Raw genomic sequence first — 57,671 nt, forward strand, 5'->3', positions numbered from 1 at the left:
ATGCATGCATTCAGGGCTTTTTGGTTTTAGCGTCTCTGATTCTTGATCGAGCAACTGAGTGGCGCAATTCCCAAACGGAACACGCTGGTTTGTTGCTTAGCTGCGGTCCGCAATTACACCGATCAAGAAGAACACCAACAGCAGCACCGGCGCCAACGTGTAGTTGTTGAACTGGCCAAGCCCCGCCGACAGATAAGGCGTGAGGTAAACGATGGCCATGCCGTATACCAGCGCGCAGACCAAAACGAAGATCAGTGTGCGGAAGATGAAGTTGAGGCCGCCGATGGTGCGCTGCACCCACGCATTGAGGCTGGGGCCGAACAGCACGAACAGGGTCGCCATGATTGCCAGCGAAATGTCGTACAAGTGGCCACGGCTCCAGCGCGAAAGTGTGGCGATCAGATCAAGTAGCAAATCCATGGAAGATCCTTAGAGCCAAGTGGCTCGTGAGCGGCCCATTAAGGCAAAAATTGTTGCAGCAAATCGTTGAGAAACAACTGGCCTTCGCGGGTGGCGACCAGTCGATTCGGCTCTGCTTTTAGTAGACCGCGTTTTTCCGCTTCTTGCCGTGCACTGGCGAGCAAACTCAGGGGTAAGCCGGTGCGGCGGGTGAACATTTCGCTGGCAGCGCCTTCGGTCAGGCGCAGCACGTTCATCAGAAACTCGAACGGTAACTCGTCTGGCTCAAGCACGCGGTGGCCGGCAGTGAACTGCTTGCCCGGGTTTAGATAGTCTTTTGGCAGGCGGGTTTTCCAACTGCGCGAAATAATTCCGTCCGGGCTGCTGGTCTTGGCGTGGGCGCCAGCGCCAATCCCGATAAAGTCACCGAAGGTCCAGTAATTGAGATTGTGGCGGGCCGCTTTGCCGGGCTGCGCATAGGCCGAAACCTCATACTGCGCATAGCCATGTTCGGCGAGCAGGGTTTGCCCGGCCTCCTGAATGTCCCACAGGGTGTCGTCTTCCGGCAGAGTGGGCGGCTGGTTCCAGAATACGGTGTTCGGCTCCAGCGTCAGTTGGTACCAGGACAAATGCGTAGGCTTTTGCGCGATAGCTGTACGCAGGTCGCTCAGGGCGTCATCGATCGACTGATCCGGCAGGCCGTGCATTAGGTCGAGGTTGAAGTTATCGAAGCCAGCAGCGCGCGCCATATCGGCGGCGCGGATGGCCTCATTACCGTCATGGATACGGCCCAGTGCTGCCAGTTTGGCTGACTGAAAGCTTTGCACGCCAATCGACAGGCGATTGATCCCGAGTTGCCGATAAGCCGAAAACTTGGCCTGCTCGAACGTTCCGGGGTTGGCTTCAAGGGTGATTTCGATGTCCGGCGCAAAGCGGATGCGCCGCTCGACACCTTCGAGCAAGCGGCCCAGGGCCTTGGCCGAAAACAGGCTGGGCGTGCCGCCGCCGAAAAATATCGAGCTGAGCGGGCGGCCATGCACATGCGCCAAATCCGCATCGAGGTCGGCGAGCAGGGCGTCGACGTATTCCTCTTCCGGCAGCGTTGGCGCCGCCGCGTGCGAGTTGAAGTCGCAGTACGGGCACTTCTTTACACACCACGGAATGTGGATGTACATCGCCAGAGGCGGCAGCTCGAAGCCGGCAGTCGTGTGGCGCACCCGATCAGTGATGATCGTGTTGCTTGCGCTCATAGCCCCAGCCGCTGTTTGAACAAGGCCATTGCGCGGGCGCGATGGCTCAGCTGGTTCTTGTCGGCAGGGCTGAGTTCTGCGCTTGAGCAGTGACGCTCGGCCACCCAGAACAACGGGTCGTAGCCAAAACCGTTGGCACCTTGCGGCTGGTGCAGAATACTGCCGTGCCACAGGCCTTCGCAGATAATTGGCAGCGGGTCATCGGCATGGCGTACCAGCGCCAGGCAGCAGACGAACTGGGCGCCGCGCTCGGCGTCGGGCACTTCACGCATCACCTCAAGCAGTTTGGCGTTGTTCGCCGCATCACCCTGGCCGTCGGCATAGCGCGCCGAATAAATACCGGGCGCGCCGCCGAGAAAGTCCACTGCCAGCCCCGAGTCGTCGGCCAGTGCCGGCAAGCCCGAGACGCGGGAGGCGTTGCGCGCCTTGAGAATGGCGTTCTCGATGAACGACAAGCCGGTTTCTTCAGGCTCGACGCTGCTGAATTCACCGACCGAACGCACCTGCACGGATTCGCCGAGCATGGCCTGGAGTTCTTTGAGCTTGCCGGCGTTATGGCTGGCAAGCACGAGTTGAGTGAGTTTGATCATTCGCCTGGATACAGTTCCTGGTTGAATTCGAAGCTGTTGGTCGCACCACCGCTGACACTGACATTAATGGTGAAACGCAGCATTTCCTGACTTTCCAGCGGGAACTGGGCGAGGTAATAAATCGCCTCACCCTCGTTAACGGCCTTGAAGCTCAGCGGGTAATCTTTACCCAGCAGATTCTTCATGGTGCCGCTGACGTTGGCCGTGGTGGCTTTGCCGGCCTTGAGCACGGCAATGTTCATCACGCCAAGTTTCTTGCTGCGGGTCAGGCCATTGGCCGCCGCAATGTCGGGCTGCAAATAACCCGAGGTGAAGGCGCTGTAGTGAACATCGAGATCACCGAAGGTTTTCTTTTGTTCGGCAAACGCGGGCAGGCTCAGGCACAGAGCAATGAGTAGAACAGCGAGGCGGCGCATGGGGCTCTCCTTGAAACGGTGTGGATCAGCGGTTTTGTCCGGCATTCATGGCGGTATGACCACTGACCCGATAGATACCAATCTCACCAAACAGATTAGGCCACATCCGGCTGGCCCAGCCATTGATGTGGTCGCGATCAACCGCCAGACGGTCGAGTACGGTGGCTTGCTGGCCACGGCACAGGCGCTCGAAATCTTCGAAGGTGCAGAAGTGAATGTTCGGGGTGTTGTACCAGGTGTACGGCAGGAAATCGGACACCGGCATGCGGCCTTTGCTGGCCAGATACCAGCGGCAGCGCCAATGACCGAAGTTGGGGAAGGTGATGATGCAGGTCTTACCGACGCGCAGCATCTCGCTGAGAATCCGGTCCGGGTAATGCACTGCTTGCAGCGCCTGAGTCATGACCACCACATCGAAGCTGTGATCGGCAAAGTTGCCCAGCCCCTTGTCGAGGTCTTGTTCGATGACGTTGACGCCCTTGCTTACGCACTCGGCAATGTTGTCCGCGTCGATTTCCAGACCGTAGCCGAATACTTGCTTGTTGGCCGTGAGCCACGCCAGCAGTTCGCCGTTGCCGCAGCCAAGGTCGAGCACGCGACTGCCCGCGGGAATCCAGTCCTGGATGATGTCCAGATCAGCTCTCATTTCGACCTCATACGGCAATTCGATTCATATAGCTGCTAAATGCTTGCAAATAACGCGGAATTGGCATCAGGAAGGCATCGTGGCCTTGCGGCGCGTCAACTTCCAGATAGCACACGTTTTTGCGTGAGGCGGTTAGCGCATCAACAATTTCGCGCGAGCGCGCTGGCGAGAAACGCCAGTCGGTGGTGAACGAGAACACCGCGAAGTCGGCTTTGGCCACTGCCAGCGTCTTGGCCAGATCGCCGTCGTGAGCAGCGGCAGGGTCGAAGTAGTCGAGCGCCTTGGTCATTAGCAGATAGGTGTTCGCGTCGAAACGCCCGGAGAACTCTTCGCCCTGATAGCGCAGGTAACTCTCGACCTGAAACTCGACGCTGTGGAAGTCGTAGTTGAGCTTCTCGCTCTTCAGGCCGCGACCAAATTTCTCGCCCATGGCGTCGTCAGACAAATAGGTGATGTGGCCGACCATGCGAGCCAGCATTAAGCCGCGCTTGGGAATCACGCCGTGTTCAAGAAAGTGCCCGCCGTGAAAATCCGGATCGGTCAAAATGGCCTGACGTGCGACTTCGTTGAACGCGATGTTCTGCGCCGAAAGCTTGGGCGCCGAAGCGATGGCCAAACAGTGACGCACGCGCTCGGGGTAGGTGATTGTCCACTGGATGGCCTGCATGCCGCCCAAGCTGCCGCCCACCACGGCTGCCCACTGCTCGATACCCAGCTCATCGGCCAGCCGCGCCTGGCTGTGGACCCAGCATTCCACGGTGAAGACCGGGAAGTCGGCGCCATAAGGCTTGCCCGTTGCCGGGTTGATGCTGCTGGGGCCGGTCGAGCCATTGCAGCCGCCGAGATTGTTCAGGCTGACCACGAAGAACTTATTGGTGTCGATGGCTTTGCCGGGGCCGATACAGCTGTCCCACCAACCGGGTTTACGGTCGTCGGGGCTGTGATAACCCGCGGCGTGATGGTGGCCAGACAAGGCGTGACAGATGAGCACCGCATTGCTGCGCTGAGCATTCAGCTCACCGTAGGTTTCATAAGTAATCTGGTACTCGGCCAGGTCACGCCCACAGGCGAGAGCCAAAGGTTCGGCAAAATGCATCACCTGGGGAGTCACCAAGCCAACAGAGTCTTGGGGGAAGGCAGTCGACATCGAGCCCGCTCGCGAAAAGTGAAGTGAAAAAGCAAGGGACGCAGTCTAAAGAGCGCCGCCCCGTGCGGCAAGCACGGGGCGGCAGGTGTTGCGCGGAGAAACTGTTACGACTTAATCGCGGGCGCCTTCGGTACGCAGCGAAGCCAGCAGATTTACCACTTTCTTTTGCCGCTGCACCGGCGCCGGACGGCGGAAAACCTTGAGCATGCCATTGGCCTGGCTGAGCTGGACCAGCAGTTCGCCGTGATAACGGCTGAGTTGCTCGCTGCGCTGGCGATTCAATTGGGTTTCCTGCGCCAGCGACTTGAGTTTGAGCATGTGCGTTTCGAGCAATTGCTTGTGCTCAAGGGTGTGCTGCATCAGTGGCATCAAGGCATCGTTGGCCCATTGTTCGGCATCCTGGCGCAAACGCTGGTGCAGCCCGATGACTTCCTGGGCGAGGGTGGCAAAGAAGCGGCGCGCCAGCACACCTTGCTCGGTGAGCAGGGTTTTCAGCTGCAGGCGGAATTGGTCGGCCTGTTCGCGCAGTTGCTTGAGATCACGCAGATGGCGGTTGATGTTGAACTGCGGCGCATCCACACAATGCAGCGGATTCTCTTCGTTATGCCGACGGTAGATAGCAGCAACCATAGTGTTGGCCATTTCCGCTTCATCGGCCAGGTGCTGCAAGTCTTCATCAATGCTGGCGAAGAAGTTGGTAATCGCCTGGTTGATACCAATGGTGGTCCAACTGCCGGTGAGGTTCTTGCGCACCACTTCGAGGTGGCCTTCTAACCGCTCCGGGCGAATAGCCTCGCGCAGCAGGTCGCCCTGACGCTTGAGCAGGCGCTGGTTGGTTTTCAGGCCAAGCAGGCGCTTGTGATGGAGGTTGTGCTCTTCTTTGGTCTTGGCTGTCAGTTCGAACAGCGTCTGGCCGTTGTCCTGATGACTGTTGCTGAGCAACTCTTTCTGCGCGGTGACCTGCTGCAGCCGCTGGTTGAGCATGTTCTGGCTGCCTTTGAGCAAGTCCAGCACCTGCATCACCACGTGGTCTTCGATCAGCCGCTCTTTTTGCAGCACGATGCGCTCGCAGAGCAGGTCTTCGAGTCCGCTGATCTGGCTGCGGGCGAGTAACTCGGGATCGTGGCGCACTTTGGCCAGTAGCGCCTGTTTCGCTGAAATAGGCAGCACATCGGCTGTTTTCAGGCCCAGCTGGCTGGCGGTTGTTTGCTGGATGCGATGAATGCTTTCCTGCACAAATGCCTCGCCGGCGAGATCGTCCCAGAGCACGTCAATCTTGTTCAGAACGGCGAGCAGGCTGGTGTGGTCCGGGTCATCCAGTTGCAGAATATGCTGCTTCCAGATTTCCATGTCACTGGCGGTAACGCCGGTGTCGGCAGACAACAGGAAGATGATTGCCTGAGCGTTGGGCAACATCGACAGGGTCAGTTCGGGTTCGCTGCCCAGCGCATTCAAGCCCGGTGTATCAAGGATACGCAGCCCTTGGCGCAGCAGGGGGTGGTCGATATTGACCAGCGCATGGCGCCATGCCGGAACCATCACCTGGCCGGGTTTGCCGGTGCTTTCAAGCATTTCCGGGTAGAAGCCGAGCTGGATTGCCTGCTCGACCTGCATGGGCTTGGTGCGGGCAACCTGCGCGAAAGCCTCGACCATGTTGTCCGGATCGCTTGGATCCAGTGCGATGTTCAGCCATTGCTCAGGCGCGCGTTTGAATTGGGAAATGCTGGCATCGGCGCTGCGCGTTTCTATCGGCAGCAAGCGGATATAACTGTGCTCGGAGCGCGGGTCGAAAAACAGCTCGGTGGGGCACATGGTTGTGCGCCCGACCTGCGAGGGCAGCATGCGCTGGCCATAGTCGGAGAAGAACAGGCTGTTGATCAGCTCGGTCTTGCCGCGCGAGAACTCGCCCACAAACGCCAGCGTTATGTGGTCGGTGCGCAGCAAATGCATCGCGCGTTCAAGCTTTTTATCGAGGGCTTCCGAGCCCAGCCGGTTGGAGATCAACCAGCTGCGGTAGCGGGTAATTTCGCGCATCAACTCGCGTTTCCAGGTGACGTAGGCGTCGACCTGTTGGCTGAGACGTTCCATGCTCATTCATCGTTCCTCACATACAAACACGCGCCGGCATGCTCATGAACATGGGATAGCCGTGTTTCTGGCCCGCTATTACCACCCAGATACTACTGGGGTGGAGCCCTTTCAACCGTTTCCGGTAATGAGACTCAATGCTTGTTGATAATCGGATACTGGCATTATGCCGCAGATGCGCCCGGCGTCAATAAACTCAAGCAAGCTACCTCACTAAAGGTTTGTCACTTATCGGAACGATTAAGTTCTATACCGTTCGGCAGTTTTTGCGGGTTCACAATTCGTACGCGCTTTTTTCGGCTCTGTTGGCCACTTTCCAAGCAAACTTGGCGTTTACTCACAGCAAATGCACCTGCCAGAAAAGCTAGCAGATGGGCGTTGGCTTTGCCTTCTGTTGGCGGGGCGGTGAGGCGAATTTTTAATCTGTCGCCGTGCAGCCCGGCAAACTCGTCGGAGCTTGCGTTGGGCTGCAGGTGACAATTGAGGATCAGATCGTCACCGTCCCAGCGATAGAAACTCATCAGATGGCCATGCTGAGGCCTTGCAGCATGCCGGTCATAACCGCGAGATTGCGGATCACCAGCATGTCGATCAGGTTAAGCACCAGAAACGCCAGAATCGGCGAAAGATCGAGACCGCCAAGATTCGGCAGGATCTTGCGAAACGGCATCAGCAGGGGCTCGCAGATCTGGTTGACCAGAATTACTGCCGGGTTGCTGCTGCCTTGGGCAACCCACGACAGGATCACGCTGATAATCAGGGCAAAGAAGAACACCTTGATGAACAGTGCGGTCACGCCAATGATCGACCAGACCAGCAATTGCAACGGGTTGCCAACGCCGTAACCCATCAGCATCAGGGTCAGTGCCATCAGCGCCAGTTGCACCAGAATCGCCAGTACCAGCGACGCCAGGTCGAGGCCGGCAAAGCTTGGGATAATCCGGCGCAGCGGTTTCAGCAGAGGCTGGGTTGCGCGCACGATGAACTGGCTGATGGGGTTGTAGAAGTCAGCCCGAACCAATTGCAGAATGAAACGCAGCAGCACGATCAACAAGTAAAAGCTGCCGATGGTTTGCAGTACATACACGGCAGCGGTGTTCAATCCGATCATCATGATCTCCTTATTTGCCCAGTTGCTCGGCCAGTTCAGCGGAGCGCTGGGCGGCGGCGTTTAATGCAGCATCGACCAGGGCTTCAAAGCCGCCAGCCTGGAAGGTTTTGATAGCAGCCTCTGTGGTGCCAGCCGGTGATGTTACCCGGCGGCGCAACTCAGCGGCATCCACGTCGCTGGCAATGGCCATTTGCGCGGCGCCCAGTGCGGTTTGCTGGGTGAGCTTTTCTGCGGTTTCACGCGGCAGGCCGAGTTTTTCGCCGGCAGCAGTCATGGCTTCGATGAGCAGGAAGAAATACGCCGGCCCGCTGCCTGAAACGGCGGTGACTGCGTCAATCAGGTGTTCCTCATCCAGCCACAGGGCCAGGCCAACGGCGCTGAGCAATTGCTCGGCTTGCTGGCGTTGCTCGGCGCTGACCTGCGGGTTGGCGTACAGGCCGCTAACGCCCTGACGCAGCAAGGCCGGGGTGTTGGGCATGCAGCGCACAATGGCGCGCTCGCCCAGCCAGTTGGCAAGGCTTGCACTGCTGATACCGGCTGCGATCGAGACAATCAACTGACCGTCCTTTATATGCGGCGCGAGATCCAGACACACTTCTTTCATGGCCTGCGGTTTGATCGACAGCACAATCACGTCGACCCCGTTGATGGCCTCGGCATTGCTGGCAAACACATCGATGCCGTATTGCGCGCTGATTTTTTCGCGTTGCTCGGCGCCGCGATCACTGGCGCGGATCGACTCGGCGCCAACGCCTTGAGCACGCATCCCGCCGATCAGGCTGGCTGCCATGTTGCCGGCACCAATAAAGGCAATGCGAGGAGTGGTCATAACGGGGTCCTTAGCTATTTAGAATGAAGCACATTACTAGATGAGGCGGCCGTGAGCATTTTTCAATGCAACAAGTGCCCAGTAAGGTCGGCGAACTCTGCGTGTGCGGCCACCTTTATGAATAGTCGCGGGCGCCAAACAGCGCCGTGCCGATGCGCACCCACGTTGCGCCCTGAGCAATGGCCGCTTCGAGGTCGTGGCTCATGCCAATCGACAAGGTGTCGAGGCCCAATTGCTGTTGCAGGTTTTGAACGATAGCGAATGCTGCGCGCTGCTCGCTTTGATCATCGGTGGGTTCGGGAATGGCCATTAACCCGCGCAGCTTCAGGTTGGGCAACTGTTGCACCGCTGCAGCCAGTGCCGGCAATTGTTCTGCCGTGCAACCGGATTTACTCGCTTCACCGCTGACATTCACCTGCAGGCAGATATTCAGCGGCGGCAATGAGGCTGGGCGCTGCTCCGAGAGGCGCTGCGCGATCTTCAGGCGGTCTACCGAATGCACCCAACTGAAGTGCTCGGCAATCGCGCGGGTCTTGTTCGACTGGATAGGGCCGATGAAATGCCAAGTTAGGGGCAGATCGGCTAGTTCCTGCTGTTTTTCGAGCGCCTCTTGCAAGTAGTTCTCGCCAACGTGCCCGACACCCGCTAAATAAGCTTCACGGATGGCAGCGGCAGGTTTGGTTTTGCTCACTGCGAGCAGGCCAATGGAGGTGGATTCGCGGCCTGCAGCTTGCGCTGCCTCACGAATGCGAGCTCCGACCTTTGCAATATTCTCTGCTATCGTGGACATTATTCTCGCTCTATCGCCCGTGCGTTCTACGTTCACGGCATTCTACCGTCATTAGGGAGTCCTATGGATATCACTGAGCTGCTCGCCTTCAGTGCCAAGCAAGGTGCGTCGGACCTGCACCTCTCTGCTGGTTTGCCGCCGATGATTCGGGTTGATGGCGATGTTCGCCGCATCAATCTGCCGGCGCTGGATCACAAGCAAGTGCATGCGCTGATCTACGACATCATGAACGACAAGCAGCGCAAGGACTTCGAAGAGTTTCTGGAAACGGACTTCTCCTTTGAAGTGCCGGGCGTTGCTCGTTTCCGGGTTAACGCATTCAACCAGAATCGCGGTTCGGGCGCAGTATTCCGGACGATTCCGTCGCGGGTTCTGACTATGGAAGACCTTGGCATGGGTGAGGTGTTCCGCAAGATCACCGACGTGCCGCGCGGTCTGGTGCTGGTTACGGGGCCAACCGGTTCGGGTAAATCGACCACGCTGGCGGCGATGCTCGACTACCTCAACACCACCAAGTACCAACATATTCTGACCATCGAAGACCCGATCGAATTCGTTCACGAGTCGAAGAAGTGTCTGGTCAACCAACGTGAAGTTCACCGTGACACGCTTGGCTTCTCTGAAGCATTGCGCTCGGCGCTGCGTGAAGACCCGGATATCATTCTTGTCGGCGAATTGCGCGATCTGGAAACCATTCGCTTGGCCCTGACCGCTGCTGAAACCGGCCACCTGGTGTTCGGTACGCTGCACACCACCTCTGCTGCCAAGACCATCGACCGTGTGGTTGACGTGTTTCCGGCGGAAGAGAAGTCGATGGTTCGCTCGATGCTTTCCGAATCATTGCAGGCTGTGATTTCGCAAACCCTGCTGAAGAAAATCGGCGGTGGCCGTGTTGCCGCCCACGAAATCATGATCGGCACGCCGGCGATTCGTAACCTGATCCGTGAAGACAAGGTTGCGCAGATGTATTCCGCCATCCAGACCGGTGGCTCGCTGGGCATGCAAACTCTGGATTCATGCCTGAAAACCCTGGTCAGCAAAGGCCTGATCGGCCGAGACATGGCCAAAGAGAAGGCTAAAAACCCAGAGAACTTCTAGCTTGGCAACCGCCGCCGCAAGGCGCGCGTTGCACCGCTGGAATGTCGGCAGCTTAGCCGCCGACCGAAACAACACGCAGCAACGAGGCGGTCGCAAGGCTGCCTCGCTGGATAAATGGTAATGAACGTGCCAGCGGCAGTCGGCTGCAGGTGCAATCTGGTGTAAGGCGAGAGACCCATGGACTTTGAAAAACTATTACGTCTGATGGTCGAAAAGGGCGGCTCCGATCTTTTCATTACAGCCGGTATTCCGCCATCGATGAAGGTCAATGGCAAAATCTTGCCGATCACCAAAACGCCGATGTCACCCGAGCAAACCCGTGAAACAGTGCACGCGGTCATGAATGACCAGCAGCGCCGTGACTTTGCCGAGAACCATGAGTGCAACTTTGCAATCAGCGCTCGCGGAATCGGGCGTTTCCGGGTGAGTGCCTTCTACCAGCGCAACCTGGCTGGCATGGTGCTACGCCGCATCGAAACCAACATCCCTACGCTCGAAGAGTTGAAACTGCCGGAAGTGCTGAAAAAACTGGCCCTGACCAAGCGCGGTCTGGTGTTGTTTGTGGGCGCTACCGGTACCGGTAAATCGACCTCGCTGGCGGCGATGATTGGTTATCGCAACAAGAACAGCAGCGGCCACATCATTTCCATCGAAGACCCGATCGAATTCATTCACCAGCACCAGAATTGCATCGTCACTCAGCGCGAAGTCGGCATCGATACAGAATCGTTCGAAGTGGCGCTGAAAAACACCCTGCGCCAGGCACCGGATGTGATCTTGATTGGTGAGGTGCGCTCGCGTGAGACCATGGATCACGCCGTCGCATTCGCCGAAACCGGCCACCTGTGTCTGGCCACATTGCACGCCAACAACGCCAACCAGGCGCTGGACCGGATTATCAACTTCTTCCCGGCAGACCGGCAAAGCCAGGTCTGGATGGACCTGTCGCTTAACCTCAAAGCCATTGTCGCCCAGCAATTGATCCCGACACCGGACGGCAAAGGCCGCCGCGCGGTGATTGAAGTGCTGATCAATACGCCGCTGGCAGCCGACCTGATCCGCAAGGGCGAAGTGCATCAGCTCAAGGAGTTGATGAAGCGTTCTTCGGAGCAGGGCATGCAGACGTTCGATCAGGCTCTGTACAAACTCTACAGCGACGGTGAAATCACTTACGAAAACGCCTTGGCCTATGCCGACTCGGCGAACGACTTGCGCCTGATGATCAAGCTGGCTTCCGAGGGGGACGGCGATCATTTGTCGAGTCTCACCGAAGGCTTGTCGCTTGAAGTCAGTACCGATGATCCGGGCCGTCGCTTTCGCTGATTCGCGTTAGCCGCTGGTTTTCAGACCGCTCGCTCTGTGCGCATGGGGCGGGCGTTTAGCGGGGGCCAGATTTGGGTTTGCGGCGGTTCTCGCGTAGATTGTTGTTCAGGATAATCATGCCAGCAGGAGGCATTCATGCAGCAACAAGACACGCACAGCAAGACAATCGGCTACCTGTTGTGGATCTTCGGTTTTCTCGGCGCGCACCGTTTCTATTACGGCAAGCCGGTCACCGGAACCATCTGGTTTCTGACATTTGGCCTGTTGTTTGTTGGGTGGATCATTGACCTGTTCCTGATCCCGTCGATGGACAAGGAAGCCGACTTGCGATTTACCGCAGGGGAAACCGATTACACCGTCTCGTGGATTCTGCTGACCTTCCTCGGGGTCTTCGGTGTGCACCGCATGTACATGGGCAAATGGATCACCGGGATCATCTATCTGTGCACAGGTGGCTTGTTTCTCATCGGGGTGTTGTATGACTTCTGGACGCTGAATACCCAGATCACCCTGAAAAACTCCGAGCGCAGCTGATTCCCGCGTTCCATTGAGCTAATCAAACCCCGCTGAATCAGCGGGGTTTTTTGTTTAAGCGCGCAACTACGGCTGCTGAGTCAAGCGCATCAGACCGACTTCGGGTTCTGCGCTTATCCAGTGCTGGCTCACGGTCCAGCCTGCTTCGGCGGCCATTGCGCTGAAGGACTCAAGGGTGAATTTATGTGAGCACTCGGTATGCAGGCGCTCATTTTTAGAGAAGATGTAGCGTTGACCGGCTATTTCCACGCACTGATCGATAAGGCTTTGCAGGTGCATTTCCATGCGCTGGTGTTCGGGGTTCCACAGCGCAACGTGGGCAAAGTTTTCCAGGCAGAAATTGGCGCCCAGTTCACGGTTAATGCGGGTCAGCAGGTTTTTATTGAAAGCCGCCGTCACGCCGCCAGCGTCGTCATAGGCTGCCTCAAGTATGTGGCGGTCTTTGACCATATCCACGCCGACAATGAATTGCCCGTTAGCACCCAGCAGGCGTTTTGCCGACTTGAGAAATTCAATCGCCTGACTGCGAGTGAAGTTGCCGATGGTTGAGCCGGGGAAGAACCCGACTTTGGCCATTGCGGCTACTTGTTCTGGTAACTCGACCGGCTCGGTGAAGTCTCCCGTTTGGGCGATTACCGGCAGGTCCGGGTAGCGCTTATTAAGGCGTTGGGTCGCATGTTCAAGTGCATCGGGGCAAATGTCGATGGGAACATAAGCGCCCAGTTGCGGCGTTGCATCCAGCACCAGACAGGTCTTTTCGCTGGCGCCGCTGCCGAATTCAATCAACGCGCTGCCGCTGGCAATGGTGGTTGATATTTGCTCAGCAATCTCGCTCAGTAGTCGCGTCTCGGCGCGGGTGGGGTAGTACTCGGGTGTTTTACAAATCGCCTCGAATAGCGCGGAGCCCTTGGCGTCATAAAAATATTTAGGTGAAAGCGCTTTGGGTTTTGCGCTGAGCCCCTGTTGTACGTCGCGCAAGAACTCGTTATTGGGTTTTGTGTGTCGCTGGTGGGGTTGAATATCCCGGGCCAATCGCAGCCCCGACAACATCCAGCGCTTATCGGCATGGAAGAAGTTGCGATAGCTCAAGCGCGTATGGCCGGGGCTGCTGAACGCGCTGCCGCCCCGTAAAACCATCTGGTTGATCATGAACTTGCCGTTGTATTCGCCCACAGCGCCAGGGGCCGGATTAAAGCCGGGATAGGCGCTGTAATGGCTTTGCGTCCACTGCCAAGCGACGTCATCCACTTGTTGCAACATGCCCGCCTGGGCGGCTACTTCCCATTCTGCTTCAGTCGGGAGGCGGGCGTTGACCCAGCAGGCGAAGGCGGTCGCTTCGTGGTAGCTGATGTGCGTCACGGCGTCGTCCGGATTAATGGGCTGCATGCCCCTTAAAGTCATCTGGCTCCAGCCGTGCTCATCGTGATGCCAGTACAGCGGGGCTTTCCAGCCTTGGCTTTGCACGCAATCCCAGCCTTCTGAGAGCCACAAATCCACTTGCTGGTAGCCGCCGTCCGCGATAAATGCCAGCCATTCACCGTTTGTCACCAGCCGGTCACTGATCTCGAAGGGCTGTAAGTACGTGGTGTGGCGCGGGCTTTCATTGTCGAAGGCAAAGGCGTCATCGGTGTGGCCAATATCCAGAAGGCCGCCAATGTGTTGTTTGAAACGCCCGGGGCCGGCGCGGGTGGGCTCTGGCCACTGCGGGTTATAGGCGGGTTTGAGGGGCGAGGTGTTGAACAGGTGGAGTATGTCCATGAGCAGCAGTTCCTGGTGCTGCTCCTCGTGTGCCAGCCCGAGTTCAACTAACTGGCGCGTGGCGTCATCGAGTGAGGTTTGCAGCAGAACGCTCATTTGCCTGTCGACATGTTTGCGGTAGGCAATGACTTCGCTGATGGCGGGGCGGGTCAGCAAGCCGCGATGGGGCCTGGGATGGCGGGGGCCGACGGCTTCGTAATAGGAGTTGAACAGGTAGCAGAAGGTGTCATCGAAAATCTTGTAGCCTTTGAGCTGCGGGCTGAGCAGAAAGGTTTCGAAGAACCAGCTGGTATGGGCGATGTGCCATTTACTCGGGCTGGCATCAGGCATGGATTGCACAACCATGTCTTCCGGCTCCAGCGGGGCGATCAGGGTTTCGGTTCGGCGCCTGACCTGCAGGTAATAGTCGAGTAGCGCATTGGGGGCTGGCTTTGGGGTCAGTACTCTTAATGTGCTGCTCATCAACTATCTGCTCCGTGCTGCGGCTAGAGGGAAGAACTGTTGAGGCGGGCCGAGCGGCGGTGTTACCGCGTTTAGGCCTATCTTTTATGTTGTTGTCTGCCTGATGCTCAATGATTAAGCGTAATTCACGACAGTTTTATGTCTGACGCAGATTTGTTCAGAGAGTTCGATGTTGCGACGGCTGGCATCAAACTTAGCGTGTAGGCGGGTTTGGCAAATAAGACGATTTGCCGGGGAGATAAAAGCAGAAACCCACTCGGGAGTGGGTTTCTGGTGTGCGCAGAGGTTGGAAGCGTAAGGCTTACGCCTGATAGCTGATGTGCCCGTCTACCAGCGTGTAGCGCACGGCGCTCGGCAGGCAGTGGCCCATGAACGGGCTGTTGGCGCCTTTGGAGAACCACGTATCACCGGCCAGTGTTGAGGCGTTCGGGTCGAACAGCAGAACATCGGCGGGTTCACCGGCGGCCAGCCTGCCTGCTGGCAGGCCAAGCGCCTGCGCCGGACCGCTGCTGAGGCGGGCGATCAGCTCTGGCAGTTCCAACACGCCGTCCTGCACCAGGCTCATGGCCAGTGGCAGCATCAGCTGCACGCTGCTGATGCCCGGTTCGGTGGCGGCAAACGGTGCGCGTTTGGCGTCGGCTTCGTGCGGCTGGTGATGGCTGGCGATGGCTTGAATGGTGCCGTCCTTGACCGCCTGACGCAGGCCGTCGCGGTCTGCACGGGTGCGCAGTGGCGGCATAACGTGATACAGGCTGGAGAAGCCGAGCAGCGAATCGTCAGTCAGAATCAGCTGGTACAACGCCACGTCGGCCGTCACTTTGAGGCCGCGCGCTTGTGCTTCGGCAATCAACTGGGCGCCACGGGCGCTGGTCAGTTGGCTGAAATGCGCGCGTACGCCGGTTTGTTCGACCAGCAACAAGTTGCGGGCGAGGGCTACGGTTTCAGCGGACTCCGGGATACCGACCAAACCGAGGAAGCTGGCGGTCGGGCCTTCGTGGGCGAGGCCGCCTTCTGCCAGATCGTGATCCTGCGAGTGGAAAATCACCGTCAGGTCGAAGGTGGCGGCATATTCCATGGCGCGGCGCAGGGTGCGGTTGTTGCGGAAGCAATCCAGGCCGTTGCTGAATGCCACGCAACCGGCATCACGAAGGGCAACCAGTTCGGCCAGTTGCTCGCCTTCGAGGCCTTTGCTCAGCGCGCCGACCGGGAAGACCTTGGTGTGGCCCGCTTCACGTGCGCGTTCGAGAATCATCTCGGCGACTGCCGGTGTGTCCAGAATCGGCTTGGTGAAGGGCGGGCAGCACAGGCTGGTAACGCCGCCCGCAGCCGCCGCCAGGGTTTCGCTGGCAATGCTGCCTTTGCGGCTGTAGCCGGGTTCGCGCAGCGCTGCGTTAAGGTCAACCAGGCCCGGTGTTGCTATCAGGCCATCAGCCTCGATGGTTTGTTCGGCGTCGAAACCTGCGGGCGCATCACCGATGGCTGCGATCTTGCCGCCTTCGATGTAGATATCGCTGATTTGGTCCAGGCCGCTGTTGGGGTCAATTACGCGGGCGCCGAGGATACGGGTACGCATCAGTTCTGCTCCTCGCTTTCTTGATCAAGTAGTCGCTGGGTTTTCTGGCCGCTCATGGCCATTGAGAGCACGGCCATGCGGATGGCGATGCCGTAAGTGACCTGATTGAGAATCACCGACTGCGGGCCGTCGGCCACCGCCGATTCAATTTCAACGCCACGGTTGATCGGCCCCGGGTGCATGACCAGCGCATCGGGTTTGGCCAGCTTGAGGCGCTGCTCGGTAAGGCCGAACAGGCGATAGAACTCACCTTCGCTCGGCAACAGGCCGCCCTGCATGCGCTCGCGTTGCAGGCGCAGCATGATCACCACGTCGACATCTTTGAGGCCGGTGGCCATGTCGCTGTAGGTCGTCACGCCGTATTGCTCGATGCCAACCGGCAGCAAGGTTTTCGGCGCAATCACGCGAATATCCGGGCAGCCCAGGGTTTTCAGCGCGAGCATGTTCGAACGCGCAACACGCGAGTGCAGGATGTCGCCGACGATGGCAACCGAGAGATTCTCGAAGCTGCCCTTATGCCGGCGAATCGTCAGCATGTCGAGCATTGCTTGCGTCGGGTGGGCGTGTCGGCCGTCGCCGCCGTTGATGATGGCGACGTTGGGGCACACGTGCTCGGCAATGAAGTGCGCCGCGCCGGAATCGCTGTGGCGCACCACGAACATGTCAGCCGCCATCGCCTCAAGGTTGCGCAGGGTGTCGAAAAGCGACTCGCCCTTGCTGGTTGATGAGGTCGATACGTTGAGGCTGATGACGTCGGCAGACAAGCGCTGCGCCGCCAGCTCAAAGGTGGTGCGGGTACGTGTCGAGTTCTCGAAGAATACGTTGCACACGGTCTTGCCGCGCAGCAGCGGAACCTTCTTTACAGCGCGGTCGCCCACTTCGAGGAACGAGTCGGCGGTATCGAGAATTTCTGTCAGCAGTTCGCGGGGCAAGCCGTCGATGGACAAAAAGTGCTGCAACTGACCGTTGTCATTCAGTTGCAGGGAGCGCTTGGCGTCTAGGGGCGTCATCGCGGGGATCTCAGTTGGCGAGCGATTGCAGCTCGAGGTTAAGCGGTGTTGGGCCGGTCAATTTTACTCGTTGCTGCGCGGGCAGAGACAAGGTGGCGCCGACAATGTCAGGCCGGATTGGCAGGTCATGCGCGGTCAGGTCGAGCAGGCAAACCAAGGTAATACTAGCTGGACGACCGTAATCGAACAGTTCATTCATCGCCGCGCGAATGGTCCGCCCGCTCATCAGTACGTCGTCTATCAGCACCAGATGTTGACCTTCGACGTCGAACGGAAGTTCGGACGGTTTGACTTGCGGGTGCAGGCCGTTCTGGGTGAAATCGTCGCGGTAGAACGACACATCGAGAATACCCATCGGCTCAGTGCTGCCGAGGGTTTCCATGAGTGCCTGAGCAACCCAGACGCCGCCCGTGCGGATGCCGATAAAGCGCGGGGTGCTGATTTGTCGCGCATTAAGGTGGCGAATCAGCGCCGTGGCCATTTCCGGCAGCAGTTGTGCAGGTGACGGTAAATTCATATGAAGCTCCTTGATGGCCGAGCGAGCTCAGCCGCAAATATGCGCTTGCATCCAACCTTCGAGTACCAGCGCGGCTGCCAGTGCGTCGACAGGTCGTTCGCGGTAGCCGCTGTTCTGGCCTTGCTGCAGGCGTTCGCCCTTGGCGGCGTAAGTAGTCAGGCGTTCATCGTGCGTGTGTACCGGCAGATTGAAGCGGCCATTGAGGCGGCGGCCAAACTTTTCGGCGCGCTCGCTCATGTCACTGGGTGAGCCGTCCATGTTCAGCGGCAGGCCCACCACGATCGCATCGGGCTGCCATTCGCGGATCAGCGCTTCGACCTTTTGCCAGTCCGGCACGCCATTTTGCGCTTTTAGCACGCACAATTCGCGCGCCTGGCCGGTGATTGGCTGGCCAACCGCGACACCAATCTGTTTGGTGCCGTAATCAAAGCCCAGCAGCAGGCGCAGTGGTTTAGGCTCGGCCATCAGGCGTGTCCAGCTTGCGAGGTGAGCAGGCTCAGGTTGACCCCGAGGTGCGCCGCCGCAGCATCAAGGCGCTGATCGTAAGGCATGTCGAACAGGATGCCGGCATCAGCCGGGCACGTCAGCCAGGCGTTGTCGGCCAGTTCGGCCTCAAGCTGGCCTGCTTCCCAGCCGGCGTAGCCCAGGGTAATCAGGTATTTGTCGGGGCCGGTTCCGGCGGCAATCGCAAACAGCACGTCTTGCGAGGTGGTCAGGCCCAGCTCACCGAGGTCGAGAGTGGCCTGAAAGTTCAGGCCTACAGGGTGCAGAACGAAGCCGCGGTCTGTCTGTACCGGGCCGCCAGTGAAAATCGGCAGGCTTTGGCAGAGTGCCGGCGGCTCTTTATCCGGGCTCAATTGCTCAAGCACGTCGGCCAGATTCAGGCCGCTCGGACGGTTAATCACCAGGCCCATTGCACCTTGGTCGTTATGATCGACCAGATACGTGACGGTCTGCGCGAAATTGGGATCGCCCATGTGCGGCATGGCGATCAGGAAGTGGTGCTTGAGATTGCTTGGGCTGGCGTCTTTCATGGGCGTTAGCTTAATACTTGAGCGTGAAGGCTGGAAGCACAACAAACCTCAGAGCCGCTACTGCGCGAGGGATTGCGGCGTTGCGCCGCGGCTTAAGCGGCTCAGTCAGCGGTTTAACGCTGAGCGCAGGCCCGGTCGAGCGGCGCGAGTTTTCGCCTGCTCGACCGTCGCGCATCAGGGTTCTTGTGACGGTTAGCGGTTCGCGGCTAGTTGCTCTGCAACCGGTCGCCTTTCTCGAAGCGCCAGGTGCGGATAATTTCCAGCCGGTCGATGTCGATCAGGTCGCCGCTGAACGGTGCAAAGGGCGCGGCCAAGCGAACGATGCGCATGGCGGCCTTGTCGAGCGTCGGTTGGCCGGATGATTCCAGTACCAGCACCTCGTAGAGCGAGCCGTCACGGTTGATCGAGACCAGCAAGCGCAGGCTGCCGTAAATGCGCTTGCGCCGTGCATCGTCCGGGTAGTTCAGGTTGCCAATGCGCTCGACCTTCTTGCGCCACTGATCCTTGTACCAGGCGCCTTTGTCGCGCATGGTCGAGGCGGCGTTAAGGCGCAGAATCTTCGGGCGCTTGGCGTAGGCCTGAACTTCGTTGGCCAGATCCGCTTCGAGGCTGGCAATTTCCGAGGACAATTGTTCGCGGTCAAAGCTTGGTGCCGGCTCGTGGCTGGGCGCCGGTTTGGGCTTTTCACGTTTGACAGGGGTTTTCTGCGGCTGCGGCTTCACCGTGGCGACCGCTGCCTTTGGCGCCTCTTTCGGTGCCGGTGGCGGCTTGGCCACGGTTTTCGGCTGCACCTTATTAACCTTGGTGTCCTGGAAAGGCGCCTTTTCGGTGGTTTTCGGCGCGGCCTTGTGTTCCAGCGTGCCGCTGCCTTGCTGATTGTCCTGGGCGAGGAAGTCCGCCTCTTTGGGCTTGGTTTCGCTCTTGAAGGTTGAAAGGGTGATTTCGAGCGTTTTGCTCAGGGTTTCAGGCTCGACCACCGTGAAACCGACCCCGAGGATCACCGCGATATGCAGCACCGCTGCCAGAAAAAGGGTAAAGCCCAGCCGGTCTGCCGGGCTGGCGCCGGCAGGTGGGAGGCTGGGAATCGGGTCGGTTGCTTTCATTGGCATGTGGCTTGGCTCAGAGTGCCGCGCAGTCTGCCGACTTCGCACCTCGGCCTGCAAGCCTCATGTGCAAAGGTGTTAGCTGGGTCAAGCTTGTGATGACTACTGTGTGGCATTCAGCTTCTTTGCAATCACGTCCATCAGTTGATCGGCAATGCCTGTGTTATACGCGGCATCAATTTCACGAATGCAGGTCGGGCTGGTCACGTTGATCTCTGTCAGGTAATCGCCGATCACGTCCAGGCCCACAAACAGCAAGCCTTTCTCGCGCAGTGTCGGGCCAATGGCCAGAGCAATTTCGCGGTCGCGTTCGCTCAGCGGTCTGGCCTCGCCACGACCACCGGCCGCCAGGTTGCCACGGGTCTCGCCCTGCGCGGGAATGCGCGCCAGACAATAAGGTACGGGCTCGCCGTCGATCATCAGGATGCGTTTGTCACCATCGAGAATCTGCGGGATGTAACCCTGCGCCATGATTTGCTGGGTGCCGTGAGCTGTGAGCGTCTCAAGAATGACTGAAAGGTTCGGATCACCCTCGCGGTGACGAAAAATCATCGATCCGCCCATGCCATCGAGGGGTTTGAGAATGATGTCACGCTGTTCTTTGGCAAACTCGCGCAGAATGTCGGCACGGCGGCTGACAATTGTTGGCGGTGTGAACTGGGGAAACTGCGTTGCAAAGATTTTTTCATTGCAGTCGCGTAGGCTCTGAGGACGGTTGACCACGAGGACGCCATCGGCTTCGGCTTGTTCCAGAAGATAGGTGGTGTACAGGAACTCGTTGTCGAAGGGTGGATCCTTGCGCATCAGGATGACATTAAGGTCAGCCAGCGGCAGGTCCTGCTCCTCGCCCAGTTCGAACCAATGTTCAGGGTCGTTGAATACCTGGAGTGAGCGAAGTCGGGCACGCGCCTGGCCTTTGGCCTGATAAAGGTCCTTTTGCTCCATGTAGAACAGGGACCAGCCACGCGACTCAGCGGCGAGCAGCATGGCCAGAGAGCTGTCCTTCTTGAAGGAGATCTGGGCTATAGGGTCCATGACGATGCCAAGACGAACGGTCATTTAACGGTACTCCGTGTGAGCGGTATGCGCGGGCAGAAAAAGTTGAACAAGTCGCGCCAGAGTGGCGCTGACGAGGCTGACGGTCAAGGAAAAACAGGTTGCACTGTGACGTGTGGATTGCATGAGGAAGAGTGTGCTACAAAGGCCTGACGATCGGGTTGCAGCCCGTCGGTGGCAAGCCTCAGGCACGCTGATGTAACGCAAAAATAATGACTCACCGAGGCGCTAGTAAGCAATCATGGAACAGAATTCCGAGGGTTTAAGGGTGATGGTAATTGACGACTCGAAGACGATTCGTCGAACCGCTGAGACCCTGCTGAAGAAAGTAGGTTGTGAAGTAATCACGGCTGTTGACGGGTTTGATGCCCTGGCCAAGATCGCAGATACACATCCGAGCATTATTTTTGTCGACATCATGATGCCGCGACTGGATGGTTATCAGACCTGCGCCTTGATCAAGAACAACAGTGCTTTCAAGTCCACTCCGGTGATCATGCTGTCGTCCAAAGACGGCCTGTTCGACAAGGCCAAAGGGCGCATCGTCGGCTCTGATCAATACCTGACCAAACCCTTCAGCAAAGAAGAGTTGCTTGGGGCGATCAAAGCACACGTACCGGCATTTGTTCCGGTGGATCAAGCTTCCTGACGTCCAGCCGCAAGGCTGTAGATGTCACTTTATGTATTAGGAATACCATGGCTCGAATTCTGATTGTTGATGACTCGCCGACCGAGATGTACAAACTGACTGCCATGCTCGAAAAGCATGGTCATCAGGTACTCAAGGCAGAAAATGGCGCGGATGGCGTAGCACTTGCTCGCCAGGAAAAACCCGATGCGGTGTTGATGGATATCGTCATGCCGGGCCTGAATGGCTTCCAAGCGACCCGTCAATTGACCAAGGATGCGGAAACCAGTCACATCCCTGTGATAATTGTGACTACAAAAGACCAGGAAACCGATAAGGTCTGGGGTAAGCGTCAAGGGGCCAAGGATTATCTGACCAAGCCCATTGAAGAAGACACCCTGATTAAAACGCTTGCTGCGGTATTGGCCGGTTAATTCCGTGCTGGGCTGACTATAAACAAAACAAGGCCGCGGTTTGCATGTCGGACACACCCTTCCAGCTTCTCTACCAACTTGATCAGCGTTGTCGGGCGCTGGCGGCGGGCCTGCCTTTGCAGCAAGCCCTCGTCCAGACCTGGAGTGGCATTGGCTTTCGTATGGGGGAGCGCTACTTTGTGGCGCCCATGGGCGAGGTCAGTGAAGTGCTGCACGAACCAAGACACACCCTGCTGCCCGGCGTGAAAAGCTGGGTTAAAGGTGTGGCAAACGTGCGTGGGCGGTTGTTGCCGGTTATGGATCTTTGCGCCTACTTCGGCAATGAACTGACCGCGCACCGCAAGCAGCGGCGAGTGCTGGTGGTTGAACATCAGCAAGTGTTCGCCGGCCTCACGGTCGACGAAGTGTTCGGTATGCAGCATTTTCCAGTGGATGCGTTTCGTGAAGAAATGCCGCCACTGGAAGCGACAATTCAGCCGTTTATCCACGGCGTCTTTCAGCGCGAGCAACCCTGGCTGGTGTTCAGCCCATATGCGCTGGCGCAGAGTCAGGGTTTTCTTGACGTAGCCTATTAAAAAGATTTTCGGTTGGGTCGGCTTTGCCGGCCTTTTGGCGTTACATGGGAACCGTAGTGCGGTAGGTCCAGGCGGGGGCCAGATAATGAAAAAACAAAACACAGGCAATTTATTGGCGGGTACACGCAGCAGTACATTGATTGCAGGGCTGTTTATCGTCCTGATCGTCTCAATCGTGCTGTTGTTTGCCAACTTCGCATACCTCAACACTCAGGCCAACTACGACACTGAGTACATCAGTGACTCGGGTGAGCTACGGGTTCTTTCGCAACGTATCGCCAAGAACGCCACCGAAGCGGCGGCGGGTACACCGGCTGCGTTCGGTTTGCTGCGCGATGCACGCAACGACTTCTCCAAGCGCTGGAGCAACCTGACTGACGGTAACGCCGAGACCGGCCTGCCTCCAGCACCGGAAGCGGTCGCCGGGCAGATGGCGGCTGTGCAGCAGGATTGGGACACGCTGAAGAAAAACACCGACGCCATTCTGGCCAGCGAACAGACAGTACTGTCGCTGCACCAGGTAGCGGCCACGTTGGCCCAAACCATTCCGCAGTTGCAGGTTGAGTACGAAGAAGTCGTCGACATTCTTCTGCAAAGCGGCGCACCGGCGGCTCAGGTTTCGGTCGCTCAGCGTCAGTCGCTGTTGGCAGAACGTATTCTCGGTTCGGTTAACAAGGTACTGGCCGGTGATGCCGACTCGGTACAAGCCGCCGACATGTTCGGCCGTGACGCCAGCCTGTTCGGTCGCGTATTGAAAGCCATGACCGACGGCAACCAGGCCATGGAAATCACCCGGGTTAGCGACCGTGAAGCATTGGATCGTCTTGGTGAGATTTCTGAGCTGTTCGAGTTCGTTTCCGGTTCGGTGGATGAGATTCTCGAAACCTCGCCAGAACTGTTCCAGGTTCGTGAATCGGCCAACACCATCTTCAGCGGTTCGCAAACCCTGCTCGATAAGGCATCCGACCTGTCGCAAGGCTTCAACAACCTGCAGAGCGCCCGTTCGCTCAATACTCTGATCGGTTATGTGCTGGGTGCTCTGGCACTGGGCTCGATCATCTTGATCGGTATCGTCATGGTTCGCTCGACCAACCAGCGACTGGCTGAAACCGCCGAGAAAAACGAACGTAACCAGGCGGCGATTTTGCGTCTTCTCGACGAAATTGCTGACCTCGCAGACGGTGACTTGACGGTAGCGGCAACGGTAACCGAAGACTTTACCGGTGCGATTGCCGACTCCATCAACTACTCGATCGACCAACTGCGTGACCTGGTAGCAACCATCAACCTGACCGCCGTTCAGGTAGCCGGTGCTGCTCAGGAAACCCAGTCGACAGCCATGCATCTGGCTGAAGCATCCGAACACCAGGCGCAGGAAATTGCCGGTGCATCGGCGGCGATCAACGAGATGGCGGTGTCGATTGACCAGGTATCGGCTAACGCCTCCGAATCTTCTGCGGTAGCGGAACGTTCGGTAGCCATCGCCAACAAGGGTAACGAGGTGGTGCACAACACCATCACCGGCATGGATAACATCCGTGAGCAGATCCAGGACACCTCGAAGCGTATTAAGCGCCTCGGTGAATCGTCCCAGGAGATTGGTGACATCGTTAGCCTGATTAACGACATTGCCGACCAGACCAACATTCTCGCCCTTAACGCTGCAATTCAGGCCTCCATGGCCGGTGATGCAGGCCGAGGCTTCGCCGTAGTAGCGGACGAAGTACAGCGACTGGCGGAACGTTCATCGGCTGCAACCAAGCAGATCGAGGCACTGGTTAAGACCATTCAGACCGACACCAACGAGGCTGTTATCTCGATGGAGCAAACCACGTCTGAAGTGGTACGTGGAGCACACCTGGCGCAAGACGCCGGTGTGGCACTGGAAGAGATTGAGAAAGTATCCAAGACCCTCGCGGCCTTGATTCAGAACATCTCCAACGCTGCCCGCCAGCAGGCTTCTTCGGCGGGTCATATCTCCAACACCATGAACGTGATTCAAGAGATCACCTCGCAGACCTCGTCCGGTACCACGGCTACTGCTAAGAGCATTGGTAATCTGGCGAAGATGGCCAGTGAGATGCGTAACTCGGTTTCTGGCTTCACCCTGCCAGAAGGTGAAGAGGTATAAGCCTCGACCGAACCGGGTATCGGTGCAGCCCTATGAGCGAGAGCCACGTCATGCAGTCACGTGTCTGGTCCTTACAACCCTTGGCGGATATGACCGCCAAGGAGTTTCAAGACTGGCAGGCTTTGCTGGAAGAGCGGGTTGGCATTGTTCTTAACGAGCAGCGCCGATCCTTCCTGCAGACCAATCTCGCGACGCGCATGCGTGAAGTGGGTGTGGCTGATTATGCGACCTATTATCAGCAGGTTACGGATGGACCGCGCGGCGCAGTCGAGTGGTCGCATTTGCTCGATCGGCTGACTGTTCAGGAAACCCGTTTCTTTCGTCACCCGGCGTCTTTTGCGACGCTCGAAAGCTATTTGCAGCAGCGTCAATCGGCAGGTCTGAACAAACCACTGGACTTGTGGAGTGTCGGTTGCTCGAGTGGTGAAGAAGCCTATTCGATGGCGATGGTGGCCAGCCAGGTGTTGAGTGGCACGGAGCAGGCCGGACAGTTTGCTGTGACGGCTACTGATATCAGCATGAGTGCGCTGGCCAAGGCGCGTGAGGCGGTTTATTCGGCGCGCCGGCTTGAGCAGGTAAGCACTGAGTTGCGTGAGCAGTTTTTCACGACCGAGGCAGAGGGTCGTTACAAAGTTATCCCGGCACTGGCGGCAAGGGTGTGCAGCGCCCGGCTCAATGTGCTGGACCTGGCGAAAGCGCCAATGTCTGGAATGGACGTCATTTTTTGCCAGAACTTATTGATCTATTTTCGTCGCTGGCGCCGTCGCGAGATTCTTAATCGACTCGTGGAGTGCCTGGCACCCGGTGGTTTGTTAGTGATTGGTGTAGGCGAAATGCTTGATTGGCAGCACGCAGATTTGCAGGCGCTGGCCGATGAGCGAGTTTTGGCATTTACCCGTAGAGCCTAATTTATGAGTGATCGGCACGACTATGTTGCCCTGGAATGGGTAAAAGGCGAAATCGCAGAAACCCTCAAGCAGGCCCGTCAGGCCCTTGAAGGTTATGTCGAGAATCCGCAGGACCCCACGCGGATGCGCTTCTGCCTGACCTATATCCATCAGGTGCAGGGCACCTTGCAGATGGTCGAATTCTACGGTGCAGCGTTGCTCGCCGAAGAAATGGAGCAGCTCGCCCGGGCATTGATGGACGGTCGTGCAAGCAATCAGGGCGAAGCCCTTGAAGTGCTGATGCAGGCTATTTTGCAGCTGCCGGTTTACCTCGACCGCATCCAGACGGCTCGCCGCGATCTGCCAGCCGTAGTATTGCCATTACTCAACGATTTGCGTTCGGCACGCGGCGAGAAGCTGCTGTCGGAAACCAGCCTGTTTGCCCCCGACCTGTCGACCCACGTCCAGCCGCTCTCTGCGCAGGCGCTGGCGGCGATCGACTCCGGTGAATTCACTCAATTGCTGCGCAAGTTACGGCAGATGTTGCAGTTGGCACTGGTCGGGGTTTTCCGCGATCAGGACATGCCAACCAACCTGGGTTACATGGCGCGGGTTTTTGCCCGCCTCGAAGTGCTCTGCAAGGATTCCCCGCTGGGTGATCTCTGGCCCATCGCCTCGGCAGTGGTCGAAGGTCTGGCCAGCGGCGACATCAGCAATGGCTCGTCGGCGCGCATGTTGTTGCGTGAAGTCGACAAAGAGCTCAAGCGTCTCTTCGAAGAAGGGCCGGCCGGGATGAATCAGGCGGCGCCTGATGAGCTGACCAAGAATTTGCTGTTCTATGTGGCCAAGATCCAGCCCAACGCGGCACTTGGCGCCGCCCCGCGGGCGGATACACCAAAGATCAATGCGGTTAAATCGCGCTATGGTCTTAGCGACGCATTCCCGGATACCGCCACGGTGGATCAGGAACGGGCGATTCTGGCAGGCCCAGATCGTGACGCCATGCGTTCGGTGGTGGGCGCGTTGTGTGAAGAGCTGGTGCGGGTCAAAGACAGCCTCGATCTGTTTGTGCGCAGCGACCGTGCACAGGTCGGCGAGCTTGTCAGCCTCAAGCCTGCGCTCAAGCAGGTAGCCGACACCTTGGCCGTGCTTGGCTTTGGCCAGCCGCGAAAAGTCATCATTGATCAGATTGAAGTGATCGAAGCGCTTGCGCAGGGCAGCCGCGCGCCCAGCGATCCGGTGTTGATGGATGTGGCGGGTGCGCTGCTCTACGTCGAGGCTACGCTCTCGGGCATGGTCGGGCCCAGCAACGAAACACTCAACGAGACCAGCCAGTTACCGGTTAACGATATCGGCCAGATTCATCAGGTCGTCATCAAGGAAGCACGCAACGCGCTGGAACAAGCCAAAGACGCGATCATCGAATTTATCGCCTCGCAGTGGAACCATGAATATCTTGCGCGCGTGCCCGAGCTGTTGAATCAGGCGCGTGGTGCGCTTTCGATGATCCCGCTGGACCGTGCTGCGCAGTTGTTGAGCGCCTGCAATCAATACATCGAAGAGCAACTGCTGGCGCGCAAGAACGTGCCCAACTGGCAGGATCTCGACACCCTGGCCGACGCCATCACCAGCGTCGAATACTACCTTGAGCGCCTGAATGATGATCACTCGACCCAGGGTGAGCTGATTCTGGATGTCGCCGAGGAAAGCCTGCAATCGCTGGGCTACTCGCTCGGCACGCCATTGCCAGTTGCCCAGGCGTATGCGGCGGAGATCACGCCGGATGCCGCGTGGCTCAACCCGCTTGATGAAATTGAGGTGCTCAACGAGGCGGATGATCAGCCGCTGGAGAGTGATGAGAGCGAGTTGCTGCTCGATGAACCTGTCGCGCCAACTGAAGAGCTTATCGAGCTGAGCGGGTTTGAAACACTTGAAGAGCTGGACCTGAGCGACATCGAGCTGCCTGCTTCGGAGGAGGAAGGCTTCTCCCTGCCGGTGCTGGAACTCGATGAACAGCCGCTGCCGCTCGATGAGTCTCAGCCGCTGAGCATTGATCAATTCGATAATCCGCTGCAGTGGGATGAAGCCGAGCTGGCTTCTATGCAACTGCCGGATGTGCAGCTGCCACGCGCACCGCAACCAGCAGACGAAGCGCCGGATAGCGAGAAAACCGTCACCATGGCGGATGTCTTGGCTACTCCGACGCAGGCCATCAACCCGCCGGCGTCCGATATCCCGCTGAGCCTGTTGGCGCCGCCCGCCGATGAAGAGCCTGTTGATGAAGAGTTGCTGGAAGTCTTCATCGAAGAAGCTGGCGAGGTGCTGGAAACCATCGCCGAGTACCTGCCCAAGTGGCAAGCCGACAGCAATGACAGCGAGGCGCTGGCTGAATTGCGCCGGGCTTTCCATACGCTCAAAGGCAGCGGCCGCATGGTTCGCGCGTTGGTCATTGGCGAGTTGGCCTGGTCGATTGAAAACATGCTCAATCGCGTGCTCGACCGCAGCATTGAACCGAACAAAGACGTACAGCAGGCCGTGGTCAGCGTTGTTGAGGTGATGCCCGAACTGGTCGGCGAGTTTGCCGACAGGCGCCAACGTCAGCGCGACGATGTGGATGCGCTGGCCGCCAACGCACACGCACTGGCGAAAGGCTTGCCTGCGCTGATTCAAGATATAGAACTGACGCCGCCGGCGGAAACCGCTGCCGATCAGCCTGCAGTCGTTGACGCTGAGGAAGATTCGCAAGACGCCCCTGAGTTTGATCTGCAGGAAATTGAGCTGGATGCCTCCAGCGCGCCAATGCCTGAGCAAGCTGAGCCGGACGAGCAGGCCGCATCCCGCGCGGAAGCTCTCGATCCGCAATTGCTCGAAATATTCCGCAACGAGGCGCAAGCGCATCTCGACACCTTGGAGCAGTTCCTCGCCGATTGCGCGCGTGAAGTGCCGCAGCCGGTGACAGATGACTTGCAGCGCGCCATGCACACGCTCAAGGGCAGCTCCTACATGGCAGGCATTCTGCCAGTGGCGGAGATTGCCGCGCCGCTTGAGAAAATGCTCAAAGAGTTCAAGGTCAATCTGATCGAACTGGACATGGCCGATGCCGAGTTGCTGACCCGCGCGGGCGAACTGTTCCGGCTCGGTCTGGCGCAACTCGACAGCGATCCGCTGGCCGAATTGCCGGGTGCCGCTGAGTTCATCGAACGTGCTCAGCAACTGCATCAGGAACGCCTGAATGCGGCGCAACTCAACCAACCGACTTCGGCGGAAGGTGAGACGCGTGATCCGCAGTTGATCAATATCTTCCTCGCGGAAGGTATGGACATCCTCATGGATGCCGAGAAGCTGTTGCAGCGCTGGCGCGAACACCCGGCCGAGCGTCAGGAGCTGACAGCTCTGCTGGATGAGTTGACCACGCTGGGCCGTGGCGCCGAAATGGCAGAACTGCCGCAGATAGATGAACTCTGTGAAGCCCTGCTGGATCTGTACGGCGCGGTGGAAGAGAGCAGCCTTGCTGTGAGCGAGCGCTTCTTCTGCGAGGCCGAACAGGCCCACGAAGCGCTGATGAATATGATGGATCAAGTCGCGGCTGGCTTGCAGGTCAGCAGTGAGCCGCAGCGTGTTGCAGCGCTGCGTGAATTGCTCAATGAAGGCCTGAGCCCGGATGCCATCGGCTTGGTTTCGCCAGCGGGCGAGCAGGGCGCACAGGTGATAGAGCTGGACACCGCGACCCGCGACCTCGCCGACTTGCAAGAGCAAGAGCAAGAGCAAGAGCAAGAGCAAGAGCAAGAGCAAGAGCAAGAGCAAGAGCAAGAGCAAGAGCAAGAGCAAGAGCAAGAGCAAGAGCCAGCCAGCGTGGCGCAAGCGCCGGTTGAAGCGGTTGCAGACGCCAGCATGCTCGATGACGAGATGGTCGAGATCTTCCTCGAAGAGGCGCAAGACCTGCTGGAAAGTGCCAGCCAGTCACTGCAAACGTGCCTCACCGAAGGGCCGGACAAAGATGTGCTCGGCTCATTGCAGCGCGATTTACACACCCTTAAAGGCGGCGCGCGGATGGCGCAGATCGCCCCGATCGGTGATCTCGCCCACGAGCTTGAGTTCATCTACGAAGGCATGCTCGACGGCCGTTTCAGCTACTCGAAAACCCTTGATGAACTGCTCACGCAGTGCCATGACCGCTTGCAGCAGTTGGTTGATCAACTGCAAACCCGCGCGCCAATGTCTCAGCCAGACGCGCTGATCGAGGCCTTGCAGAATTACCGTTCAGGCACCACGCCAGAAGCGCCTGAATCGCCTGTGCAAGATGATCAAGACCCAGTAACTCCTGATGTGCAGGTTTCGGACGTGGAAGTGATGGGCGCCACTGCGTCGGGCGTCGATACGTTGGGCGCCATTGCGTCGGGCGTCGAAACGTCGGGCGCGGATGCGATGGGCGCCACTGCGTCGGACGTCACCGCGCCGATCGCCGAAACACCGGATGAACCAGCCCCGGCGCCTGAACCGCAATATCCGGCATCGGCTAACACCGTGACGCTCGACCCTGATCAGGACAGCGAACTGGTCGAAATCTTCCTCGAGGAAGGCTTCGACATCATGGACAGCGCCGGTGCCTCGCTGCAGGACTGGATGAGCCAGCCAGATAACAGCCTGGCGCTGGAGTCGCTGCAACGTGATCTGCACACCCTCAAAGGGGGCGCGCGGATGGCAGAGATCAGCCCAGTTGGCGATCTCGCCCACGAACTTGAATTCCTTTATGAAGGCCTCGCCGGTGGTCAGCTACGCGGCAGTGAAGGGCTGGTAGGTCTGCTGCAGAGCTGCCATGACTCACTCTCGGACATGCTTGAAGCCGTGCGTGAACAACGGCCGGTGCCGGATGGCTTGCAGCTGATCGCCGCTATCAAGCAATACCGCAGCAATCCGGATGAGCAGTTCAGCGTGCCGTCTGCGATAAAGCTCACACCGCAAGCACCGCAAACACCGCAGCCAGTTCCGGCGGGCGAGAGCGACGATATCCTCGATATCTTCCTCGAAGAGGCGGACGACCTGCTGGAAAACATGAGCGAGGCGATTGCCCGTTGGGACGGTGGCCGTGATATCAGCGCCTCGATCGACGATGTCATGCGTATCCTGCACACCCTCAAAGGGGGCGCGCGGCTTGCCGGTCAGGCCGCATTAGGCAATCTGGCTCATGATCTCGAACAGCATTTGAGTGATGCGCAGCAGCAAGGCGAGCCGTGGCCCGAGAGTCTGTTGATTGATGCTCAGTCCGGCTTCGATGGCTTGCAGGCCGAGGTCGAGCAGTTGCGCAGTCAGCTCGATCAAGCGGATCAGGTCAACAATCCGCCAAGCCAGCCTGTTGCGCCTTCGAGTCCGGCGCAGGACGCGGTAGATCTGCCAATAGTGGCTGTAAGTAAGCTCAAGACCGAGCCGGCACCTGCATCCGTCTTGCCATTTGTGCGTCGCAGCCAGCAGGCCGCGCTTGAAGAAACTTCGCGGCGAGCGCCACAGGAGTTCGTCAAGGTTCCGGCCGATCTGTTGGAACAGTTGGTCAACCTGGCCGGTGAAACCTCGATTTTCCGTGGTCGGGTAGAGCAGCAAGTCAGCGATTTCAGTTTCACCCTGAGCGAGATGGACGCAACCATCGACCGGGTGCGCGATCAGTTGCGGCGTCTGGATACAGAAACCCAGGCGCAAATCATCAGTCGTTATCAGGTAGATGCAGAGCGTTCCGGTTACGAAGATTTCGACCCGCTGGAAATGGACCGCTATTCGCAGTTGCAGCAGCTTTCACGGGCTCTGTTCGAGTCGGCATCCGACTTGCTCGACCTCAAGGAAACGCTGGCGCAACGTACCCGTGACGCTGAAACGCTGCTGTTGCAGCAGGCGCGGGTTAACACCGAATTGCAGGAAGGCCTGATGCGTACGCGCATGGTGCCGTTCGACCGTCTGGTGCCACGTTTGCGGCGCATTGTGCGGCAGGTGTCTGGCGAGCTGGGCAAACAGGTCGAGTTCATTGTGGGTAACGCCGACGGTGAAATGGACCGTACCGTGCTTGAGCGCATCGTTGCGCCGTTGGAGCACATGCTGCGCAACGCCGTTGACCACGGTGTCGAGACGGTTGAGAAACGTCGGGCGGCTGGCAAGAGCAAGCAGGGCACAATTCGTTTGAATCTGGCCCGCGAGGGTGGCGATATTGTCATTAGCTTGTCTGATGACGGCGCCGGTATCCAGTTGCCAGCGGTCAAGCGCAAGGCTGTCGAGCGCGGCCTGATGGACGAGGATGCTGACCTCAGCGATTACGAAATACTGCAGTTCATCCTCGAGCCGGGTTTCACCACGGCCGAGCGCGTCACGCAGATTTCCGGTCGTGGCGTGGGCATGGATGTGGTGCATTCCGAGGTGAAACAACTGGGCGGCTCGATGAGCATCGAGTCCACCCTCGGTGTGGGCTCCACCTTCCTGATTCGCCTGCCATTCACCGTGTCGGTTAACCGCGCGCTGATGGTGCTGTCCGGCGAAGACCTGTACGCCGTGCCGCTGAACACCATTGAGGGCATCGTGCGGGTTTCGCCTTACGAGCTGGAAGCCTACTACGCCCCGGATGCGCCACGTTTCGAGTACGCCGGGCAGGCGTATCAGTTGCGCTACATCGGTGACCTGCTGAATAACGGTCAGCAACCGAAGCTGGTCGGCCAGAGCCTGCCGCTGCCAGTGATTCTGGTGCGCTCCAACGAGCACGCGGTCGCGATTCAGGTTGACTCGCTGGCGGGCTCACGGGAAATCGTGGTGAAGAGCCTCGGGGCTCAATTCGCCGGGGTTCACGGAATTTCCGGTGCCACCATTCTCGGTGATGGCCGCGTGGTGGTGATTCTCGATCTGCTGGCGACTATCCGTGCGTTGCACGCGCATCAGCTGAGTAACTCGCCGCGTCGCGTCAGCCAGGTGTTGAGCGCCGAAGAGATAGAGAGCGAGCGGCCGACATTGGTCATGGTGGTCGACGATTCAATCACCGTGCGCAAAGTTACCAGCCGTCTGCTGGAACGCAATGGCATGAACGTGTTTACCGCCAAAGACGGCGTCGACGCGATTTCGCTGCTGCAAGAACGCAAGCCGGATATCCTGCTGCTGGATATCGAAATGCCGCGCATGGATGGCTTCGAGGTCGCCACGCTGGTGCGTCACGACCCGCGCCTGCAGGATTTACCGATTATCATGATTACCTCGCGTACGGGTGACAAACACCGTGAGCGAGCGCTTGGCCTTGGGGTGAACGAATACCTCGGCAAGCCCTATCAGGAGTCTGTGTTGCTGGAGCATATCCAGCGCCTGGCAGGTGACCGGTCGCAGACCGGCCGGGGTGCCATTGATAACGTTACGGATATGCTGACATGACCGGACAACCTTCCGCACGGATAGCGGTAATCGCCGACACCTCGCTGCAACGCCATGTGCTGCAACAAGCACTCACCGGCTTCGGCTATCAGGTCGTGCTCAACAGTGACCCGGCCAAGCTGGACGATGCGGCGCTGGCCGCGTGCGAGGCGGATTTGTGGCTGGTTGATCTGGCGCAGACCGAAGACTCACCGCTGGTTGACGATTTGCTGGAACGCACCGAAGCGCCGGTGTTGTTCGGTGAAGGTCATGCGCCGGAGCGTCACAGCGATAACTACCCGCGCTGGGAGCGTCTGCTGTTCGGCAAGTTGCAAAAACTGGTCGGCAACCCTTCGCAAGGTGTTGGCAATGATTTGCAGGCCTTGCTTGAAGACAGTCCGCGTCCGGCCCGGCTGGAGTTACCCAAAGCCTTGGCGAGCACGCCGCTGCAAGTCGGTGAGCCCGCGCAGCAAGTCTGGCTGCTGGCAGCATCGCTGGGTGGCCCGGAAGCGGTTAAAGCCTTTCTTGATGCATTGCCCGGCGGTTTGCCTGTGGCATTTCTTTACGCACAACACATTGATCCAAGTTTTGAATCGGTGCTGCCGCAAGCGGTTGGCCGGCATAGCCAGTGGCGGGTCACCAATGCCCGCCACGGCGATTCACTGCGTTGCGGCGAGGTGGTTGTGGTGCCCATCAAGCATGAGCTGAGCTTCGCGGCGGATGGCAGCATGGATATCACGTCACGCAGTTGGCCTGAACCGTACAGCCCGTCGATCGACCAGATGATGCTCAATCTGGCCGGGCAATATGCGGCGTTGAGCGGCGCCATCGTATTCAGTGGTATGGGCAGCGATGGCAGTGCCGCGGCTGCGTACATGCAGCGTCAGGGCGGTTTGATCTGGACGCAGCGCGGCGACAGTTGTGTGTGCCCGAGCATGCCGGACAGCCTGCGCGAAGCCGGTTACAGCAAACTCAGCGCCTCTCCGCGTGAGTTGGCCAGCGCGCTGGTGGACCATCTGGCCGAGCAATGCAGTTAATCTGGGCCTGAGCCTAATAGGAAGTATTCATGAGTGAAGTCGCCCCACAAAACGCGGTTGAAAGCCTGACCGGCCTGGTGTTGCCCTTGGCTGACCGGCAGTTGCTGGTGCCCAACGTCGCGTTGGCGGAACTGATTCCCTATCGGGCCCCGCAAACCACGGAAAACCAGCCGGACTGGCTGCTCGGGCGGTTGGCCTGGCGAGATCTGCAATTGCCGATGTTGTCGTTCGAGGCCGCGTCCAACGGGCAGGCAGAACTGGGCTCGGGTGCGCGAGTGGCGGTGCTCAACGCGTTGGGCGGACGCGATAACGTCAAATTCATTGCGCTGGTGCTGCAAGGGATTCCGCGCTCGATGAAGATCGGTGCCGATGTGCCGCGCGCCGATGTTGAGTTGGCGCCTCTGGAGCTGGATGCCGTGCAAATCGGCACTGAGGTGCTGCGCATTCCCGATCTGATAATGCTTGAGCAGAAACTGGCAGACGCCGGGCTTATCTGAGTCGCGTCTGCATCTCTATTCGCGCTGAGTGGCGACTCTCAGAAGTCGCCCCACAACTGTTGCGCCACACTCAGCGCAACGACCGCAGCGGTTTCAGTGCGCAATACCCGTGGGCCCAAACGGGCTGCGTGGTAGCCGCTGGCCTTGGCTTGCTCGACCTCGGCATCCGACAAGCCGCCTTCCGGTCCAATCAGAAATGCCAGACGGCTGGGCGCTGTATGCTCGGTGAGCGCCTGAGCAACTGGATGCAGCACCAGTTTCAAGTCGGCCTCGGTGCTTTGCAGCCACTCATCCAGCGTCACCGGGGCATTGAGTGTTGGCACCACTGAACGCCCGCATTGCTCGCAAGCGCTTATCGCCACCTGCCGCCAATGAGCCATGCGCTTGTCGGCGCGATCATCTTTCAGGCGCACCTCGCAGCGTTCGCTGACAATCGGGGTGATCTGGCTAACGCCAAGTTCAGTGGCTTTCTGGATCGCCCAGTCCATCCGCTCGCCGCGCGACAGGCCTTGGCCCAGATGGATATTCAGCGTCGATTCAGGCATGCCCGGCAAGCATTCGCGCAGCTCCACCGCCACAGTCTTTTTGCCCACCTCGGTGAGTTCACCCAAGTATTCGTTGCCGCTGCCATCAAACAACTGCACCGCATCGCCGACATTGTGACGCAACACCCGCGAAATATAGTGCGCCTGAGCCTCAGGCAATTGATGGTGGCCGACAGACAACGGGGCATCGATAAAGAAACGGGATAGGCGCATGGACTTGGCTGCAAACTGGACGCAAGGACCGCCAGTTTAACGTGTTTGCATTTACCACCGAAACGTAAACCGCAATCCCACGCCGGAAATCAAAAACGGAAATCAAAGGCGGAGGATGGATAGCCCCGAAGGAGGCAATCCGTCACGGCGATGCAAGCATCGCCGCCTCTTCAAACCAAGCCCAAAGCCACATCACAGGCAAACACACAAATGCCCGCAATCCATCGTCAGCCCTGACGGATCAACCTGCGGTTCATCCATCCTCCAAAGGCCAAGCCGGAAATCGAAGTCCGGAGGATGGATAGCCCCGAAGGAGGCAATCCGTCATGGCGGTGCACGCATCGCCGCCTCTTCAAATCAAGCCAAAGCCACATCACAAACCAACACAAAAATTCCCGCAACCCATCGTCAGCCATGACGGATCAACCTGCGGTTCATCCATCCACCAAAGGCCAAGCCGGAAATCGAAGTCCGGAGGATGGATAGCCCCGAAGGAGGCAATCCGTCAGGCGATGCACGCATCGCCGCCTCTTCAACCCAAGCCCTAAGCCACATCACAACCAAACGCACAAATGCCTGCAACCCATCGTCAGTCATGACGGATCAACCTGCGGTTCATCCATCCTCCAAAGACCAGGCCGGAAATCGAAGGCCGGAGGATGGATAGCCCCGCAGGAGGCAATCCGTCATGGCGATCTATGCGATCAACTCAACCCGGATCGCGAAACCCCGGGTAATTGGTATTACCGGTCGGCACGCTGACTGAGGTGCGTGTGGCAATGTCGATGCCTTCGCTGGCGACTTCAGCGAGAAAGTCGATCTGCTCCGGGGTAATCACGTACGGCGGCAGGAAATACACCACGCTGCCCAGCGGGCGCAGCAATGCGCCGCGCTCCAGTGCGTGTTGGTAGACCTTCATGCCGCGACGCTCCTGCCACGGATAGGCCGCTTTGCTGGCTTTGTCCTGCACCATCTCGATGGCCACAGCCATGCCGGTCTGGCGCACTTCGGCAACGTTGGGGTGGTCAGCAAGGTGCGCGGTGGCATCGCCCATACGATTGGCCAGCACCTTGTTGCGCTCGATGACGTTGTCTTCCTCGAAAATATCCAGTGTTGCCAGAGACGCAGCGCAGGCCAACGGGTTGCCGGTGTAACTGTGCGAATGGAGGAAAGCGCGCAGCGTCGAGTAGTCGTCGTAGAACGCCTGATAAACCGTATCGGTGGTCAGACACGCTGCCAATGGCAGATAACCGCCCGTCAGCGCCTTGGACAAGCACAGGAAGTCCGGACGAATCCCTGCTTGTTCACAGGCGAACATGGTGCCGGTGCGGCCAAAGCCGACCGCAATTTCATCGTGGATCAGGTGCACGCCGTAACGGTCGCAGGCTTCGCGCAGCAGCTTGAGGTAGACCGGGTGATACATGCGCATACCACCCGCGCCCTGAATCAGCGGCTCGACAATAACCGCCGCAACCTCATGATGATGCTCGCTGAGAGTTTGCTCCATGCACTGGAACATGTTGCGCGAGTGTTCTTCCCAGCTCATGCCTTCGGGGCGCAGGTAGCAATCCGGGCTGGGCACTTTGATGGTGTCGAGCAGCAATGCTTTATAGGTGTCGGTGAACAGGGCGACGTCACCGACCGACATCGCCGCAACAGTTTCGCCATGGTAGCTGTTGCTCAGGGTGACGAAGCGTTTCTTCTGCGGCTGGCCGACGTTCTGCCAGTAATGAAAGCTCATCTTCAGTGCAATCTCGATGCACGAAGAGCCATTGTCGGCGTAGAACACCCGGTCCAGTCCGGCCGGGGTCATAGCCACCAGTCGCTCGGACAATTCGATCACCGGCTGATGGCTGCAGCCCGCGAGAATTACATGCTCCAGCTGGTCGACCTGATCCTTGATACGCTGATTGATGCGCGGATTGGCGTGACCAAACACGTTCACCCACCAGGAGCTGACTGCATCCAGATAGCGTTTGCCGTCGAAGTCTTCCAGCCAGACCCCTTCGCCGCGCTTGATCGGAATCACCGGCAGGCGTTCGTGATCTTTCATTTGCGTGCAGGGGTGCCAGAGCACAGCGAGGTCGCGCTGCATCCAGTGGTCATTTAAGCTCATTGTTGTGTTCTCCAAATCATCTGCCCCAAGCCTATCAGATGCGTGCGGGCGAGAGGGCATCACGCGCGGCCCTTTAAACACCGGCAAAAAGTGAATTTCTCAGACTTTGTGCTGAACTGAAAATGAAGCTGTGCATCCAATCTGCTCAAGCTGACTGATTGGTTTCACGGATCGTATTTCTCGATATTTCAAAGCAGTATTTTCTGCTTTTAATCGATTGGTTTGTTGCTAATCTTGCGCACAATTATCATTTACATAAATGCGGAGCCTATCAATGCAATGGCGTAACTCTCCAACGCGCTACGGTTTTGTCAGTGTCTCGTTGCACTGGCTGGTGGCGCTGGTGGTGTTCGGCTTGTTTGCGCTGGGTTACTGGATGGTTGGGCTGGACTACTACAGCAGCTGGTACACCAAGGCACCGGACATCCATAAAAGTGTTGGCCTGATTCTCTTCGCAGTCATGGTGCTGCGCGTTATCTGGCGCTGGGTCAGCCCACCGCCTGGCCATTTGGCCAGCCATGGTCCACTGACCCAGAAAGCCACGCGCTTCGGTCATGCCTTTCTGTACCTCGGCTTGTTTGTGTTGATGATCAGCGGATATCTGATCTCCACCGCAGAAGGCCGTGGAATTCCGGTGTTCGGCTGGTTCGAAGTACCGGCAACCCTGACCAGCATCCCCAATCAGGAGGATGTTGCAGGGCTGGTGCATGAGTATTTGGCCTGGGCGCTGGTGATATTCGCTGGCATTCACGGTTTGGCAGCATTGAAGCATCACTTTATTGATCGTGACACGACGCTCACTCGCATGCTGGGGCGTTGATTGGTAACACCATTGGCGCGCTGTGAGCTTTGCGCGCTTATTGAATACAAACACAAGGAGCACACTCATGCTGAAGAAAACACTCGCTGCACTGGCTATTGGCACTGCGTTGTTGGGTGCCGGTCAGGCAATGGCAGCGGATTACGCGCTCGATATCAAAGGTCAGCACGCATTCGTCAACTTCAAAGTTGGCCATCTTGGCTACAGCTATATCTATGGCTCGTTCAAAGAGTTCGATGGCAGCTTCAGCTATGACAGCAAGAACCCGGAAGCCAGCAAGATCAACGTCACCCTGAAAACCGAAAGCGTTGATACCAACAACGCCGAGCGTGACAAGCACATCCGCAGCGGTGACTTCCTCAACGTCAGCAAGAACCCGACCGCTACCTTCGAGTCGACTTCCGTCAAGTCAACTGGCGAAGGCATGGCCGATGTGACAGGTAACCTGACCCTCAATGGCGTAACCAAGCCAGTGGTAGTTGCTGCCAAGTTTGTGGGCGAAGGTGATGATCCGTGGGGCGGCTACCGTGCCGGTTTTGAAGGCACGACCACGATCAAGATGAAAGACTTCAACATCGAAAAAGACCTCGGCCCTGCTTCGCAAGAAGTTGAGCTGATGATCTCTTTCGAGGGCGTGCGCAAGTAAACTGCAGCGCAGAGCTTGAGCTTCAGCCAAACGCCCGGTGCATTGCATCGGGCGTTTTTGCATCTGCGGCGGATGGTTAATCCGCGGGGCAAACCGTCATTACGGTAGTTGGGTTGTCGCGGGCGTGGCGTTTGACGGCAAGGTGCCCATTACCGTGTAGCTGTTTGGTTGAACGTAAATCGCCATGACGGATTGCGGCGGTGCGCCGCTATCCATCCTCCGGTTGCGCGGTGTGTTAATAACATGCACAAACAAAAACGCCGACTCGAAAGTCGGCGTTTTGCTGTTGCAGAAAAGCTAGCCGTTGTCGCGGTTACGCGTCAGCAGTGCAGGCTTTTCGCCACGTGGACGGCTGCTAGGCAGTTGGTCCAACTGCTCTGGCGTTGGCAGGCGATCGCTGCGCGAGCCCTTGTGAATAATCACCGGGACTTTCTCTTGCGGGCGACGGGACTGACCCGGCTCCTGCAATGGACGATCTGCTGCACGATCCAGCGAGCGTGTGGTGTCACGGTCACGTGGCGGACGCGAACGGCCTGAACCACCGCCGTTACGACCTGACGACTGACCACCAGACGAACGCTTGCCTTGTGCGCCATTCGCGCCCGAAGGCTTGCGCGGGCCTTTGCTACGTGGCGCCTGGCCAGGTGTTGCGGCCGCAGCAGCTGCCGGTGCGCCTGGACGACGACCGCGGTTGTGCTGTGGCTTGTTCTGGTGCGGACTTACGTAGTCTGCACGGTTGCCGAAGTTATCAATCTCGTCATCAAGAAACTCGTCCGGCGCGCGGTCTGGAGGTAATGCGGGAATGGCGGCAACGGTGTTCGAGGAGCGGGCGTTGCGAGGCTGTTTGGCGCGGCCGCCAGCCGGGGCTGATTTGGCCCGACCAGAGTCTTTGCCTTTATCGCGACGACCCGAGCCGTGGCGTTCGCCGCCTGTCTTGGCCTCAGCACCGCCGGAGTTGTTGCGTGGGCCGCGCGGTTGGCGTGGCTCACGAACTTCCGGACGTTCGGCTTCAACTTTGCTCACGTCAAAACCGAGCAGATCACCATCAGGGATCTTCTGCTTGGTCATGCGCTCGATGCCTTTGAGCAGCTTCTCTTCGTCCGGAGCAACCAGCGAGATCGCCTCACCGCTGCGACCGGCGCGGCCAGTACGGCCGATACGGTGCACGTAATCTTCTTCAACGTTTGGCAGTTCGAAGTTGACCACGTGCGGCAGTTGGTCGATATCCAGGCCACGCGCGGCGATATCGGTCGCAACCAGTACGCGTACTTTGTTTGCCTTGAAGTCGGCCAGTGCCTTGGTGCGCGCGTTCTGGCTCTTGTTGCCGTGAATCGCGACAGCCGGCAGCGCGTGCTTGTCGAGGTATTCGGCCAGACGGTTGGCACCGTGCTTGGTACGGGTGAAAACCAGCACCTGTTCCCACGCGCCAGCGGTGATCAGGTGAGCGAGCAGGGCGCGCTTGTGGCTGGCCTGCAGGCGAAAAACGCGCTGCTCGATACGCTCGACCGTGGTGTTCGGCGGCGTTACTTCAATGCGTTCCGGGTTGTGCAAAAGCTTGCCGGCAAGGTCGGTGATGTCTTTCGAGAACGTTGCCGAGAACAGCAGGTTCTGACGCTTGGCAGGCAGGCGCGCCAAGACTTTCTTGACGTCGTGGATGAAGCCCATGTCGAGCATGCGGTCAGCTTCGTCGAGCACTAGTGTTTCAACGTGGGACAGATCAATGCTGCCTTGACCGGCAAGGTCGAGCAGGCGACCCGGGCAGGCGACGAGTACGTCAACGCCCTTGGCCAGTGCCTGTACTTGCGGGTTCATGCCAACGCCGCCAAAGATGCAGGCGCTGACGAATTTCAAATCGCGGGCATACAGCTTGAAGCTGTCGTGCACCTGGGCGGCCAGTTCGCGGGTTGGTGTCAGCACCAGAACGCGCGGTTGCTTAGGGCCGTGGCGGTGTTCGCGGTCTGGGTGACCATTAGGGAACAAACGCTCAAGGATTGGCAGTGCGAAACCACCGGTCTTACCCGTACCTGTCTGTGCCGCAACCATCAGGTCACGACCTTGCAACGCGGCGGGGATAGCCCGCTGTTGCACCGGAGTTGGTTGGGTGTAGCCTGCGGACTCGACCGCACGGACTAAAGCCTCGGAGAGACCGAGGGAAGCAAAGGACATGTGAAATCCTGTCTAGTGAGGGCGCGTTGCCCTATGAGGTATATTGCCTGGCTTGAATCGCAACGTAATGAGCGTGCAATCCCGTCCGGTACTGCTGGTCTCTGAGGGGCCTAGCATCCGGGCGCAAGCCTGGCGGGAAGTCCCGAGTATAACAGAGCAGTGGGCAATTTTATCAATAGCCTGCTTAACGGTTCGCCAACACTGTTATGCAGGGCCGTTATAAAGCATTGTCTTCGAGCAGTAGCTAAAGACTGCGGCCTTGCCCGAGAGCAGGCCGCAGCGTCGCAAAGACTGAATCAGCGTGGCAGCTTCAGGTTGTTCCAAATCGCCAGGCTCGGCGCGGATTGGTTCAACGTGTAGAAGTGCAGGCCCGGCGCGCCGCCTTGCAGCAGGCGTTCGCACATTTCAGTGATGACTTGCTCGCCAAACGCCTGAATGCTGTCGATGTCGTCACCATACGCTTCCAGCTGCTTGCGTACCCAGCGTGGAATCTCGGCGCCACAGGCGTCGGAGAAACGTGCCAGCTTGCTGTAGTTGGTGATTGGCATGATGCCCGGCACGATTGGCAGGTCGATACCCATCTTGCGCACGCGGTCGACAAAGTAGAAGTAGCTGTCGGCGTTGAAGAAATACTGGGTAATGGCACTGTCGGCACCGGCTTTGGCCTTGCGCACGAAGTTGGCGATATCGTCTTCGAAATTGCGTGCCTGCGGATGCATCTCCGGGTAAGCGGCGATTTCGATGTGAAACTGATCGCCAGTCTCTTCACGAATGAAGCTCACCAGCTCGTTGGCATAGCGCAGCTCGCCGCTGGCCATGCCCATGCCGGATGGCAGGTCGCCACGCAGGGCAACGATGCGCTTGATGCCTGCGTCTTTGTACAGGGCCAACAGCTCGCGCAACTCAGCCTTGCTGTCGCCAACGCACGAAAGGTGCGGAGCGGTTTCTACTTTGATCTCGCCGTCGAGTTGCAGCACGGTGTTCAGTGTGCGGTCGCGGGTCGAGCCGCCTGCGCCATAGGTGCAGGAGAAGAAATCTGGGCTATAGGTGGCCAGCTCGCGGGCAGTTGCCAGCAGCTTTTCGTGGCCGGCTTCGGTCTTGGTCGGGAAGAACTCGAAGCTGTAACGGCGTTCTTTACTCATCAGAAGATTCCATCTTGAACGCGCGCTGGCAGCGCTCTCACACTGCCAGCGCGCGGACTGATTAGTAGCGGTAAGCGTCTGGCTTGAATGGGCCTTCAACGGTAACGCCGATGTAGTCGGCCTGGGTCTTGGTCAGCTTGGTAACAACGCCACCGAAGCCTTTAACCATTTCCAGGGCCACTTCTTCGTCGAGTTTCTTCGGCAGTACTTCAACCGTCAGGCGCTCGGCTTTCTGAGCGGCGGGAAGGTCGGCGTACTTCTGGCCGAACAGGAAGATCTGCGCCAGAACCTGGTTGGCGAACGAGCCATCCATGATGCGGCTCGGGTGGCCAGTGGCGTTACCCAGGTTCACCAGACGGCCTTCGGCCAGCAGGATCAGGTAGTCATCGTTCTGCGCGTCAAAGCTGCCAGCGCCGGTACGGTGGATCTTGTGTACCTGCGGCTTAACTTCTTCCCATGCCCAGTTCTTGCGCATGAAAGCGGTGTCGATTTCGTTGTCGAAGTGGCCGATGTTGCACACCACTGCGCGCTTCTTCAGCGCCTTGAGCATGCCCGCGTCACACACGTTGGCGTTGCCGGTGGTGGTCACGATCAGGTCGATCTTGCCCAGCAGCGCTTTGTCGATGCAGGCGTCGGTGCCGTCGTTGAGGCCGTCGATGTACGGCGAAACCAGCTCGAAGCCGTCCATGCAGGCTTGCATGGCGCAGATTGGGTCGATCTCGGAAACCTTGACGATCATGCCTTCCTGGCGCAGCGACTGAGCCGAACCTTTGCCCACGTCACCGTAGCCGATGACCAGCGCTTGCTTGCCGGACAACAGGTGATCGGTGCCGCGCTTGATGGCGTCGTTGAGGCTGTGACGGCAACCGTACTTGTTGTCGTTCTTGCTCTTGGTGACCGAGTCGTTGACGTTGATTGCCGGGATTTTCAGCTCGCCCTTGGCCAGCATGTCCAGCAGACGGTGAACGCCAGTGGTGGTTTCTTCGGTCACGCCGTGGATGTTGTCCAGCATGGCCGGGTATTTCTTGTGCAGGATCTCGGTCAGGTCGCCGCCGTCGTCGAGGATCATGTTGGCGTCCCAAGGCTGGCCATCCTTGAGAATGGTTTGCTCGATGCACCACTCGTACTCTTCTTCGGTTTCGCCTTTCCAGGCAAATACCGGAATGCCAGCCGCCGCGATGGCAGCAGCAGCTTGATCCTGAGTCGAGAAAATGTTGCACGAAGACCAGCGCACTTCAGCGCCCAGTACCACCAGTGTTTCGATCAACACGGCAGTCTGGATGGTCATGTGGATGCAACCGATGATCTTCGCGCCTTTAAGCGGCTGTTCGCCGGCATACTTGCGGCGCAGGCCCATCAGAGCCGGCATTTCGGATTCGGCGATGATGGTTTCGCGGCGGCCCCAGGCGGCCAGCGAAATATCGGCGACTTTAAAGTCGGTAAAACCTTCAGGCGTCATAACAGCGCTCATAAAATGAGTTCTCCATTCGTTGTCTGCGAATGGGCGCCGTTGATGCGTATGGTTAACGCCCCATCCGAGCCTGACAAACCACTGAGAAGCAGGGTCTGCTGCAGCGCCCCTCGGACAGGTGGCGGGCGTGAGCAAAGCGGAGTTGCTCACGAAAAACCGGCCAATTATAGCGACCTGAACGCTTTTGCCCAAGGCTTTCCGTCGCTCTGTTTGAAAGCAGATGATAGCCTTGGCTCACTGCCTCGTAATGGACACAGCATGGCCAACCACAAGATCGAAATTCGCCGGCGCAATACCGAGAAAATCCTCCTCGCTGCCGAGAAGATTTTTTCCGAGAAAGGCTACGGCGGCGCCTCGATGGGCGACATCGCCGAGGAAGTCGGGCTGCCACGTTCCAATCTGCATTACTACTTCAGCACCAAAGACGACCTGTATCGCGCCGTCCTCCTCGATTTGCTCGAGGTGTGGAAGCAGGATGCGCTGTGCTTCGAGATGTTCGACGACCCGCGTGTGGTGCTCAGCAGTTACATTCGGGCGAAAATGACCCACTCGCGCACCCGTCCGCACGGCTCCAAAGTTTGGGCCAACGAGATTATCCACGGCGCCCCGATGCTCGGTGACGAACTGGATAAAAGCCTCTACGACTGGGCGAAAATGAAAGAGGCGAAAATCCGTCAGTGGGTCGAGGACAAACGGATTATGGCGGTCGAGCCTTCGAGCTTGCTGTACATGATCTGGGCCTCAACCCAGCATTACGCCGACTTCAGCCATCAGGTGAAAGTGCTCAATGACCATCAGGCGCTGAGCGAGATGCAATTTGAGAAAGCCGTGCAGACCATCACCACCGTGATACTCCGTGGTATCGGGCTTGAGCCCTAAATTCGCTTTAGGGCTGCTCACATCTGTTAGACCGCCATGATGGATTAACCTGCGGTTTATCCATCCTCCGTCGTGGAGCGTCCCCATGCCTTACGACACCCGGAGGATGGATAGCCCCTTTGGGGCAATCCGTCAGGCGATATTGGCCACACCGCATAATTCCCCGCGAAGGATTTTCACCGCCACCACCGCGTGAAAAATCGAACGCAAAACGATCGCAATTCACATCTCGCAGATCGCCATGACGGATTAACCTGCGGTTTATCCATCCTCCGTCGGGAGCGTTCCCGCGCCATACGACACCCGGAGGATGGATAGCCCCGACGGGGCAATCCGTCGGGCGATATTGGCCACACCGCAAAATTCCCCCGCGAGGGGTTTTCACCGTCACCACCGCGCGGAAAAACAAACCCAAAAAGATCGCAATTCATATCGCGTAGATCGCAATGACGGATTAACCTGCGGTTTATCCGTCCTCCGTCGGGAGCTTTGCCGCGCCTTACGACACCCGGAGGATGGATAGCCCCTTTGGGGCAATCCGTCAGGCGATATTGGCCACGCCGCAAAATTTCCCGCGAGGGATTCTCATCGTCACCACCGCGCGAAAAATCGAACACAAAGACGAACGCAATTCACATCTCGTAGATCGTAATGACGGATTAACCTGCGGTTTATCCATCCTCCGTCGGGAAGCGTTCCCGCGCCATACGACACCTGGAGGATGGATAGCCCCGATGGGGCAATCCGTCAGGCGATGTTGGTTACACCGCATAATTTCCCGCGAGGGCTTTACGCCACCATAACTAACTCGCCACCCGATAAGGGTTTCTTGGGTCTTCGTTCCAATTGAGATACGGCTTGCCGGTGTCTTGCACGACCATTTCGATGCAGTCATCGACCGGGCAGGTGATTTGGCAGAGGTTGCAGCCGACGCATTCGTCGTCGATCACTTCGTATTTGTGGGTGCCGTCCTCTTGTTTGAGGCTTGCAATGGCTTGGTGTGAAGTGTCTTCGCAGGCGATGTGGCAGCGGCCGCAACCGATGCAGGCGTCCTGGTCGATCTTGGCGATGACCTGATAATTGATATCCAGGTACTTCCAGTCGGTGGTGTTGCCGACTGCGCGGCCGGAGAAATCATTGAGGCTGGTGTAGCCCTTCGAGTCCATCCAGCGTGACAGTCCGTCTTTCATGTCTTCAACAATGCGGAAGCCGTGCAGCATCGCGGCGGTGCAAACCTGTACGGCGCCGCAACCGAGGGCGACGAACTCAGCCGCGTCGCGCCAGGTACCGATGCCGCCGATGCCGCAAATCGGCAAGCCTCTGGTTTCCGGGTCGCGGGCGATTTCGGCAACCATGTTCAGGGCGATGGGCTTAACCGCTGCGCCGCAATAACCGCCGTGGGTGCTTTGGCTGCCGACAATCGGGTGCGCGACCATCATGTCGAGGTCGATGCTGGTGATCGAGTTGATGGTGTTGATCAGCGACACCGCATCGGCGCCGCCGCGATGAGCTGCGCGGGCCGATAAACGTACGTCGGTAATGTTAGGGGTGAGTTTGACGATTACCGGCAGCGAGCTGTACGTCTTGCACCAACGCGTGACCATCTCGACGTACTCGGGAACCTGGCCAACTGCTGCGCCCATGCCGCGTTCGGGCATGCCGTGCGGGCAACCGAAGTTGAGTTCAATGCCGTCCGCGCCGGTGGCTTCGACCAGCGGCAAAATGTACTTCCACGACTCCTCAACGCACGGCACCATCAGCGAGACGATCAATGCGCGATCCGGCCAGTCCTTTTTAACCTGAGTGATTTCGCGCAGGTTGATTTCCAGTGAGCGGTCGGTGATCAGTTCGATGTTGTTGATGCCCATCACTTCGCGGTTAGGGCCATACAGCGCCGAGTAACGCGATGACACGTTGACTGCCGCCGGGTCTTCGCCGAGGGTTTTCCAGACCACGCCACCCCAGCCAGCCTCATAGGCGCGCACCACGTTGTAGGCTTTGTCGGTCGGTGGCGCAGACGCCAGCCAGAACGGGTTTGGGGATTTGATGCCAGCGAATTCAATAGAGAGATCGGCCATTATGCAGCCTCCACTTTCAGCGAGAGGGTTGAGTGAATGGCCTCGGCAGCCAGTTTGCCATGCTGTACGGCTTGCACCGTCAGGTCTTGATCGAGTGAGGTGCAATCGCCACCGGCGTATACGCCGGCAATGCTGGTGCGCAGGTTTTCATCAACCCAGATTCGCTCGCCAGCACGCTTGAGCTCTGCGGCCAGCGGGTCGCTCAGCGAGTTGTTGTCGAAGGCTTGCCCGATGGCTTTGAAAATGGCATCAGCCGCCAGCTCGAACGTCTCGCCGGTCGTGCTCAGCCGGCCGTTTTCCATACGGGTTTTGGCGAAGCGCATACCGCGCACCTTGCCGGCATCATCCAGCAGCACGGCTTCCGGTTGCGCCCATGTCAGCAGCCGCACCTGATTGTCCTTGGCGATGTGCTGTTCGTGACCGGTTGCGCCCATGTCGCTGAGGCCGCGGCGATAAACCAGATTGACGTCCCGCGCGCCAAGCTTGGCCATTTGCACGGCCATGTCGATCGCCGTGTTGCCCGCGCCCAGCAGGATGCAGCGGTTGGCGACCGGCAATTGGCTGAGGTCATCGGTTTGGCGCAGCTCGCGGATATAGTCGGTCGCGGCCATCAATCCGGCGGCGTTCTCATCTGCCAGCCCCAGTTGTTTGCTGGCTGCCAAACCGAGCCCGAGGAATACACTGTCAAACTGCTGGTGCAGTTCTGTCAGGGTCAGGTTGTCACCGAGCTTTTGCCCGTGCCGAATCTCGATGCCGCCGATTTGCAGGAGGAAATCGACTTCCTTCTGCGCGAAGTCATCGACCAGTTTGTATTTGGCAATGCCGTATTCGTTGAGCCCGCCGGACTTCTCGCGGGCCTCGAAAATCACCACTTCATGGCCATGCATCGCCAGCCGGTGCGCGCACGACAACCCGGCAGGGCCTGCACCAACTACGGCAATGCGCTTGCCGGTTGCGGCTGAGCGTTTGAATGGGTGTTCGCTGAACTGGGCGTTATCAATCGCGTAGCGTTGCAGCAAACCGATCAGCACCGGCGCGCACTCTTTTTCGTTGTTGCGCACACAGGCTTGCTGGCAGAGGATTTCGGTCGGACACACCCGTGCGCAACTGCCTCCCAGAATGTTTGCCGAGAGAATGGTTTGCGCAGCGCCGGTGACGTTGTCATGACTGATGCTGCCGATGAACGACGGAATGTCGATGTCGCTCGGGCAGGCATTGATGCACGGTGCGTCGTAGCAATACAGGCAACGAGCACTTTCCAGCGCAGCCTGGCGAGCATTGAGCGGCGGTGCCAGATCGCTGAAATTTTTCGCCAGTTCAGTGGCGTCTGCATCCGGGCGAGGGAGGTGGCTGAGTGTGTCTATCACGGGTTAATGCCTCACGGTTTTGTGATTGTTATCAAGGCGGCTGGCCGGCAAATGAGGGGCTAAAGCCTCGCCTTGGTGGCCAGCTGCCTTGTGGGCAGTCAATTCGTTGATAAGTGGCGCCAAACCTCTTGGGGTTTGTCCGCCTTTGCTCTTTGCTCTTTGCGTCTTTGTGGTGTGTCAATGCGCCTTTGCAAATGGGCGCCTTCTGCCGGCGCCATTTCTGTGCGTGCTTAGCGTTTTACCGAGGTCGGGCGCTGGTGTTCGGCGCGCTTGCTGAGTAAGTCGAAAACGGCCGGGTATGCCGGGCGCTCGATATAGCGTCCGGCGCCGCGCTCGGCACGCAGATCACCGTCGGCCCAGACCAGGCGGCCTTGGCTGATGGTGTGGCTGGGTACGCCGCGCACGGTTTTGCCTTCGAATATGTTGAAGTCGACTTGCTGGTGATGGGTTTTCGCCGAGATCGTGCGTGTGCCCTGCGGGTCCCAGAGCACCAGATCTGCGTCGGCGCCGACGCGAATTGCGCCTTTGCGCGGAAACAGATTGAAAATTTTGGCGGTGTTGGTGGACGTCAGAGCGACGAAATCATGCATCGACAATTTGCCGCTGTTGACCCCTTCATCCCAGAGCACGGCCATGCGGTCTTCAATACCGGCGGTGCCGTTGGGGATCTTGCTGAAATCGTCTTTGCCCGCTGCTTTTTGTTCGGCGCAGAAGCAGCAGTGGTCGGTGGCTGTGGTGTGCAGGTTGCCGGATTGCAAACCTTGCCACAGCGCTTCTTGGTGGCCACGCGGACGGAACGGTGGGCTCATCACGTATCCTGCCGCTTTTTGCCAGTCCGGATCGCGGTAAACGCTGTCATCGAGCAGCAAGTGTCCGGCCAGCACTTCTCCGTAAACCGGCTGGCCCTTGGCGCGTGCGTAAGTGATTTCATCCAGCGCTTCGCGGGTTGAAACGTGCACCAGGTACAGCGGAGTGCCGAGTGTTTCGGCAATACGAATGGCGCGGCTGGCGGCTTCGCCTTCCACTTGCGAAGGGCGCGACAGCGGGTGGGCTTCCGGTCCGGTTAAGCCCTGAGCCAGCAATTTCTGTTGCAGGTGATAAACCAGCTCGCCGTTCTCGGCGTGCACAGTGGGCACGGCGCCGAGTGACAGGCAACGCTCGAAGCTGGCGACGAGGGTGTCGTCGGCCGCCATGATCGCGTTTTTATACGCCATGAAATGCTTGAAGCTGTTGACCCCGTGCTTGCTCACCAGCTCTTCCATCTCGGCGCTGACTTGTTCGCTCCACCACGTGACCGCGACATGAAAGCCATAATCCGAGGCGGACTTTTCAGCCCAGCCGCGCCATTGATGAAAGGCCTCAAGCAGCGATTGCTGCGGGTTGGGAATAACAAAATCGATGATTGATGTGGTGCCGCCGGCAAGGCCTGCTGCGGTGCCGCTGAAGAAGTCTTCACTGGCAACGGTGCCCATGAACGGCAGTTGCATGTGAGTGTGCGGGTCGATGCCGCCTGGCATCAGATACTGGCCGCTGCCATCGAGAACCTCGCAACCTGCCGGTGCGTCGAGGTTTTCACCAATCGCCTGAATCAGACCGTCCGCGCATAGGACATCGGCGCTGTAGCTTTCTTCATGGGTTAGCACCGTGGCGCCGCGGATCAATAAAGCCATAGCAAATTCCTCTCAGGCTGGCCGATGCGTGTCGGCTCTTGGATTTATCTGGAAGCATCTGGCAGTGGCTCGATTTAATCCTGTCACTGCTGTCAGGAATAGAACTTAGTAGCAGTTTGGGAAATGATCAAGATTATTTTTTAATCAATTACTTTGTTAATAAGTATATGAAAAATAACGACATTTTATGTAAATCACCAAAATGGTTCGGCAGTTCACCATTTTGACGCACTTGACAGGTTGTCAAAATGAGCGAGATTTCCTATGCAAAATCAGCGATTTAAACCGGCGGGATTGAGCGCTGTGCAGGTTTGAAAAAAATATGCCTGCACCACTTTGAATCCTGACTGTGCAGACAACCTGTAGAAACACGCTTCAATTGATCGGGTTGCTGCTGATTTGGAAGCCATGATTTTTTATAAAAGGATTACTAATCAGCGCGTTAGAGAAATAACTGGTGATTTGAGGGGCGCACAACATGGTTTTAGGCACGCTTATTGAGTGTCGCAGCAGTCATGTTCGTCGGCCTCGCAACGCCATTGGCACCGCAGCAGATCGAAGAACTCCGGCCATCGTGTAGCCCGATGAGCTAATAACAATCAAAAAAATCTGGAGAAGCCCATGCAACAAAGCAGATCGGAAGTCACAGAGCGTGATGGCTTGTATGAGTTAGAGGCGGGCAGTGACGTCCTCGACAGCCCTCGATTCAACCACGACATCGCACCGACCAAGGTGCATGAGCGAACCTGGAACAAATGGCACATCACCGCGCTTTGGGTCGGTATGTCGATCTGCGTACCGACCTACACCTTGGGTGGTGTGCTGACGGCCTACTTCGGGCTGTCGGTCGGGGAGGCGCTGTTGGCCATTTTGCTCGCCAACATCGTGGTGCTGATCCCGCTCACCCTCAACGCATTCCCCGGTACCAAGTACGGCATTCCCTTTCCGGTATTACTTCGCTCCTCGTTCGGCATCATTGGCTCCAACGTGCCCTGTTTGATTCGGGCAGTGGTGGCGTGCGGCTGGTTCGGCATTCAGACCATGTTCGGCGGGCTGGCGATTCACCTGTTTCTGGGCTCGATTTTCGAGGGTTGGAAAGCCTTGGGCGGCACCGGTGAAGTGATTGGTTTCATGATCTTCTGGGTGCTCAACCTGTGGGTTGTACTGCGCGGCGCCGAGTCGATCAAATGGCTGGAAACGCTTTCTGCACCGTTGCTGGTGCTGGTAGGCGCCGGCTTGCTGGTGTGGGCGCTGCCCAATGTGTCGATGAGCGAATTGCTCGCACAACCGCCCAAGCGTCCTGAAGGTGCAAGTGTGGTCGGTTACTTCATGGCCGGTTTGACCGCGATGGTCGGGTTCTGGGCGACATTGTCGCTGAACATCCCGGACTTCAGTCGCTACGCGAAAAGCCAGAAAGACCAGATTGTCGGCCAGATTATTGGCCTGCCGCTGACCATGTTCCTGTTTGCTGCGCTGGGCGTGGTGATGACCGCTGCATCGGCTTCGCTGGTTGGCGAAACCGTGTCGGATCCGGTCAGTCTGATCGGCCATATCCAGAGCCCGGGCTGGGTGGCAGTGGCGATGGCGTTGATTATCGTGGCGACGCTTTCTACCAACACCGCCGCTAACATCGTATCCCCCACCAATGACTTCCAGAACATTGCGCCCAAGCTGATCAACCGCACCAAGGCAGTGTTGATCACAGGCTTTGTCGGTCTGGGTTTGATGGGCCATGAGCTGCTTAAAAAGCTCGGCTGGATTGTCTCTGATGTCAGCCTAGAAAGCGTTTATTCAAACTGGCTGCTGGGTTACTCAAGCCTGCTCGGGCCTATCGCCGGGATCATGGTGGCGGATTACTTCCTAATCAAGAAACAGCGTCTGGATCTGGCGGGCCTGTACCGCGACGACGTTTATCCAGCCTGGAACTGGATGGGTTTTGCCGCCTTCGTATTGCCTGTTCTGCTGACCCTGATGTCGCTGGGCAGCCCTGCATTCAGCTGGTTCTACGATTATGGCTGGTTCACTGGCTCGGCACTCGGCGGGCTGATCTATTTCGGCTTGTGCAGCGCCAATAGCTCGCGCACTGCCGTTGTCGCCAAACCGTCACTCTAAAACTCAGAATCGACAGAGAGGTATTTATGACCGCTGCCCAGGCTGTTTTGCAATCCACTGATCAGCACATCAATAGCGAGCGTTTATGGCAATCGCTGATGGAATTGGCCCAGCTCGGCGCTACGCCCAAAGGCGGCGTTTGCCGCCTGGCCCTGACCGATCTCGACCGCCAGGCCCGCGATTTATTCGTCAAGTGGTGTGAGGCTGCCGGGTGCAGCGTAACGGTGGACGGCGTCGGCAATATTTTTGCCCGCCGCCCCGGACGTAATCCCAATTTGCCGCCGGTGATGACCGGCAGTCACATCGACACGCAGCCCACGGGCGGCAAGTTCGATGGTTGCTTTGGCGTCATGGCCGGCGTCGAGGTGCTGCGTACCTTGAACGATCTGGGCATTGAAACCGAAGCGCCGCTGGAAGTGGTGGTGTGGACCAACGAGGAAGGCTCGCGTTTCGCACCGTGCATGATGGGCTCCGGGGTATTCGCCAGCAAATTCACTCTGGAAGAAACTCTGGCCAAGCGTGATGCCGATGGCGTGACGGTGGGCGAGGCGCTCAACGCTATCGGTTATGCCGGTAGCCGCGCCGTCACCGGCCACGCCGTGGGCGCCTACTTTGAAGCGCACATCGAGCAGGGGCCGATTCTTGAGGATGAAGAGAAAACCATCGGTGTGGTGCTTGGTGCGTTGGGGCAAAAGTGGTTCGACCTGACCTTGCGCGGCGTTGAAGCGCACGCTGGCCCAACGCCGATGCATTTGCGCAAAGACGCACTGGTTGGCGCGGCGGCCGTGGTCGCGGCAGTAAACCGCATTGCGCTTGAGCATCAGCCGCACGCCTGCGGCACCGTCGGTTGCCTGCAGGCGTATCCGGGGTCGCGTAACGTGATTCCGGGCGAGGTGCGCATGACACTGGATTTCCGTCATCTTGAGCCGGAGCGTCTGGATTCGATGATCGCGCAGGTGCGCAAAGTGATCGAGACCACCAGCGCCGAGCATGGTTTAAGCGTCGAACTGACGCCGACGGCAGACTTCCCGCCGCTGTATTTTGATGAGGTCTGTGTGGATGCCGTGCGCAGTGCTGCGCAAGGGCTGGGGATGTCGCACATGGACATCGTCAGCGGCGCCGGCCACGACGCGATTTTTCTCGCGGAGCTGGGCCCGGCCGGGATGATTTTCGTGCCGTGCGAGGGCGGTATAAGCCATAACGAAATCGAAAACGCCGCGCCAAGTGACTTGGCAGCAGGTTGTGCGGTGCTGTTGCGCGCCATGTTGCGCGCCTCGGCGGCCATTGCCAGCGGCAAACTGGCGGCATGATTGGCGCTTTTGCCTTGTGATTGAAGGAGAACGGTCATGGACGACCGTTCGTCGCTAGCGCACTCTAGCTAATCCTTCTATTCGAGCGCGGAGTGTCCATGACAATTGCCTTCTGGTGTGTACTGATAGCCCTGTTTTTACCTTACCTGGCGACTGTCTCGGCCAAGGCTGCCAGCGGCGGCTTCAGCCCGCGTCACAACCATGATCCCCGGGCGCATCTGGGCAGCGTCGAAGGGCTCGCGCGGCGTGCCAATAACGCTCAGCTGAATGGCTTCGAAGTGACCCCTGCATTTGCTGCAGCGGTGATTATTGCTCACTTGGCGGGTGGCGCCGAGCAAGGCTTGATCGACCAACTGGCCATCGCGTTTGTAATCAGTCGTCTGGTTTATCTGGTCTGTTACCTGGCCGACTGGGCGCCTCTGCGTTCGTTGGTTTGGTTCGTCAATATGGGCCTGATTATCAGCCTGTTTGTGGTGTCTGCCTGAGTTTCAACACACCAAACTGACCGCTAGCTGTCTTCGCTGTGGGGCGTGCGTGCAGGCTCAATAGTTTGTTGCGACAAATTACCGCGCTTGGCCGCAGGCGCGGGAGTGACGATACTGTCGCCCTCTTTTGAGCCTTGTTGCAGTTATGAAGGTGTTATGAAACTCAGAAACGCTCTGCTAATTCTGCTTGCCGCCAGCACACTCACCGCCTGCGGTGGTGTCGATCCCAACTCACCACTGGGCCAGCGCCAAGCCATTTTCAAGCAAATGCTGAAAACCAGTGAAGACCTTGGCGGCATGATTCGTGGCCGCATTGTGTTCGACGAGGCGCGCTTTGTTGAAGGCGCCGCCAAGCTCGATCAGATTTCACGCACGCCCTGGCAGCACTTTCCGCAGATCAAGGAAGAAGATCACACCAACGCCAAGGACGATGTATGGAAGCGTCAGGCACGGTTTAAAGAACTGGCCGATGATCTGGAAAACAGCACGGCTGCGTTAGTCGTCGCAACCACCGCCAAGCCGTTGAAAAGCTCTGATCTGGCGGCGCCGGTCAAGCGCGTCGAAGACAGCTGCAAGGCGTGTCACCAAGAGTTCCGCAATCACTGATCCGGCGAGAAGCCAGCCACTTCGAGTGTTTGAAGTTGCTGGCCGAGGCGCTTTACCTGCGGGTGAGCAAAGAATGCCTGCAGGGCGGCGGCCCGTTTTGGGCCAATGCCACGAAGCTCGCGCCAGTCTTGCTCGCTTCGCCGGGCCAAGGCTTGCCAGGAGTTTGCGGGTAGAGTGTTCAACGGCGGCATGCCCAGCGCAATCAACCAGTTGGCTAGCGGCAATTGGCGTACCCGTTGGATGTGATGCAGCAACAAGTCGGTGCGGTGCTGCCCCAGCCCCGGCGTTGCCAGCAACTGCTCGCGGCTTAAGGCGAGCCAGTCCAGCAGTTGATAAACCTGTTGGCTGTCGAGCAGCTTCTGCCACGTCGCTGGGCCAACTCCTTGCATGTTCAGACCATCGCTGCTGGCTAACCACTCAAGCCGTGCGCTGAATTGTTGCCGGCAGCCGGGCGAGTCTTGCCAGCAAGTCAGTGCGTGGTAATCGCTGGCACTTGGCGCGATAACGCTGGGGCTTTGCTCTGCACGCATGACGATCCGCTCAAGCGTGGGGATGGCATGCCCGCTCAGGCGAATCGCCACGCTGTCGCCCGGTTGAATGTTTAGTTGCTGCCAGCGCTGCAGTGAACCGAGGCTGACCCGGCTGATATTGCGCCCATCCAGCTTAATGGTTTGCAGCTGCAGAATCGGGGTGATGCGCCCGCTGCGACCAATCGAGAAGCGCACCGCTTGCACCCGTGCCAACGCGCTGGAAACCGGATATTTCCAGGCTGCTGCCCAGTGCGGTGGTTTCGCTTGCCAACGTGCGGCGGGCGAGCGCGTATTCTGGCGCAGCACCACGCCGTCAGTGGCAAAGGGCAGGGGCTGCGTCCACCAGTGCTGGCGCCACCGTTGAGCATCTTCGAGGGTTTTTATCGGCCGGCTGTATTGCTGGCTGGCGGGGAAGCCAAGCGCGGCCAGTTGCTCGTTGCGCGTATCAATGTCACTTGGGCCTTGTGGCCAGTCCCAAACAAACAAGCCAATTTCTTCACCTTGCTGGCGGGTCAGTTGTTTGCGGTTCATCAGCCCGGCCACTGCGCTGCGCGCGCCACCGCCGCCATCGCGCGACTGCACGTGGCGGTCCAGTTTCAGGTACAGCTCGCCTTGTATCAGCAAGTCGCGTTGCGCCGCTAATTGAGCGGGTATGGCGCTGATGTGGCGGGCGTTTTGTGTCCAGTCCTGACCGCTGATGCCGTCGCCCCGGCTGATCACTTGCACCAGTTTGGCGTTGCGATAAATCAGCGTGACGGCAACGCCATCGACTTTAGGCTGAATCCAGACCTCGTCGCGGCTTTTGAGCCATGCATTCACGGCGTCTTCGTCGGCGAGTTTACGCAAGCCTGTTTGCGCAATTGGGTGCTGCAGTGGCCCGGCATTAACAATCAGTGGATTAGTCGCGGCGGGTGTGAGCGCGGGGAAACAGTCGCGCAATTGGTCAAGCTGCGCCCGTGCCTGATCGTAGATCTGGTCGCTGACCAAAGGCGACTTATCCACATAGTAAGCGCTGTCCCAGCGAGCGATGCGGCTGTGCAGTTGGTTGATTTCAGCGCTGGCGCGTTGCTTATCCCATGCAGGGCAGGGGGCGGCCTCGGCGACCACGCTCAATAGCAGCAGGAGCATAAACAGATAGATCGGCATCGCAGGCATCCATGCGGGCGGGCTGCCTTGAGGCTAGTTCAGCAGATTTGGCGCGGTGTTAACTAAAGAGTGGCGGGGCTTCGATAATTGCGCAGCGTTGCCAGTGGTAGGCGAGTGGCTGAAAACGTGCGCGTCAGTTTCGGGATGTGGCTGCGCGCATTCTGCAAAGTTTACCGGTGAAAAAAAGCCCCGCACGTGGCGGGGCTCATTTTTGCTATGGCTTACAGGCCGGCAGCGGCGCGCAGATCAGCGGCCTTGTCGGTGCGTTCCCAAGTGAACGCGGTGAAGGTTTCACCTTCGTAAGTCATTTCGTACGGGTTGCGACCGAAGTGGCCGTACGCCGCCGTTGGCTGGTACATCGGGTGCAACAGGTCGAGCATTTTGGTGATCGCGTATGGACGCAGATCGAAGTGCTCGCGCACCAGTTGGATGATCTTGTCATCGCTGATCTTGCCTGTGCCGAAGGTGTTCAGCGAGATCGAGGTTGGCTGAGCCACGCCGATTGCGTAGGAAACCTGAATTTCGCAGCGCTCGGCCAGGCCGGCAGCGACGATGTTCTTGGCAACATAACGGCCAGCGTATGCAGCTGAACGGTCTACCTTCGACGGGTCCTTACCGGAGAACGCGCCACCACCGTGACGGGCCATGCCGCCGTAGGTGTCGACGATGATCTTACGGCCAGTCAGGCCGCAATCGCCCACTGGGCCGCCGATTACAAAGTTACCGGTTGGGTTGATGTGGAACTGGGTGTCTTTGTGCAGCAGTTCGGCAGGCAGCACGTGCTTGACGATCAACTCCATAACGCCTTCGCGCAGGTCGTTGTAGCTGACTTCCGGGTTGTGCTGGGTCGACAGAACAACGGCGTCGATACCGGCAACCTTGCCGTTTTCATAGCGGCAGGTGACCTGCGATTTCGCGTCCGGGCGCAGCCAAGGCAGCAGGCCGGATTTGCGTGCTTCAGCCTGACGCTCGACCAGACGGTGCGAGAAGCAGATTGGAGCCGGCATCAGTACGTCGGTTTCGTTGCTGGCATAACCGAACATCAGGCCCTGGTCGCCCGCGCCCTGATCTTCTGGCTTGCTGCGGTCAACGCCCTGGTTAATGTCGACCGACTGCTTGCCGATGATGTTCAGAACGCCGCACGTGGCGCCGTCGAAACCAACGGTCGAGCTGTCGTAGCCAATGTCGATGATGACTTTACGGACCAGGTCTTCGAGATCAACCCAGGCGCTGGTGCTGACTTCACCGGCGATGATGGCAACGCCAGTCTTGACCATGGTTTCACACGCAACGCGGGCGTGTTTGTCTTTGCTGATGATCGCGTCGAGCACGGCATCGGAGATCTGGTCAGCAATTTTATCCGGGTGGCCTTCGGACACGGATTCGGATGTAAACAGGGAATAATCGCTCATCTATCGGTCTTCCTAATTAATACCGGTGGGTGAGATCGGTTGGGCGCGCACCTGCACACCTGAACCGCTGTGTTGTTCCGGTTTGGCAAAGTGCCGCACCTGAATCTGAAAACCATTGCGAAGGCCTACATAAAGGCTTTCACCCGGGTTAAGTCCTGCGGCGATAGCCCATTGGGCCAGGTCGTCCTGTTCAAAACCCAACCAGAGATCACCACAGGCCTGCCTGGCCCAACTCTGGTTGTGGCTACACAACTCGGTTATCAACAAGCTGCCGCCGGGCGTGACCCGTGTGGCGAGCTGCTTGAGCGCTTCGGCTGGCGCGGCGAAATGGTGCAAGACCATGTTCATCACCACGCAGTCGGCGGCGCTGTAATCATCATTCAACGCATCGGCCAGTTGCAGTTTGACGTTGCCGAGGGCGTGTTTTTCACATTGCAAACGTGCCAGATCAAGCATCGCCTGGCTGTTATCCAGCGCCGTTACGCTGTGAAAACGCTTGGCCAGCTCGGGCAGGAAACCGCCATCGCCGGGGCCGATTTCCAACGCATTGGCTGTGGCATCAAAGCCCAGTGCATCAAGCAAGGCCAGAACACTGTCGCGGTACTGCGCAAGCCCGGCAATCAGGTCTTGCTGCGCTTGAAAGCTGCCAGCGTTGCGCGCAAAGAA

General features: G+C 58.4%; 48 protein-coding genes and 1 riboswitch (1 of these 49 running past the window's edge). Of the genes, 18 read left to right on the plus strand and 30 right to left on the minus strand.

Annotated features, from left to right (window positions below; all coding sequences use genetic code 11):
• Positions 1 to 96: 96 nt before the first annotated feature.
• The 11 genes from FEZ62_RS00545 to FEZ62_RS00595 form a co-directional block, all read right to left on the minus strand.
• On the minus strand, positions 97 to 420 hold the full coding sequence (locus tag FEZ62_RS00545; protein WP_069902437.1) for a DUF3392 domain-containing protein: 324 nt from the start codon (positions 418 to 420) through the stop codon (positions 97 to 99).
• Between the two features lie 38 nt (positions 421 to 458).
• Positions 459 to 1,649 (minus strand): radical SAM family heme chaperone HemW, encoded by a 1,191-nt coding sequence (hemW, locus tag FEZ62_RS00550; RefSeq protein WP_172926483.1) that lies wholly within the window; start codon positions 1,647 to 1,649, stop codon positions 459 to 461.
• Entirely contained in the window at positions 1,646 to 2,239 is a 594-nt protein-coding gene (gene rdgB / locus FEZ62_RS00555) for an RdgB/HAM1 family non-canonical purine NTP pyrophosphatase (protein ID WP_150548182.1), read from the minus strand. The genes hemW and rdgB overlap by 4 nt, the downstream gene beginning before the upstream one ends.
• Positions 2,236 to 2,655: a DUF4426 domain-containing protein gene (locus tag FEZ62_RS00560; RefSeq protein ID WP_069902440.1), complete on the minus strand. Its 420-nt coding sequence runs from the start codon at positions 2,653 to 2,655 to the stop codon at positions 2,236 to 2,238. Before FEZ62_RS00560 ends, rdgB begins: the two co-directional genes overlap by 4 nt.
• Before the next feature lie 25 nt (positions 2,656 to 2,680).
• Positions 2,681 to 3,301, minus strand: coding sequence for a methionine biosynthesis protein MetW (gene metW, locus FEZ62_RS00565; RefSeq protein WP_069902441.1), 621 nt, complete (start codon positions 3,299 to 3,301; stop codon positions 2,681 to 2,683).
• Positions 3,302 to 3,308: 7 nt separating this feature from the next.
• Entirely contained in the window at positions 3,309 to 4,448 is a 1,140-nt protein-coding gene (locus FEZ62_RS00570; RefSeq protein ID WP_069902442.1) for a homoserine O-acetyltransferase, read from the minus strand.
• Positions 4,449 to 4,559: 111 nt separating this feature from the next.
• Entirely contained in the window at positions 4,560 to 6,542 is a 1,983-nt protein-coding gene (locus tag FEZ62_RS00575; RefSeq protein ID WP_090513818.1) for a dynamin-like GTPase family protein, read from the minus strand.
• A 218-nt stretch (positions 6,543 to 6,760) separates the two neighbouring features.
• Positions 6,761 to 7,057 carry a DUF167 domain-containing protein gene (locus FEZ62_RS00580; RefSeq protein WP_172926484.1) on the minus strand — a complete coding sequence of 99 codons (297 nt, stop codon included), beginning with the start codon at positions 7,055 to 7,057 and terminating at the stop codon, positions 6,761 to 6,763.
• A complete protein-coding gene (locus FEZ62_RS00585) occupies positions 7,057 to 7,647 on the minus strand; it encodes a YggT family protein (protein WP_172926485.1) in 591 nt (196 codons plus the stop codon). Before FEZ62_RS00585 ends, FEZ62_RS00580 begins: the two co-directional genes overlap by 1 nt.
• Before the next feature lie 10 nt (positions 7,648 to 7,657).
• Positions 7,658 to 8,476: a pyrroline-5-carboxylate reductase gene (gene proC / locus FEZ62_RS00590; RefSeq protein WP_069902446.1), complete on the minus strand. Its 819-nt coding sequence runs from the start codon at positions 8,474 to 8,476 to the stop codon at positions 7,658 to 7,660.
• Positions 8,477 to 8,591: 115 nt separating this feature from the next.
• Positions 8,592 to 9,266: a YggS family pyridoxal phosphate-dependent enzyme gene (locus tag FEZ62_RS00595; protein WP_090513814.1), complete on the minus strand. Its 675-nt coding sequence runs from the start codon at positions 9,264 to 9,266 to the stop codon at positions 8,592 to 8,594.
• A 63-nt stretch (positions 9,267 to 9,329) separates the two neighbouring features.
• Here FEZ62_RS00595 and FEZ62_RS00600 point away from each other — a divergent pair, with 63 nt between their 5' ends.
• The 3 genes from FEZ62_RS00600 to FEZ62_RS00610 all read left to right on the plus strand — a co-directional run bounded on the left by FEZ62_RS00600 (position 9,330) and on the right by FEZ62_RS00610 (position 12,221).
• Positions 9,330 to 10,364 (plus strand): type IV pilus twitching motility protein PilT, encoded by a 1,035-nt coding sequence (locus FEZ62_RS00600; RefSeq protein WP_069902448.1) that lies wholly within the window; start codon positions 9,330 to 9,332, stop codon positions 10,362 to 10,364.
• 177 nt (positions 10,365 to 10,541) lie between these two features.
• Complete coding sequence (locus tag FEZ62_RS00605; protein ID WP_069902449.1) at positions 10,542 to 11,687, plus strand: PilT/PilU family type 4a pilus ATPase; 1,146 nt, start codon at positions 10,542 to 10,544, stop codon at positions 11,685 to 11,687.
• Positions 11,688 to 11,822: 135 nt separating this feature from the next.
• Positions 11,823 to 12,221, plus strand: a complete 399-nt coding sequence (locus tag FEZ62_RS00610) for a TM2 domain-containing protein (RefSeq protein WP_069902450.1) — start codon at positions 11,823 to 11,825, stop codon at positions 12,219 to 12,221.
• 66 nt (positions 12,222 to 12,287) lie between these two features.
• On the opposite strand, the gene egtB is transcribed toward FEZ62_RS00610, so the two are convergent.
• The 8 genes from egtB to gshB all read right to left on the minus strand — a co-directional run bounded on the left by egtB (position 12,288) and on the right by gshB (position 20,737).
• Positions 12,288 to 14,441 (minus strand): ergothioneine biosynthesis protein EgtB, encoded by a 2,154-nt coding sequence (egtB, locus tag FEZ62_RS00615; RefSeq protein WP_172926486.1) that lies wholly within the window; start codon positions 14,439 to 14,441, stop codon positions 12,288 to 12,290.
• Positions 14,442 to 14,742: 301 nt separating this feature from the next.
• Positions 14,743 to 16,014, minus strand: a complete 1,272-nt coding sequence (locus FEZ62_RS00620; protein ID WP_090513809.1) for a dihydroorotase — start codon at positions 16,012 to 16,014, stop codon at positions 14,743 to 14,745.
• Complete coding sequence (locus tag FEZ62_RS00625; RefSeq protein WP_069902453.1) at positions 16,014 to 17,024, minus strand: aspartate carbamoyltransferase catalytic subunit; 1,011 nt, start codon at positions 17,022 to 17,024, stop codon at positions 16,014 to 16,016. Before FEZ62_RS00625 ends, FEZ62_RS00620 begins: the two co-directional genes overlap by 1 nt.
• Before the next feature lie 10 nt (positions 17,025 to 17,034).
• Positions 17,035 to 17,541 (minus strand): bifunctional pyr operon transcriptional regulator/uracil phosphoribosyltransferase PyrR, encoded by a 507-nt coding sequence (gene pyrR / locus FEZ62_RS00630; protein WP_069902454.1) that lies wholly within the window; start codon positions 17,539 to 17,541, stop codon positions 17,035 to 17,037.
• 27 nt (positions 17,542 to 17,568) lie between these two features.
• The gene (ruvX, locus tag FEZ62_RS00635) at positions 17,569 to 18,006 is read right to left on the minus strand and encodes a Holliday junction resolvase RuvX (protein ID WP_069902455.1); all 438 of its coding nucleotides are present in this window, start codon (positions 18,004 to 18,006) and stop codon (positions 17,569 to 17,571) included.
• Positions 18,006 to 18,575 carry a YqgE/AlgH family protein gene (locus FEZ62_RS00640; protein ID WP_069902456.1) on the minus strand — a complete coding sequence of 190 codons (570 nt, stop codon included), beginning with the start codon at positions 18,573 to 18,575 and terminating at the stop codon, positions 18,006 to 18,008. Before FEZ62_RS00640 ends, ruvX begins: the two co-directional genes overlap by 1 nt.
• 206 nt (positions 18,576 to 18,781) lie before the next feature.
• Positions 18,782 to 19,678 (minus strand): energy transducer TonB, encoded by an 897-nt coding sequence (locus tag FEZ62_RS00645; protein WP_172926546.1) that lies wholly within the window; start codon positions 19,676 to 19,678, stop codon positions 18,782 to 18,784.
• A 102-nt stretch (positions 19,679 to 19,780) separates the two neighbouring features.
• Positions 19,781 to 20,737: a glutathione synthase gene (gshB, locus tag FEZ62_RS00650; protein WP_069902457.1), complete on the minus strand. Its 957-nt coding sequence runs from the start codon at positions 20,735 to 20,737 to the stop codon at positions 19,781 to 19,783.
• Positions 20,738 to 20,975: 238 nt separating this feature from the next.
• Here gshB and pilG point away from each other — a divergent pair, with 238 nt between their 5' ends.
• From pilG to FEZ62_RS00690, 8 genes are all read left to right on the plus strand, one after another.
• Complete coding sequence (pilG, locus tag FEZ62_RS00655; RefSeq protein WP_069902458.1) at positions 20,976 to 21,383, plus strand: twitching motility response regulator PilG; 408 nt, start codon at positions 20,976 to 20,978, stop codon at positions 21,381 to 21,383.
• A 47-nt stretch (positions 21,384 to 21,430) separates the two neighbouring features.
• The gene (gene pilH, locus FEZ62_RS00660; protein ID WP_090513799.1) at positions 21,431 to 21,796 is read left to right on the plus strand and encodes a twitching motility response regulator PilH; all 366 of its coding nucleotides are present in this window, start codon (positions 21,431 to 21,433) and stop codon (positions 21,794 to 21,796) included.
• Between the two features lie 44 nt (positions 21,797 to 21,840).
• The gene (locus tag FEZ62_RS00665; protein ID WP_069902460.1) at positions 21,841 to 22,371 is read left to right on the plus strand and encodes a chemotaxis protein CheW; all 531 of its coding nucleotides are present in this window, start codon (positions 21,841 to 21,843) and stop codon (positions 22,369 to 22,371) included.
• An 85-nt stretch (positions 22,372 to 22,456) separates the two neighbouring features.
• Positions 22,457 to 24,502, plus strand: a complete 2,046-nt coding sequence (locus tag FEZ62_RS00670) for a methyl-accepting chemotaxis protein (RefSeq protein ID WP_172926487.1) — start codon at positions 22,457 to 22,459, stop codon at positions 24,500 to 24,502.
• Between the two features lie 50 nt (positions 24,503 to 24,552).
• A complete protein-coding gene (locus FEZ62_RS00675) occupies positions 24,553 to 25,410 on the plus strand; it encodes a CheR family methyltransferase (RefSeq protein WP_069902462.1) in 858 nt (285 codons plus the stop codon).
• Positions 25,411 to 25,413: 3 nt separating this feature from the next.
• A complete protein-coding gene (locus tag FEZ62_RS00680) occupies positions 25,414 to 32,778 on the plus strand; it encodes a hybrid sensor histidine kinase/response regulator (RefSeq protein ID WP_172926488.1) in 7,365 nt (2,454 codons plus the stop codon).
• Positions 32,775 to 33,794 carry a chemotaxis protein CheB gene (locus FEZ62_RS00685; protein WP_172926489.1) on the plus strand — a complete coding sequence of 340 codons (1,020 nt, stop codon included), beginning with the start codon at positions 32,775 to 32,777 and terminating at the stop codon, positions 33,792 to 33,794. Before FEZ62_RS00680 ends, FEZ62_RS00685 begins: the two co-directional genes overlap by 4 nt.
• Before the next feature lie 29 nt (positions 33,795 to 33,823).
• Entirely contained in the window at positions 33,824 to 34,291 is a 468-nt protein-coding gene (locus FEZ62_RS00690; protein WP_172926490.1) for a chemotaxis protein CheW, read from the plus strand.
• A 38-nt stretch (positions 34,292 to 34,329) separates the two neighbouring features.
• On the opposite strand, the gene FEZ62_RS00695 is transcribed toward FEZ62_RS00690, so the two are convergent.
• Together FEZ62_RS00695 and FEZ62_RS00700 are read right to left on the minus strand one after the other, a co-directional pair.
• Positions 34,330 to 35,049, minus strand: coding sequence for a 16S rRNA (uracil(1498)-N(3))-methyltransferase (locus tag FEZ62_RS00695; protein WP_172926491.1), 720 nt, complete (start codon positions 35,047 to 35,049; stop codon positions 34,330 to 34,332).
• Positions 35,050 to 35,758: 709 nt separating this feature from the next.
• Positions 35,759 to 37,165 (minus strand): adenosylmethionine--8-amino-7-oxononanoate transaminase, encoded by a 1,407-nt coding sequence (locus tag FEZ62_RS00700; RefSeq protein ID WP_172926492.1) that lies wholly within the window; start codon positions 37,163 to 37,165, stop codon positions 35,759 to 35,761.
• A 274-nt stretch (positions 37,166 to 37,439) separates the two neighbouring features.
• Here FEZ62_RS00700 and FEZ62_RS00705 point away from each other — a divergent pair, with 274 nt between their 5' ends.
• Both FEZ62_RS00705 and FEZ62_RS00710 read left to right on the plus strand, forming a co-directional pair.
• Positions 37,440 to 37,985: a cytochrome b gene (locus FEZ62_RS00705; RefSeq protein WP_090513785.1), complete on the plus strand. Its 546-nt coding sequence runs from the start codon at positions 37,440 to 37,442 to the stop codon at positions 37,983 to 37,985.
• 67 nt (positions 37,986 to 38,052) lie between these two features.
• Positions 38,053 to 38,631 (plus strand): YceI family protein, encoded by a 579-nt coding sequence (locus FEZ62_RS00710; RefSeq protein WP_172926493.1) that lies wholly within the window; start codon positions 38,053 to 38,055, stop codon positions 38,629 to 38,631.
• A gap of 297 nt (positions 38,632 to 38,928) precedes the next feature.
• Here FEZ62_RS00710 and FEZ62_RS00715 read toward each other — a convergent pair whose 3' ends face one another.
• The 3 genes from FEZ62_RS00715 to ahcY all read right to left on the minus strand — a co-directional run bounded on the left by FEZ62_RS00715 (position 38,929) and on the right by ahcY (position 43,410).
• On the minus strand, positions 38,929 to 40,797 hold the full coding sequence (locus tag FEZ62_RS00715; RefSeq protein ID WP_150548195.1) for a DEAD/DEAH box helicase: 1,869 nt from the start codon (positions 40,795 to 40,797) through the stop codon (positions 38,929 to 38,931).
• A gap of 296 nt (positions 40,798 to 41,093) precedes the next feature.
• The gene (gene metF, locus FEZ62_RS00720) at positions 41,094 to 41,939 is read right to left on the minus strand and encodes a methylenetetrahydrofolate reductase [NAD(P)H] (protein ID WP_172926494.1); all 846 of its coding nucleotides are present in this window, start codon (positions 41,937 to 41,939) and stop codon (positions 41,094 to 41,096) included.
• 61 nt (positions 41,940 to 42,000) lie between these two features.
• Positions 42,001 to 43,410, minus strand: a complete 1,410-nt coding sequence (ahcY, locus tag FEZ62_RS00725) for an adenosylhomocysteinase (protein WP_172926495.1) — start codon at positions 43,408 to 43,410, stop codon at positions 42,001 to 42,003.
• A gap of 24 nt (positions 43,411 to 43,434) precedes the next feature.
• Positions 43,435 to 43,528, minus strand: a riboswitch (S-adenosyl-L-homocysteine riboswitch).
• 140 nt (positions 43,529 to 43,668) lie between these two features.
• Here ahcY and FEZ62_RS00730 point away from each other — a divergent pair.
• Positions 43,669 to 44,289: a TetR/AcrR family transcriptional regulator gene (locus tag FEZ62_RS00730; RefSeq protein WP_172926496.1), complete on the plus strand. Its 621-nt coding sequence runs from the start codon at positions 43,669 to 43,671 to the stop codon at positions 44,287 to 44,289.
• 803 nt (positions 44,290 to 45,092) lie between these two features.
• On the opposite strand, the gene preA is transcribed toward FEZ62_RS00730, so the two are convergent.
• The 3 genes from preA to hydA form a co-directional block, all read right to left on the minus strand.
• The gene (gene preA / locus FEZ62_RS00735) at positions 45,093 to 46,370 is read right to left on the minus strand and encodes an NAD-dependent dihydropyrimidine dehydrogenase subunit PreA (RefSeq protein ID WP_170827811.1); all 1,278 of its coding nucleotides are present in this window, start codon (positions 46,368 to 46,370) and stop codon (positions 45,093 to 45,095) included.
• Positions 46,367 to 47,734: an FAD-dependent oxidoreductase gene (locus FEZ62_RS00740; RefSeq protein ID WP_172926497.1), complete on the minus strand. Its 1,368-nt coding sequence runs from the start codon at positions 47,732 to 47,734 to the stop codon at positions 46,367 to 46,369. The genes preA and FEZ62_RS00740 overlap by 4 nt, the downstream gene beginning before the upstream one ends.
• A gap of 230 nt (positions 47,735 to 47,964) precedes the next feature.
• On the minus strand, positions 47,965 to 49,404 hold the full coding sequence (gene hydA, locus FEZ62_RS00745) for a dihydropyrimidinase (protein WP_069902476.1): 1,440 nt from the start codon (positions 49,402 to 49,404) through the stop codon (positions 47,965 to 47,967).
• A gap of 621 nt (positions 49,405 to 50,025) precedes the next feature.
• Between hydA and FEZ62_RS00750 the strand changes: the two genes are divergently transcribed.
• From FEZ62_RS00750 to FEZ62_RS00765, 4 genes are all read left to right on the plus strand, one after another.
• Complete coding sequence (locus FEZ62_RS00750) at positions 50,026 to 51,516, plus strand: NCS1 family nucleobase:cation symporter-1 (protein WP_090513771.1); 1,491 nt, start codon at positions 50,026 to 50,028, stop codon at positions 51,514 to 51,516.
• 26 nt (positions 51,517 to 51,542) lie between these two features.
• Positions 51,543 to 52,826, plus strand: a complete 1,284-nt coding sequence (locus FEZ62_RS00755; RefSeq protein ID WP_069902478.1) for a Zn-dependent hydrolase — start codon at positions 51,543 to 51,545, stop codon at positions 52,824 to 52,826.
• 98 nt (positions 52,827 to 52,924) lie between these two features.
• Entirely contained in the window at positions 52,925 to 53,311 is a 387-nt protein-coding gene (locus tag FEZ62_RS00760; RefSeq protein ID WP_069902479.1) for an MAPEG family protein, read from the plus strand.
• Positions 53,312 to 53,467: 156 nt separating this feature from the next.
• Positions 53,468 to 53,917, plus strand: a complete 450-nt coding sequence (locus FEZ62_RS00765; RefSeq protein ID WP_090513764.1) for a cytochrome c — start codon at positions 53,468 to 53,470, stop codon at positions 53,915 to 53,917.
• On the opposite strand, the gene ligB is transcribed toward FEZ62_RS00765, so the two are convergent.
• The 3 genes from ligB to FEZ62_RS00780 all read right to left on the minus strand — a co-directional run.
• Positions 53,911 to 55,593, minus strand: a complete 1,683-nt coding sequence (gene ligB / locus FEZ62_RS00770) for an NAD-dependent DNA ligase LigB (RefSeq protein WP_242454854.1) — start codon at positions 55,591 to 55,593, stop codon at positions 53,911 to 53,913. The genes FEZ62_RS00765 and ligB overlap by 7 nt on opposite strands.
• A 221-nt stretch (positions 55,594 to 55,814) precedes the next feature.
• Positions 55,815 to 57,005: a methionine adenosyltransferase gene (metK, locus tag FEZ62_RS00775; RefSeq protein ID WP_069902482.1), complete on the minus strand. Its 1,191-nt coding sequence runs from the start codon at positions 57,003 to 57,005 to the stop codon at positions 55,815 to 55,817.
• 12 nt (positions 57,006 to 57,017) lie between these two features.
• Positions 57,018 to 57,671, minus strand: the 3' portion of a protein-coding gene (locus tag FEZ62_RS00780) for a metalloregulator ArsR/SmtB family transcription factor (protein ID WP_069902483.1). It continues 387 nt past the right edge of the window; the window shows 654 of its 1,041 coding nt (coding positions 388-1,041); the start codon falls outside the window, past its right edge; the stop codon is at positions 57,018 to 57,020.

It is taken from the genome of Pseudomonas sp. MS19 (assembly GCF_013277615.1).
GTDB classification, from domain to species: domain Bacteria; phylum Pseudomonadota; class Gammaproteobacteria; order Pseudomonadales; family Pseudomonadaceae; genus Aquipseudomonas; species Aquipseudomonas marincola.

Coding starts and splice junctions, on each gene's coding strand:
- FEZ62_RS00545 (WP_069902437.1), bottom strand. CDS start 420: ATGGATTTGCTACTTGATCTGATCGCCACACTTTCGCGCTGGAGCCGT.
- hemW (WP_172926483.1), bottom strand. CDS start 1,649: ATGAGCGCAAGCAACACGATCATCACTGATCGGGTGCGCCACACGACT.
- rdgB (WP_150548182.1), bottom strand. CDS start 2,239: ATGATCAAACTCACTCAACTCGTGCTTGCCAGCCATAACGCCGGCAAG.
- FEZ62_RS00560 (WP_069902440.1), bottom strand. CDS start 2,655: ATGCGCCGCCTCGCTGTTCTACTCATTGCTCTGTGCCTGAGCCTGCCC.
- metW (WP_069902441.1), bottom strand. CDS start 3,301: ATGAGAGCTGATCTGGACATCATCCAGGACTGGATTCCCGCGGGCAGT.
- FEZ62_RS00570 (WP_069902442.1), bottom strand. CDS start 4,448: ATGTCGACTGCCTTCCCCCAAGACTCTGTTGGCTTGGTGACTCCCCAG.
- FEZ62_RS00575 (WP_090513818.1), bottom strand. CDS start 6,542: ATGAGCATGGAACGTCTCAGCCAACAGGTCGACGCCTACGTCACCTGG.
- FEZ62_RS00580 (WP_172926484.1), bottom strand. CDS start 7,057: ATGAGTTTCTATCGCTGGGACGGTGACGATCTGATCCTCAATTGTCAC.
- FEZ62_RS00585 (WP_172926485.1), bottom strand. CDS start 7,647: ATGATCGGATTGAACACCGCTGCCGTGTATGTACTGCAAACCATCGGC.
- proC (WP_069902446.1), bottom strand. CDS start 8,476: ATGACCACTCCTCGCATTGCCTTTATTGGTGCCGGCAACATGGCAGCC.
- FEZ62_RS00595 (WP_090513814.1), bottom strand. CDS start 9,266: ATGTCCACGATAGCAGAGAATATTGCAAAGGTCGGAGCTCGCATTCGT.
- FEZ62_RS00600 (WP_069902448.1), top strand. CDS start 9,330: ATGGATATCACTGAGCTGCTCGCCTTCAGTGCCAAGCAAGGTGCGTCG.
- FEZ62_RS00605 (WP_069902449.1), top strand. CDS start 10,542: ATGGACTTTGAAAAACTATTACGTCTGATGGTCGAAAAGGGCGGCTCC.
- FEZ62_RS00610 (WP_069902450.1), top strand. CDS start 11,823: ATGCAGCAACAAGACACGCACAGCAAGACAATCGGCTACCTGTTGTGG.
- egtB (WP_172926486.1), bottom strand. CDS start 14,441: ATGAGCAGCACATTAAGAGTACTGACCCCAAAGCCAGCCCCCAATGCG.
- FEZ62_RS00620 (WP_090513809.1), bottom strand. CDS start 16,014: ATGCGTACCCGTATCCTCGGCGCCCGCGTAATTGACCCCAACAGCGGC.
- FEZ62_RS00625 (WP_069902453.1), bottom strand. CDS start 17,024: ATGACGCCCCTAGACGCCAAGCGCTCCCTGCAACTGAATGACAACGGT.
- pyrR (WP_069902454.1), bottom strand. CDS start 17,541: ATGAATTTACCGTCACCTGCACAACTGCTGCCGGAAATGGCCACGGCG.
- ruvX (WP_069902455.1), bottom strand. CDS start 18,006: ATGGCCGAGCCTAAACCACTGCGCCTGCTGCTGGGCTTTGATTACGGC.
- FEZ62_RS00640 (WP_069902456.1), bottom strand. CDS start 18,575: ATGAAAGACGCCAGCCCAAGCAATCTCAAGCACCACTTCCTGATCGCC.
- FEZ62_RS00645 (WP_172926546.1), bottom strand. CDS start 19,678: ATGAAAGCAACCGACCCGATTCCCAGCCTCCCACCTGCCGGCGCCAGC.
- gshB (WP_069902457.1), bottom strand. CDS start 20,737: ATGACCGTTCGTCTTGGCATCGTCATGGACCCTATAGCCCAGATCTCC.
- pilG (WP_069902458.1), top strand. CDS start 20,976: ATGGAACAGAATTCCGAGGGTTTAAGGGTGATGGTAATTGACGACTCG.
- pilH (WP_090513799.1), top strand. CDS start 21,431: ATGGCTCGAATTCTGATTGTTGATGACTCGCCGACCGAGATGTACAAA.
- FEZ62_RS00665 (WP_069902460.1), top strand. CDS start 21,841: ATGTCGGACACACCCTTCCAGCTTCTCTACCAACTTGATCAGCGTTGT.
- FEZ62_RS00670 (WP_172926487.1), top strand. CDS start 22,457: ATGAAAAAACAAAACACAGGCAATTTATTGGCGGGTACACGCAGCAGT.
- FEZ62_RS00675 (WP_069902462.1), top strand. CDS start 24,553: ATGCAGTCACGTGTCTGGTCCTTACAACCCTTGGCGGATATGACCGCC.
- FEZ62_RS00680 (WP_172926488.1), top strand. CDS start 25,414: ATGAGTGATCGGCACGACTATGTTGCCCTGGAATGGGTAAAAGGCGAA.
- FEZ62_RS00685 (WP_172926489.1), top strand. CDS start 32,775: ATGACCGGACAACCTTCCGCACGGATAGCGGTAATCGCCGACACCTCG.
- FEZ62_RS00690 (WP_172926490.1), top strand. CDS start 33,824: ATGAGTGAAGTCGCCCCACAAAACGCGGTTGAAAGCCTGACCGGCCTG.
- FEZ62_RS00695 (WP_172926491.1), bottom strand. CDS start 35,049: ATGCGCCTATCCCGTTTCTTTATCGATGCCCCGTTGTCTGTCGGCCAC.
- FEZ62_RS00700 (WP_172926492.1), bottom strand. CDS start 37,165: ATGAGCTTAAATGACCACTGGATGCAGCGCGACCTCGCTGTGCTCTGG.
- FEZ62_RS00705 (WP_090513785.1), top strand. CDS start 37,440: ATGCAATGGCGTAACTCTCCAACGCGCTACGGTTTTGTCAGTGTCTCG.
- FEZ62_RS00710 (WP_172926493.1), top strand. CDS start 38,053: ATGCTGAAGAAAACACTCGCTGCACTGGCTATTGGCACTGCGTTGTTG.
- FEZ62_RS00715 (WP_150548195.1), bottom strand. CDS start 40,797: ATGTCCTTTGCTTCCCTCGGTCTCTCCGAGGCTTTAGTCCGTGCGGTC.
- metF (WP_172926494.1), bottom strand. CDS start 41,939: ATGAGTAAAGAACGCCGTTACAGCTTCGAGTTCTTCCCGACCAAGACC.
- ahcY (WP_172926495.1), bottom strand. CDS start 43,410: ATGAGCGCTGTTATGACGCCTGAAGGTTTTACCGACTTTAAAGTCGCC.
- FEZ62_RS00730 (WP_172926496.1), top strand. CDS start 43,669: ATGGCCAACCACAAGATCGAAATTCGCCGGCGCAATACCGAGAAAATC.
- hydA (WP_069902476.1), bottom strand. CDS start 49,404: ATGGCTTTATTGATCCGCGGCGCCACGGTGCTAACCCATGAAGAAAGC.
- FEZ62_RS00750 (WP_090513771.1), top strand. CDS start 50,026: ATGCAACAAAGCAGATCGGAAGTCACAGAGCGTGATGGCTTGTATGAG.
- FEZ62_RS00755 (WP_069902478.1), top strand. CDS start 51,543: ATGACCGCTGCCCAGGCTGTTTTGCAATCCACTGATCAGCACATCAAT.
- FEZ62_RS00760 (WP_069902479.1), top strand. CDS start 52,925: ATGACAATTGCCTTCTGGTGTGTACTGATAGCCCTGTTTTTACCTTAC.
- FEZ62_RS00765 (WP_090513764.1), top strand. CDS start 53,468: ATGAAACTCAGAAACGCTCTGCTAATTCTGCTTGCCGCCAGCACACTC.
- ligB (WP_242454854.1), bottom strand. CDS start 55,593: ATGCCGATCTATCTGTTTATGCTCCTGCTGCTATTGAGCGTGGTCGCC.
- metK (WP_069902482.1), bottom strand. CDS start 57,005: ATGAGCGATTATTCCCTGTTTACATCCGAATCCGTGTCCGAAGGCCAC.